Below are 57,318 nucleotides of genomic sequence, written 5' to 3' on the forward strand. Positions count from 1 at the left end.
CTGGCCGAGACGGCGATCGCTTTTTCGCAGGATCAGTCGGACGACTACGGCTACTGATCCGATGCCCTACCATCGGGTGATGGCTCACGACGCGCCCACGACAACACCCGCCACGCTCATCATCGGCTGCGGCTACCTCGGCCGCCGTCTCGCCGAGCGTTTGATTGCCAGCGGGCAGCCGGTCTACGGCACCACCCGTGGAGAGAGCCGTGCTCGTGAACTGGCGAGACTGGGCGTGCGCCCGCTCATGCTCGATGTCACGCAGAAGCTCACGTTGACGGCGTTGAAACCCGCGATCGACGAGCCCGCCATTAATGTCGCCTACATGGTTCCTCCGGGCCGGCCGCGAACGCATCCGGGGCCTGAGGTGACGGTGCGAGAAGGGATCGCCAACACGGTGCGGGCACTCAAAGGGGCAACGGTGCGGCGTGCGGTGCTGGTGTCATCCACAGCGGTCTATGGCGGGGCGTCGGGTGAACGTGTTGACGCTGACACGTCCGCGCGACCGGCTCACACTCGCGGGCAACTACTGCTCGATGGCGAAAACTCATGGCTCGCTGGCGGCGATGCGTTTCGCGTGCTCCGGCTGGCGGGGATCTACGGCTGCGGTCGTGTCGTCGGATTGGAGGCGGTGAAGAATCAATCGCCGCTCATCGGTGATCCTGAGGCGCTACTCAATCTCATTCATGTCGAGGATGCCGTCTCGCTGCTTGACGCCATGCTCAACACGTCCTGTGGCCGGATTGAGGTCGGTGCCGATGGCCACCCCCCTGCTCGCCAGGCGTACTACAGCGACCTCGCCGCACGGCTTGGTGTCGACCCGCCTCGGGTGATGACCGAAGCCGAGGCGCAGGCCGAGCTGGGCATTGACCCCGCTTCACTCCGTCGCGCCGGATCGAAGTTTGTCGATCCTGGACCGACCATTCAGCGCACCGGTTGGCGGCCGCGTTTCATCGATCACCGCATCGGGCTTGATGATGCCCTAAGCGACCCCGCCGAAGGCTGAACCGGCCCTGCTACACTGACGGCATGCATCGAACGGACCTCGATCCACACACCGCTGGCCTCGACCCTCTTCTCGACGGGCTCACCGAGCCCCAGCAGGAGGCGGTGGTTCACGTCGATGGCCCGCTGCTGGTCCTCGCCGGCCCCGGTTCGGGCAAGACCCGGGTGATCACCCGGCGGATCGCCCACTTGATCGAGCGCGTCGGCATCGCGCCCTGGAACGTGCTGGCCATCACGTTTACCAACAAAGCCGCCGGCGAGATGCGCGAGCGTGTCGGCCAGCTCCTGACCGAGCGTCAGTCTCGGGCGGTCACCATCGCCACGTTCCACAGCCTGTGCGCCCGGCTGCTGCGGATCAATGCGGAACGACTCGACCTGCCGCCCGGTTTTTCGATCTACGACACCGCCGATCAGAAACGCGCGATGAAAGAGGTGCTCTCCGACCTGGAGATCAGCACGAAGAACTTCCCGCCCGCCTCGATGCTCTCAGCGATCAGCACCGCCAAGAACGATCTGATCGACGCCGAGACCTTCGCCCGCGAGGCTCAGGATTTCTACCGCAAGACCGTCGCCCGGGTCTACACCAAGTACACCAAGGTCCTCAAGCGGAATCACGCCCTGGACTTTGATGACCTGCTGATGCGGACCGTCGACCTGCTCGAAGGCGTCCCCGAAGCCGCCGCGGAGCTGCGCGAACGCTACCAGTACATCTTGGTTGATGAGTATCAGGACACCAACGGGGCCCAGTTCCGCATCGCCGAGCTGCTGGCCCAGGGCCACAAGAACCTGTGCGTGACCGGCGACCCGGATCAGTCGATCTACGGCTGGCGCGGGGCCAACATCCAGAACATCCTCGATTTTGAGAGCCACTTCCCCAACGCGCTGACGGTTCGGCTCGAACAGAACTACCGGTCGAGCGCCGTGATCCTGCGTGTCGCCGACGCGCTGATCCGCAACAACCGGGCGCGCAAGCACAAGGCCCTGTGGACCGACAACGCCGACGGCGAACCGGTCACGGTCTCCCGCTGCCGGGATGAGCACCACGAGGCCAAGTGGGTCGTCGATCGGTTCAAAGAGCTCAACGAGGAGGGTGTCGCCTGGGGCCAGATGGCGATCTTCTACCGGATGAACAGCCTCAGCCGTGTGCTGGAAGAGGCGTTCCGAGACGCGGGCATCCCGTATCAGATCGCTCGCGGGACCGCGTTCTACGACCGCGCCGAGATCAAGGATGCGCTCGGTTATCTCCAGGCGATCGTCAATCCGGCGGACGAGGTCGCGTTGCTGCGGATCATCAACACGCCCACCCGGGGCATCAGCGACAAAACGGTCAAGGCCATTCAGGCCACAGCGACACGCCACGACCTGGGCTTCATCGACCTGATGCATCGCCCGAACGATGTCGCGGAACTCGGCACCCGCGCGGTGACGAGCGTCGAGGCGTTCGCCACCAGCATGAAACGCTGGCGTGCGTGGACCGATCCATCCCAACCGGACGCCGCCGACCGCCCGGCGAGCCTCCGTGACCTCGTCGATCAGGTCCTCCGGGAATCCGGGTTGCACAAGCACTACGCTGAAGACAAGTCGGACCCCGATCGCGAGCGTCTGGCCAACCTCGCCGAGCTGGTCACCTTCGCACAGCAGTTCGAGGAGCATTTCCTGCTGGAGACGGTTGAAGAACTCGGCCAACCAACGCCGCACCTTGGCGACCGGCTGCTTGCCCTGCTCGAACGGGTCGCGCTGGTCTCGGATGTGGATGGCGTGGCCTCGGATCAAGGCTCGGTCACGATGATGACCCTGCACGCGGCCAAGGGGCTGGAGTATCCGACAGTCGCGATCGTCGGCGTCGAGGATGGCCTGCTCCCGCACGACCGCTCGCAAGGCTCTGAGCGCGAGATCGAGGAAGAACGCCGCCTGCTGTTCGTCGGTATCACCCGTGCGATGAAACGACTCTTCCTGACTCATGCGAAATACCGAGCCAGTTATGGCCAGTCCATCGCGACGATCCCGTCGCGATTCCTCAGCGAGTTGCCGCGCGAAGAGCTGATCCAGGTCGAGCCCGAGTCAGCGGAGATCGATGACTTCCTCTCCGCGGCCAGCGCGCGACTCCAACGACGCTCCGCGATGATGCAGGAGAGCGCCTACCCGGAGGGTTCGCTCGTCCGCCACCCGCAGTTCGGCCTCGGACGTGTCCTCGATGTCGCGGCCTCGGGTGCCCACACCAAAGCCCGGGTCCAGTTCAACACCGCTGGCACGAAAACCCTGATCCTCCAATACGCCCGGCTGGAGCTGGTCGAGTCATGAGCGTGCGGACCCGGATCAAGATCTGTGGGATTCGTCAGCCCGATCACGCCCGTGCGGCGGTTGCCGCAGGAGCCGACGCCATCGGGATGGTGTTCGTTGAAGGATCACCACGGCGTGTAACGCTCGAGGAGGCCCGTGCCGTCGCTGCGGCCGTCCCGGCGTTCGTCGATCTGGTGGGGCTGTTTGCCGACCACCCCGCTGAGGAGACCCGGAGGATCGCAGAGGCCACCGGCATCCACACGATTCAGCTTCACGGCCATGAGTCGCCGGGGATCCTCGAACAACTCCGGGACCACCGGGTCATCAAAGCCCTGCCCTTCACCGATGATGCCTTCGCCCAACACGGCGACTGGCTGCACAACCCCCGCGTTCGGGCCATCCTGTGGGATACCCCGCCCGAAGCTGATGGAGCGTGGGGCGGAACCGGGAAAAAACTGCCCTGGCATCACCTCGCGCAGCTCCTCGACACCGCCGAAGCCGGCGGATGGCCGCCGGCCATCCTCGCCGGCGGGCTCAACGCCGAGAACGTCGGTGACGCCATCGCCACCGTGCATCCCTACGCCGTGGACGTCTCCTCGGGCGTGGAGTCATCGCGTGGGAACAAAGACATCCTGATGATCGCCACTTTCTGCCGTGCAGTGCGCGCAGCGGATGCCACTCGCTAAGCTCATCCACCCATGACCGACTCGACTCCCATGAAACGCGTGCTCTCCGGCATCCAGCCCTCCGGCCAGTTGCACCTGGGCAACTACACCGGCGCGATCAAACAGTTCATCGACCTGCAGGCCGATCACGAGATGTTCATCTTCATCGCCTCCTACCACGCCCTGACTTCGGTGCGGGACCCCGAGGTGCTGCGCGCCAACATCCGCCAGGTGGCGATCGATTACATCGCCTTCGGGCTCGACCCCGAGCTGGCGAATGTGAGCCTCTACCGCCAGCAGGACGTGCCCGAGGTCACCGAACTCGCCTGGCTGCTCGGCTGCGTCTGCCCCAAGCACATGATGGACAAGGCGACCAGCTTCAAGGACAAGGTCGCCCGCGGGCTCCAGGCATCGATCGGCCTCTATACCTACCCGGTGCTCCAGGCCGCCGACATCCTGTCCGTCGATCCCGACCTCGTGCCGGTCGGCAAGGACCAGGTCCAGCACTGTGAGATCACCCGTGACCTCGCCCAGAAGTTCAACCACCACTTCTGCCCCGAGGATCAACCGGTCTTTCGGCTGCCGGATTACCGCATCCGTGAGGCGGCCGCCGTCCTACCGGGCATCGACGCCCAGAAGATGAGCAAGAGCTACGACAACACCATCGACCCGTTCATGGATGAAAAACCGCTCCGCAAGCGCATCATGAAGATACTGTCGGACGCCACGCCGCTCGAAGACCCCAAGGATCCCGAGGCCGACACCACGTTCCAGGTTTTCCGCGCGATCGCAGGCGAAGACGATCCGCGAACCGCCGACCTCGCTGCTCGCTACCGCGCTGGTGGGCTCGGCTACGGCCACGCCAAACAGGAACTGTTCGAGTTGATTCTCGAAAGCTTTAGCGTAGCGAGACAACGCCGAACTGAGTTGATGAACGACCCCGGCTACATCGAGCAGGTTCTCAAGGACGGTGCGGAACGGGCGCGAGCCAAGGCACGCGAAGTGCTCGACCGTGCACGGTCTGCCGTCGGTCTCTGATCCCGGTCTAGAAGAGAAGATTGACGGGTCTTAGGCGCTCTTGGAGAGACCGTCGAGCGCGGTCTGCTGCGCCTGAGGCGTCACGCCATCCTGCTGGTCAACCCCGCTGCTCTTTTCGATCAGCAGTTGCCAGGTCTCACGCTCGTAGGCGACCAGCTTGGCAGCTTCTTCGATTTTAGCGGCATCGCGGGTCATGTTGGCGTCGATCAGCAGCTTGTAGATGTAGTTGTACAACGCGGTGAGCTTGTCGCAGATCTCAGGAGCCGCATCCCGATTCAGGCTCGTCGATAGCTCCAGGACGATCTTCTGGGCCTTGACCAGGTTCTCGTAGCTCTGCTCAAAGTTCTTCGCCTCCAGACCGGTCTTGGCCTGATGGCAGAACCGCAGGCAGCCGTCGTAGAGCATCAGCCGCAGCTCTTCCTTGCTGGCGGTCATCACCTTGGTGCGGAGGTACGGGTTGGGTCCTTTGGGCTTACTGATCACGTCTTGTTCTTCCGCGAGAGGCCGGGGGCGGGGTTACGACACCCCGCGTGCTATCGGGAGGTTCAAGGGCCCTTCGTGAGCCCGCGGGCATCAACGACCGATAAACCGCTAGGTCAGGTTCAGCGGGCCGATCGACTGGATCTGTGACAGCGACGAGCTCTGCGACTGGAGCTGAGCCAACGCCTGTTCCATCGCAAAAAACTGTGCCTCGAGTCGGGCTCGCTGACGATCCAGCCCCTCGTTGAGGTCCACGATACGATTGCGATTCGACTCGATCTGGTCACCGATGAGCGTCGTCCGGAGCTGGATGGTGCCATCAAACGCGTTGGTCAGGTTGGCCAGCAGGTCGTCGATCTCCGCCATCACACCCACCGGCACGACGGTGGTGGTGTCATCCTCCTCGTTCTCAACGGTTCGCCGCTGAGTGAACAGGTTGATCACCGAGCTTCGGTCCTGCTCCAGTGCGTTGTCGAATCGTTCCTGGTCAAACGACAAGACCCCGCCCGAGCCAATACGAATCCCCACCTGCGACAGCGCCCGGAAGGAGCCGGTCAACTCGCCGTTCGCTCCGGTGACCGAGTTAAACAGACGGCTGCGGATCTGAGATACCGTCGAGTCGCCGAGGAGCAGCCCGCGTTCCTCGGTCTCGGTGTCGAACGCGTCGTACTGATCGATGGTCTCGATCACCGAGTTGAAACTCTCAACAAACGACCCAATCGTCGTGCTGATCGCGCTGGTGTCCTCGTTGATGTTGATCGTGACCGGATTGCTGCTGGTGCCCGTCAGCGAGATGCTCGCGCCCGGGATCAGGCTGTTGAGCGAGTTGGTGCTCGACGTAATCAGCACATCCTTCGAGTCACCCAGAAACACCGCCGCGTCCTGAGCCTGAGTCAGCGTCTGGGTCTTAAAACCAAGCCCGCCGTCGTCGAATACAAAAGCACCGGCCTCTCCAGCGTTGCGGGCCGTCAGATTGAGCCGGAACCCGCCCGCCGGATTGCCGTCGTTGATCACCGTCGCGATCGCCGGGCCTCCCGCATCGTTGATCCGCGTGGCCAGGTCCTGAAGCGTCGTCACATCCACAATCACCGAACCGTTGATCTCGTTGAGCGCTGGGTCGGTCGATCCAACAAGGCCAAGGTCCTCAGCGAAGGTCGATTCATTGATGGCCTCGATCCGCAGGGCCGCCCCCCCGCCGGTGTTGTCCGTCGCGATCAGGCCGGTCTCCGCATCATTCACGGCAATCGTCAGGCTGCGGCTGCCGGTCACGGCCTCGACACCCGCCTCGATGAACTCGATCACGTCCTGCAGGCTGACCGAGCCGCCGTCGCCATCGAAGCTCGCGTCTACATCGTCGTAGTCCAGCTCGATCTCCGTGCCGTCCTTGAGCGTGATCTTGATGTCGTTCTGGCCGGTCACACTCCCCAAGCCGTCGCCATCGTTGAGGGTCTCGACATCGGTAGAGAGCGTCAGCGACTGACTCGAAAAGCTGATCGAGGTCTCGAACGAGCCGTTGAAGTCCGCGCCAGGGTCATCCGCTTCGCCGAGTAAGCCAAGGTTTGCCGCGGTACTCGACCCTCGCTCCTCGACGGTGATCGCCTGCACCGCAGCAACCCCCGTGGCCCTGGTGTCCTCAAGAAGGATGCCGTCGCCGTTGTCGTTGATGCGCGCGTTGAGGCTCAGCCCCTTGGAGTTGATCTCAAGGATCACGTCGGCAAGCGTCTGCTCGTTGCCCTGGGTCAGATCGACGACCGCCGAACTACCAAGACTGTCGGTGACGGTGAACTGCCCGCGGGTCACGTTGAGCTTGTCGAGCCGGGTCGCCTCGGAGATGTACTTGAGTTGAAGGTTCCCGCCGTTGACCGTCTTGCTGATGTGCGTGCCGTCGATGCCCAACTGGCTGGCCAGCTCGCCCGCGGCCAGATCGGTGATCTCAAGACTCCCGGCACCGCCCGAAGCGTCGGTGATCGTCAGGCCGTTGCCCGCCGAGTTGACCGCCGCCGTGACACCTAGCCCCGAGGTCGCGGTGTTGAACTGATCCACCAGATCGCTGATCGAATCGGCCCCGCTGAGGTCAAAGCTCACGCTGGAGCCCGCGGCGTTGGTCACCTGGATCGAGTCAGTGAGGTTCAACCCTTGCCCGCCACGGAGATTTTTGACCAGCTTGGAACCCAGCTCGGCGAGGAGGCGTTCGCCGGTGACCTCGTCCGATGCCACATTGGCCACCAACCCAAGATCGGTCGCGGCCTGGCTCCCCGCGCCGTTGGCGACGACCAGATTGCCCACCCCGCCGGTGTTATCGACGAGGGTGAGACTGGCTCCATCGCGGACCCCGCCATCGGAGATCTTCGCGGTGACGTTCCCGCCGGTGGCCGCAGAGATCGCATCGATCACGTCGCCGAGGTTGCCAGCCTCTTCGAGCACGACGTTGTAGTTCGTGCCGTTGCGGTCGGTGATCTTGAGGTCCGAGCCGCCGTTGTCCACGCGCACGCCGTTGCCATCGTTGAGGCTGGTGAGTAGCGAATCACGGCCCAGGAAGTTGAGCCGAGCGGAGACAAGGGTGCCGTTGGCGGATGATGCGTTGCTGTTGTCCACCCCGCCGCTGACGGAGAGTCCGAGGCTCGCTGCGGTCTCGGATTCGATCACCGTCAGCGTCCCGCTGCCCCCGCTGATGTCGGACAGCTTCAGACCGTCGTCGGCAATCGAGGCCCGGACGCTCACGCCTGTGTTGGTGTTGATGGCCTTGATGACGTCTTCAAGGCTGACTGCGGAGGACAGGTCAATGTCCGCTGTCCTGCCGGACTGATCCGTCAGTGTCAGGATCCCGCGGGTGATTCCCTCTCCGCCATTGAGGACGCTGAGTCGTGTGTTGGCGGTCAATCGGGATTCGTTGCGGTCGAAGCTGATGGTCCCGCCTGCCAACGGGGTCACGTCGGCGTCCTTGAACCCCTTGGAGATCGTCTGCTGCGAGCGCACCAGCCGTGAGACCGTGAAGGTGTAGGAGCCGGGCGTCGCACTGACCGTGCTGGTCGCTGTGGCGACGCTTTCGTTACTGGATGAGGCGTTGGTGCTCCTGAAGACCGTCGAGCGTGATAGCTCAGAGGCACTGGACTTAAAGGACAGCAGCTTGGCGTTGATGTCCTGAAAAGCGACAGACTGGGCCTGGAGGATGGCGTTGCGCTGCTCGACCTGCCGGCGCGGACCGGTCTGGATGCTGATCAACTGATCGATCAGGCTGGCGGTATCGATTCCGCTGATCAGACCGACCCCTGATGTAATCTGTCCCATAGCACACCTCAGCGGGAGCGCATCGCTCCCACCCACTAGATCGGGTCCCTGAACAGGCGAGCTTGAACCCCATGAACCAGCATCCTGCAACTTACAGCGGCACACTCCCCCTGACCGTCACCGCTTTGGCCCTGTTTTTATGGGTCCTTCTGGGCGTGCTGAGCCCAATGGGCATCGCTCAGACCGAGCGCACAGCCTCAATCGGTCACACAGTCTATGTTGAACTTGATTCTGCCCCGTTCCCGCATGCTTCGCGGTCGGCGGGATACACGCGACGCGAGACTTTTTATTCGGCGGAGGAGCACTATTCGGACTCGACGGTGATGATTTTCACGCCAGAGGGGTATCACCCGGGCGAGACGGTGGATGTGCTGGTGTACTTCCATGGTCACGGCAACCATGTCAGGCGATCGGTCGAGGAGTTTGGGCTGCGGGAGCAACTGGTCAACTCGGGGCGTCAACTGGTGCTGGTGTTTCCGCAGGGGCCTTATGACGTGCCGGACTCCTCAGCGGGGAAGCTGGGGGATGATGGTGGCCTTAAGTCGTTGATGGACGAGGTGTTGCCACACCTAGCCGTGGAAGGGGTGAGTCCTGAGTTGGGTGAGATCGTGCTGGCGGGACACTCGGGAGCGTATCTGGCCATCGGGCGGTGCCTGGCAGTGGGCGGTGTGGGCGAGCACATCAACGAGGTTCATCTGCTGGATGCGACGTATGGGCAGTGGGAGGAGATTGTCGATTGGGTGGCGGCGGATCCGGCGCAACACAAGCTGTTTTCTGTGTTTACGAATCATCTGGCGGCGGCGAACGTTGAGTTGATCACGCGGCTGGAGGCGGCTGGAATCACGACGACGCTGACGGGCGACCGGTTTGAGACGCTGGGGGATGGGCCGTGGCCGCCCCGGGTCTTTGTGCACGCTGTGCTTAGCGATCATGGGCAGGCGGTTGGCTGGCTGGAGCGGTCGTTGCGGGCGCGGGGCCCGCGGGTGGTGGAGTGAGATCAGGAGGCGGGTTTTGGGGGTGCGGGGGGTGTGCGGCCGAGTTTTTCGAGGACGGCGCAGAGGTCGGACCAGACTTTCTTTCGGTTCTCAACTGTATATGAACGCAGGAGATAGGCGGGGTGGAAGGTGGGCATGACGGGGACGGGTGGGTTGAAGGCGGGGTAGGTGTGCCAGGTGCCGCGGATGCGGGTGATGCCTTCTGCGGTGGCGAGGATGAGCTTGGCGGCGGGCCCGCCGAGGGTGACGATCGCTTTGGGCTGGATGGTCTCGATCTGCTTTTTGAGGTAGCCCGAGCAGGCTTCGACCTCGTCGGCCTGAGGGTTTCGGTTGCCGGGTGGTCGGCATTTAACCACGTTGGCTATATAGACTTCTGATCGTTCGAGGCCCATGGCGACGATCTGTTTGTCGAGGAGTTGGCCAGCGCGGCCGACGAAGGGGCGGCCTTGTTCGTCTTCGTTCTGGCCGGGGCCTTCGCCAATGAACATGATGTCGGCGTCGGGGTTGCCTTCGCCGAAGACGGTCTGAGTGCGGCCAGCGGCGAGCCCGCAGGCGGTGCAGGTGCTGACCTGGGCGCTCAAAGACTGCAGGATGTCGAGTTTTTGGGGATGTGTAAGCGTTTGCATCGGGACCGACTCGTCAATCAAACGTGGTGAAACGGTGTTAGATACGTTGCTTTGTGCGCGCGCCGGGGCTGAATGTTGCTCAGTGTTGGTTTTGGATTTTTCGGTCGAGGGGGTTACGGGTGGGGTGATTGTTTCGTGCGCACGGATGGGGACGGCATCGACGCCGAGGAGCTGGTCGGTGATGAGTTGCTGACGGAGTCGTCGGTGGTCGCGGGAGTCCATGGGGTCAGGATACGGGGTCGGGGTTATGGGTGTTTGGGGGGTGGCTGCGCTTGCGGCGGCTAGGTGGGTGGGTTGTGTTTGAGGGGATGGGCCCAGAGGCTTGCGCCTCTGGCTCGTGACACGCTTGGTTTGTGTTTTGGGGGTCATACAGATGAAGAGGGGATGGGTGTTGGTTGGTTTTGTTGCGAAGGTCCGAGAAGTCTGTGTGCGGGTGTGGTGGAGGTCGGGTGTCCGATACGGAGGTTTGCCAGCGGAGCCGCGCGGCTTCGTACCCCAGCCAGAAGGAGTCTGACCCCATGCCATCCGAAGCCCAGAACAACAACCGCACGGTCCTCGGCGCTGACTGCCATATCGCCGGTGATCTTTCGATCGACAACGACGCTATTTTGAACGGTCAGTTCGAGGGCGAGCTTCGGGTGACGCGGTCACTTGAGGTTGGTTCTTCGGCTCGTGTACGCGGGACGATCGTCGCGGGTGCGGTGATCATGTCCGGCGAGGCCGAGGCGGTGATCGTGGCTGAGACGGCGGTGCACCTGCTGTCGGGCTGCCGGATCAAGGGTCGTATTTATGCCCCGCAGCTTCAGGTCGAGGAGGGCGCGTTGTTCGATGGCGAACTGTGTGTCAGCCCGAACGCGATGGAAGCGGCGGAGGCTCACATGAATGGTCGTCGTCAGCAGCAGGCTTCGCGGCCGAGTGGCCAGCGAGAGAGCCACAGCGATGAGAGCGTGCGAACGGTGCCGAGTGCTGTGGCGACGCTGCTGGAGCGTCGTCGTCAGCAGCAGCAGAGTCAGGCCGAGGCGGACTCTGCTCAGGCGGCCTGAGCGGATTTTCTTTGATTTGTTGATGGTTGTGAGCGCCCCGGCGGATTCGATGCCGCCGGGGGCTTTCGTGCGGGACGCTGTCTCTGTGGAGCTGCGCTGAGCGATGCCGATCAAGCCTGCCCTGGGTCGTAGGACGACGAGACGACCGGAACCGCGCGAGCGGCGCTGGGTGAGTTGTCCGACGTGCGGGCGCGGTTTTGATGTGTCGACGCGGGCGGTTTCGGCGACGTGTCCGACATGCACGCGTCATTTTGTTTTTGAGGATGTGATGATCCGTCGTGACACGCGGCGGGATGTTTCGACGATGGGTCATGTGCGGGTGGAGGCGGGGTCGGGGATGATCGGTGAGGTGGTGTGCGGGACGCTGACGATCGCGGGGAAGTATGACGGGGAGGCGACGGTGTTCGGGGCGGCGCTGATTCTGGAGGGCGGGACGTGCCGGGGCTCGGTGCGGGCGCGGAGTCTTGAGGTGCCGTTGGGGACGAGTTTCGTGGGTCGGGCGCACATCGGGACGATGCTGGAAGACGATCCGTTGACGTTCAGCGACTCCCCTCCCGTGCGGTCGGAGCGTGATTTTTCGGCGTTGACATCGCCGGTGAAGACGGTGGTGGCGACGCGGCTGCGTCGGGCTGGGGTGATGAAGGCGGGGTGAGGGGAAGGCGTTGCTCGCGGCGATTGATTGTCACAGTTATTTCACAGATTAATTATCAGTGCGCCCCTTTGGGTTGATCCCGTGAGGCTGGGGGAGAAGTCGCTTATGCGGGGGTGGCCTGTTGAATTAACACTGTAATTAACGCTGATTTTTGTGGTAGATGGCTTCGATGCGGATCACTTGAGGTGTATGGTGGGGTTATTGCGATTCGTGTTTCACGATCTCGATGGTGTTTCAGTGAACCCGCCCGATTCTGATGCGTGTGTTGAGAGAGGTTTTGCTTCGGCGGTGATTCTGATGGCCTTGACGATCTGGTTCTCACTTCTAGAGGTACGTGCAGGATGAAGACTTACCGGTTGATGGGGCACGAAGTGGCCGCGGTGGTGCTGAGTGGTTGTTTTTTTGCTGGTTCGTCGTCGGCGACGATTTTCAGTGTGTCGTCCGCAGACGAAATAGAGACGGCGATGGAGTCGGCTCAGCCGGGTGACACGCTGGTGATGTCGAACGGGGTGTGGACGGATCAGGAGATTGATTTTGCAGGGATTGGGAGTGCTGCGAACCCGATCACACTTCGGGCGCAGACGCCTGGGGGTGTGGTGCTCAACGGGTTGTCGACGCTGCGGATCTCGGGTGACCATCTGGTGGTGGATGGCCTGCACTTTCTGGGCGGGACGATCGAGAACTCGGATCATGTGGTGCAGTTTCGCGGGCCGTTGGGGGAGGCGACGAACTCGCGGTTCACCAACTCGGTGATCGAGTCGTACAACCCTGAGGATTTGAACGACAAGTATCACTATGTGTCGCTTTATGGTCAGAACAACCGTGTGGACAACAACAGTTTTCTGGATCAGCGGAACATCGGGCCTCAGATTGTGGCGTGGCTGGATGAGAGCCCGGCGATGAAGCCGGCGTTGCACCGGATTGATTCGAATCACTTTGGCGATCGGCCGCAGGGGTGGGACAACGGCTTTGAGGCGATCCGTCTGGGAGACAGTGACACGAGTCTGGTGAGTGCGCAGATCGTGGTGGAGAACAATCTGTTTGAGCGTGTTGACGGCGAGATCGAGATCATCTCGAGCAAGTCGGATGACAATATCTTTCGTTACAACACGTTCCGGGAGTCGAAGGGGACGTTGACGCTCCGGCATGGGAACAGCAACCGTGTTGAGGGCAATTTTTTTCTCGGTGAGGGTGCTGAGAACTCGGGTGGGATCCGTGTGGTGGGTGAGGATCACGTGATCGTCAACAACTACATCGCGGATGTGGATGATCAGGCGGACGGTGCGATCTCGTTTGCGGCTGGGATTCCGAACTCGCAACTCAACGGTTATCAGCAGGTGAAGAATGTGCTGATGGCTCACAACACGATCGTGAATGTGAAGGGTGCGGGGATCACGTTTGACTGGGGAATCGGGTCGAGTGGTCGTTCGCTGCTGCCTGAGGACCTAACGATCGCGGCGAACCTGATCTCGAGCGCGCATGCGCCGTTGTTTGAGGGGTCGGAGGGCAGCGGTTACGTGTTTGAGAACAACATTGCTCATGGGGCGGCGTTGGGGATTGCTACGCGGCCGGGGATCAGTCAGGTGGACCCTCAACTGGTGCTGGGGGCTGATGGGTTGTGGCGTCCTTCGGCGGGGAGTCCTGCGGTTGACGGGGCGTCGTCTGGTTATGTGACAGAGGACATGGATGGTCAGGCGAGGATCGGGCTGTTTGATGTTGGGGCTGATGAGTTATCGTTTGCTCAGATTGTGCGGAAGCCGTTGACGACGGGTGACGTGGGGGCTTCGTGGTTTAACTATGTTCCGCCAGAGGATTGGGGTGGCCCGCCGGATTTGCCGCCTGGGGCGTTTATCGTGATTCAGGCTGAGGATTTCACGGCGATCAGTGATCCAGATCAGGATGGTGACATCTGGATGCTGGCGCAGGTTGATGAGGCGTCGGGTGGCGCGGTGATCAAGGCACCAACGGGGAGTCGTTCGGACTCGAGCAGTCACGAGACGCTGGCGTTGTATGACTTGGTGTTCGGTGAGGCGGGTGAGTACACGGCTTACTACCTGGCGCGCGGGTTCAGCGGATCATCCGACAGTTTCTTTACGCCAGATGATTTTGGGGTTGATCCTGACGTGACCGAGAACGTGTCGAGTAATGGCAGTTTTCGCTGGGAGAATGGCGGCGAGTTCGACATTGATCAGGTGCACGTCGGGATGCCGCTTGAGTTCCGATTAGGTCGGCGAGAGGGTCTGACTGAGATCGACGCGATTCTGTTCCACCACAACTCGGGGCTGACGAGCCTTCAGCTTGATGCGATTCTGGCCAGCACCGTTCCGGAGCCGGCGGGATTCGGTCTTTTGCTGGGGCTAGCGGCGTGCGTGAGAGGGCGTCACTGATCGCTGAGACGGACCCAGGGTTGGATGCGTTGGATGGTTTTGGGGCCGATTCGGGGGACGTTGTCGAGTTGGGTCAGGGATTGGAAGTCGCCGAAAGCTTCGCGGTGGTCGGTGATGGCCTGGGCGAGTTTGGGGCCGATGCCGGGGAGGAGCTGGAGAGTGGTGGTGTCGGCGGTGTTGATGTTGATGACCATGCCGGCGGGGGCGGGGGTGATGTCGTTGACGGGGATTGGGTATTGCCACCAGGCGGCGGTGACGGTGGTGTGGGCGAGGAGCAGGAGTGCGATGACGATGAGTCGAGCGTGCCACCTGGCGTTGGATGGTGTTGGGGGGGTGTTCACGCGGTGGCTCGTTTGAGTTTGAGGCGTTTGCGTAGTTCGATGAGTCGAGCGGCGGCGGGTTTGAGTTCGAGAGATTCGGAGAGGAGCCCGGCGAGGGGGAGAGACATGTCGGGGTGGTCGACGGCTTCTTTCCAGAGGACGGTTTCGACGAAGGGTCGAGAGGCGGCGATCTGGGTGACGGCTTCGAGCCAGTGTCCCTGGACGACGGTGTTCCATGGCTTGCGCCAGGTTCCGGCGTGGGCGTCAGCGGGGAGGTCGGAGGAGGGGTCGTTGATCATCTCGGAGGTGACGGGTGCGCTGGGGACGCCGATGACGAGTTGGAGGGGTTTGCCGAGGGTGCCGAAGCGGTCGATGAGGGTGGCGATTTGCATGAGGTCGCGGCAGTACTGGCCGGAGCGGGCCTGGCCCATGAGGATCTGGAGGGAGAAGCCATCGAAGACATTCCCGGCCTGAACGACGAGGTCGGCGTAGAGGGCTGGGGGTATGGAGCGGACGTTGGCGGCGTAGTATTCGCCGAAGGGCTCGCGGATCCCGATGAGGGCGCGAGAGGAGGGTTGGAGGCGTTTGACCAGTCGGGTGGCGGTGCGGGTGATGTCCATCACCTGGTCGAAGGAGAGTGGGAAGTTCTGGTTGACGTGGAGTCCGGAGACGACGTTCCAGACGGAGACGGTGTCTTTGTAGCGGGTGACGACGCGTTCGACGTGGTCGTAGATGAGGTCGCGGAGGGTTTCGTAGTCGTGCTCCCACATGTAGACCCAGTCAGGGACGTGGGAGGGCTCGAAGCTGATGAGGGGTCCGGCGGCGAGGGGGATGTTTTTCTGCTTGGACCATTCGGCCCAGCGGTCCATGTCGTCCCAGGCATTGTCGTCTTCGACTGGCGCGAGGGCGTTCCATGGGGACTGGATGGCGACGAGGGAGCTGATGCCTGCGAGGAGTTTGGTGGTGTGATCGGAGTCGTGGGCCATGGGGACGCCGATGCCCAGGAGGTAGCTGGGCAGTTTTTCGGCGGCGATGCGTCGGTCGAGGAGCAGTTCGGCGTGGGCGAGGACGAGTTCTTCGGTGGCGTCGAGTGCGGCGATGAGGGCGAGGTTGGCGTAGTGGTCGGCGGCGGCGGGGTCATCGTGTTGCTGGCTGAGGGCTTCGATGAAGTTGGTGCGTGCTTCGATCGAGCGTCGGTGGACGGGGTGTTGCTCGGGGAGGTCGAACATCGACCATTCTTCGAGCATGGTGTAGAGCAGCATGAGTCGGTGTCGGGCGAGCTCGATGCTCAGGCGGTAGGGCTCATCTCGATCGGGGAGGAGACAGGTCTGGAGGGTGAGTTCGCCGAGGTCGCCGACGGGGTAGAGGAGGGCGAGTGAGACGGCGATCATCTCGCGGCGATCGACCTGTAGCTGGTGGTCGCTGACGGTGATGGTGGAGCGGAGGGGGTGGCCATCGGGTCCGAGGGTGTGGGCGTTGCGGGCAACCCAGTCGGAGCCGAATCCCTCGCCGGTGGGCAACTGAAACCTGAGCATGGGGTCTCCAGGCGGGCAAAAGGGCCATCGGGGCGGCCCGTGGGTTGAGATCATCCCTCTTGCGGGGGTTGGCGGCAAGCTGGCGGGTGGTAAGCGCAGGCTCAATAAGCACCTGCGTAGGGTGTCTTGGAGCCTGGAGGGTTTGACGGTGGATCGGCCCGGTTTTACAGTGCGGCGGCCTTTGAATCCTTCATGGAGTAGTACGGCTATGACGGTATCGACACGTCCGATGGGCCGCGTGCTCATGGCTTTTGTGGTGGTTCTGCTTGGTTGGGCTGGCCCGACCTTTGGTCAGACTGCTGCATCGCTGTGGGATGATTTCAATCATTACCTTCTGATTGCGCGGCCGGAGCTTGCTTCGGGTGCTGGTCAGGCGTTGCTGCGTGAGGTGGAGAGGGACGACGCTCTGCTGCTTGAGGTGGTGGAGAACTCGGACTTTGCGGACTACGAGGGTGCGCTGGTTCGCGCGACTCGGGTTGAGGAAGTGGAGCCGGTGGCCAAGCGGCTGCTGGATCGGATTCAGGAGGCTCAGATCGGCGTGTCTCGTGACCCTGAGCGGATCCGAGCGAACATTGAGCGGTTGGCGATTAATCGTCGGGCGTTCATCAACGCTGTCGAGCGTCTGCGTGGGGCGGGTCAGTTTGCGGCCCCACTGCTACTGGACACGTTGCAGGATCGCCAGCAGGCGAATCTGCATCCGTTTGTTCAGGAGGCGATGGTGGCGATCGGCCGTTCGATGGTTTACCCGCTGTCGGAGGCGTTGCCCGAGCTTGATGCGGTGCAGCAGGGGCAGGTGGCTCAGGTGCTGTCTCGGATCGGGTATCCGCAGGCGCTTCCTTACCTGAAGCAGGCGATCGAGGACCCGTCGACGGACCCGACGGCGCTTGAGTCGTTGGTGGCTGCTCATAACGAGGTTCTTAAGACGATCAATATGCCACGGGACACGAGTGCGGCACTGCTTTATGTCGCTGCGGGTGAGGGGCAGTATGTGGCGGGGACGAATAACGCTGAGATTCCGGGTCTTGGTGCGGAGACGTATGACGCGACGTTGTGGGAGTACACGTCGGAGACCGGGCTGGTTCCGATCAAGGTGCCGGAGGCGATCTTTGCGGACGCTTTGGCGCTGCGGTCGTCGATCAAGGCGTTGAAGCTGGAGCCGGATACGGATGCGGCGATGACGCTGTTTTTGCGGTCGAATCTTCGTCGTGAGAACAGGCTGCCGAGTGACGAGGCTGATCCGAGTTATCCGACGGATATGTTGCCTGCGTCGTACTACGCGATGCTGGCTGGTCCGGCTCGGCTGCATGAGGTACTGGATCGTGCTCTGACGGATGAGGACCCGGTACTCGCGCTCGACGCGATTGCTGCACTGCGGAAGACGGCGGGGGCGAACGCTCTGATTCAGGGTGCATCGGGTCGGCAGCCGTTGCTGCGGGCACTGAGCTATCCGGATCGGCGGGTGCGGTTCATGGCGGCTGAGGCGCTGGCTTCGGCGAATCCGATGCAGACGTTCCCGGAGGCGGAGCGTGTGGTGCCGGTGCTGGGTGAAGCGGTGCGGCAGAACGATACGAAGTATGCGGCTGTGGTCGCGAATGACTTTGAGACGCTGAACACGCTGCTGGGTGTCTTGAATCAGCTTGGTTTTGAGGCGTTTGGCGGGTTGTCTCGTGAAGACCTCAATGATGAGATTGCGCTGCGGCCCGGCGTGGACCTGGTGGTTCTGGCACTGGGCGAGGGGGATGTCGAGGCGTTTTTCCTGGACACGAAGGGCGACACGCGTTTGGGTGCTACGCCTGTGCTGGCGTTGGTGTCGGTTGCTGAGCAGATCACGCTGACCGAGATGTTCCGAGCGGAGCCGCGGTTTACGACGGCGCTGATGACGGAGAACTCGTCGGCGCTTCGCGGAGCGATCGAGGTTGTGGCTGGTGATTATGAGGGTTATGCGATCACGGGTGATGAGGCGGAGGCGTTTGCGCTGACGGCTTTGGACCTGCTTGACCGGATTGGCGCGAGTCATCCGGTGTACTACGCGGGCGACGCTGAGGTCGCGATCATCGAGGCGCTGGATGACAGTCGGTCGGCTGTGATCGTTGCTGCGGGTCAGGTTCTTGAGAATCTGCCGTCGGCGGCGGCTCAGGCGGCGGTTGCGGATCACGCCCTGGAGTCGGAGGGTGAGATCCAACTCGCGTTGCTGACGAGCCTTGGTGAGTCGGCGCGTTACCACGGGAATCTGCTGGACAGCCGTCTGGTTGAAGGGGTCCGTGAGTTGGTGGTGAGCACGGACGGGGCGTTAGCGTTGGAGGCGGCGCGTGCTCATGGTGCGTTGATGCTGCCTACGGAATCGGGGGTTGATCAGATCCTGAAGTACGTCAGGTGATTGAGTGACTGTTCGAGATAGGACAAGGCCCCGTCGCGATGAGCGGCGGGGCCTTGTTATTTTGGCGTGGCTCGTAAGCCGAGTTCTGTGGCCCGCCGAGGCGGGTGGCGACCATTTCTCTAGGCCGGTCGTTGCCGATCGGCTCGAGCAGCCTACCCGCGGGGCCCCGTGAGGAACGAGCGGACCGCTCGTCCGCCGGAGCGGACCCCGCTGCTTGGCCTTGCACGCGGTGGGGTTTACCTTGCCTCTGCCGTCGCCGGCGGAGCGGTGCGCTCTTACCGCACCATTTCACCCTTGCCTGTGCCGAGGATTGCTCCCTGGCCATCGGCGGTGTGTTTTCTGTGGCACTGTCCCGCACCCGGCCGTCGCCAGCCGGGCGGGTGGGTGTTACCCACCACCGTGTCCTGCCGTGCTCGGACTTTCCTCGTGCCTCCCGAGGAGACACGCGGCCGCCACGGCCACGCCAAACGTACTTTAGCACTCTTGGGGTTGATCGGAGTGGTATTGTGAGGGGATGCCTCAGGGAGAGGACAACCTGGAAGTGGTGATCTGGTGCGACAAGGCGCGGCAGGGTCTTGTCGGCGAGGTGATCGGGGAGCTTGGCCGGGTGAGCGTTCTTGGGGTTGGCGGTCCGGTGTCGTCGCCGCCTGCTGAGTTGGCGGAGCGATTGAAGGTGGCTGTTGGGCGTGATCTAAGGAAGTTGGTGATCGACCAGCCGGCTCGGGTGGCGCTGCTTGCTGTTGAGAAGGCTCCGGGTGTGGAGCAGGTCGCCGAAGCTGCGGACCGGTGCGATCTTGTGTTGACCACGGACCTGCTGGCGGAGGGTCTTGATGCGGCGGCGGCTTTGCGGGACGAGCTGGGCGAACGGCTGGGTCGGGTGATCCTTGCGCCGCGGTTTTCGGAGGGTCCCGGGATGCTGGGGGCGAACGAGCCGTGGGAGGTGCTTGGGGAGCCGCGGCTGGCGGTGATTGAGTTCGATGCTCCGGCCGAGACGACAAGGCTGGTGACGAGTCTGTACCACGCGTGGCTGAGTGCGTTGGAGGCGTTGCCGATGCCAGACGAGGTACATGCGAGTCTGGTCCATGGGCGGTATGAGCCGGGGAAGGTTCTGAGCGGGTCGCTGGCGATCTCGGGGCGGTCGCCTGGGCGTGGGGCCGGTCTGCTGGCGGTTTCGGATCAGACCGGCCGGTGGGATCGGCGGCTGCGCCTGACGGGGCCGGAGGGATCGTTGGTGGTGACGGACGAGGGGTACACGCTTCATAACGATTCGGGTGTGGTGATCGATGAGCTGCCGGGTCCGAAGGCTGGGGCTTCACAAGCGGTGCTGATCGCCCGTAGTTTGCTGCGAGCGTTGGACCAATCGACTTATCCGCACGAGCAGGAACCGACGGCTCAGCGGGTGCTGGCGTGCTGTGAGGCGACACTGCTTAGCCTGCGGACGGGGCAGGCGGAGAACCCGGGGAAGCTGCTGAATCTGGGGATGCCGCTTTGATCCCAAGGGCCGGGGGGGCTATGCTTGTCGCACCTGAGAGCCGGGCGTGACGAGAGTGACCGAGGCACGCACACAGGGAAGCGGCGGACCGGACCGCGGCGGACTAAGCTCGAAGGGTGAATCCGGGTCCTCTCAGCCATCTTTCCTGACGCAGGTCGGGACCGATGAAGCCGACGGGGGCTCGACAGGAGCCCCCCGCGATGGCCCATGGTGTAATCGGCAGCACATCAGTTTTTGGTACTGAAAGTCGGGGTTCAAGTCCCTGTGGGCCAGCTTCACCGCTTCGAAGTGAAGGCGGTTTGCGATGAGTGTGTCCGCGAGCCCACAACCCGTGGATGCGATTCTGCTCGCGGCGGGCAAGGGCACGCGCATGGGTGGCGACCTGCCGAAGGTGCTTCACGCGGTCGCGGACCGGCCGATGATCCAGTGGGTGGTCGAGGCGTGCCGGGCTGCGGGTGTGGATCGTGTGATCGTGGTGGTGGGGTACAAGGCTGAGGATGTCGAAGCGTCTCTGGCGGGGTTTAAGAACGTACATTTTGTCACGCAGTCGGAGCAACTCGGGACCGGGCACGCGACCCAGATGGCTGCGCCACTTTTCGCTGACGATCCGCCTCGGGACGTGTTTGTTCTGGCGGGTGACGGCCCGCTGATTCGGGCGAAGACGCTCGAGCAGCTTCTTGATACCCATCGGAAGACCGGTGCGGACGCGTCGCTGGCGACGGCGGTTATCGATGACCCTTCGGGGTATGGTCGGATCACCCGGGATGCGGGTGGCGGGTTCACCGGGATTATTGAGCAGAAGGACGCGACCGCAGCGCAACTGGCGATCTGTGAGGTCAACCCGAGCTACTACTGCTTCCGGTCGGATGCGTTGTTTACGACGCTGTCGGATGTCAGTAATGACAACAAGCAGGGTGAGTATTACCTGACGGACGTGCCGGGGATCCTGCGGGGAGCGGGTCGTGCTGTGACGGTGGTGGATGCGGTGCCTGCTGATGATGTGCTGAGCATCAACACACCGGAGCAGCTAGCCGAAGTCGATCGGATTTTGAGAACCCGCCTTGTACAACCCCACGCCGAAGGACCCGGATTATGAGCCAGGCCGATCGCGATCACATCAAGCTCTTTGGTGGTAAGGGATCGCGCGAGCTGTGCGAGCGGATCTGTCGATACCTGAACCTGCCGGTGGGTCAGGGCAAGACCGAGATGTTCCCGGATGGCGAACTCATCGTGAAGATCGATGAGGACGTGCGTGGGCGCGACTGCTTTGTGATCCAGAGCACATCGAACCCGGTCAACACGCACCTGATGGAGTTGCTGATCTACATTGACTGTCTGCGTCGTGCGTCGGCGCAGCGGATCACGGCGGTGATTCCGTATTTTGGTTATGCGAGGCAGGATCGTAAGGATGAGGGGCGCACGCCGATTACCGCGAAGCTGGTGGCGAATCTGATCACGGCAGCGGGGGCGGATAGGGTGCTGACGATCGACCTGCACGCGGCCCAGATCCAGGGGTTTTTCGATCTGCCGGTGGATCATCTCAACGCTTCTCCGGTACTGATGGAGCATCTCAACACCATCAAGAAGGACATGGACCCGATCTGTCTGGTGAGCCCGGATGTCGGGAATGTGAAGCTGGCCTCGGTCTATGCCTCGATGCTGGGCGGGGAGTTCGCGATCATCGATAAGCGTCGGCGTTCGGGGACCGAGGTGGAGTCGGCGAACATCATCGGCGACGTGAGCGGGCGCAACATCATCATGGTCGATGACATGATCTCGACAGCGGGGACGATCTGTGAAGCGGCCAAGCTGCTGAAGGACCGCGGCGCGAAGGACATCATCGCGGCGTGTACGCACCCGGTGCTCGTAGGCCTGGCGATGGAGCGCATCCGCGATGCGCCGATCAGCAAGCTTATCGTGACGGACACGATCCCGGCGGGGCCACGATGCGCTCCAATCCAAGACAAGCTCGTCGAGCTGTCGGTGGCCAGCCTGCTGGGCGAAGCGATCCACCGTATCCACCACAACCAATCGGTGTCCAGCCTGTTTAGGGGCACCTCCAGCGGGAAACGCTAACCCCCCATACACACTCACCAAGTCCTCTAGAGGGATTCATCAAAGGCTTCAGATCGACAACTAACCACATCCTCCCGGCTTGAATCGGGACGCGAAGGAGAACGACTCATGGCCCACGACATTCCAGTGATTGAAGCTCAGACCCGAACGAAGCTTGGCACCCGTTATGCCAATCGGTTGCGTGCCGAGGGCAAGATGCCCGCGGTGTTGTACGGACACGGTATTGACCCGGTGCATCTCACGATCGACGGCAAGCTGCTGTTGGACGCGATTCTCGACCACGCTCACCTGATTGAGGTTAAGGTCGATGGGAAGGTCGAGGCGGCGCTGATCAAGGACCTGCAGTGGGACCACCTGAGCCGTTATCTGATCCACGCGGACCTGACGCGGGTGGATCGGAGCGAGCGTGTGGAGGTTGATGTTGAGATCAAGTTTGTTGGCTCGCCCAAGGCGCTGGAGGCGGCGGGTGCGGTGCTGGAGCATCCGTTGCAGGCGTTGACGATCGCGTCGCGTGCGGATGCCATCCCTGAGATGATCTCAGTGTCGATTGCTGAACTGACGACAGAGAACCCGATCCACGCGGGTGATATCACGCTGCCTGAGGGCGTGGAGCTGGTCACCGAGGCCGATACGGTGGTGGCGGCGATCACGATCGCGCGTGAGGAAGAGGAAGAGGACGTCGATGTCGAGGGTGAAGAAGGCGGAGCCGAGCCGGAGGTCATCGGCAAGGCGAAGGAGAGGGAAGGCGACGAGGACTGATCCAACAGTCCGAACTGGAGTTCATGACACCACCCCGCACCCCGGTTCGGGGTGGTGTTTTTTGCCTTGGGGATGACGGCTGAGGCGATAGAGACAGAGCGTTTGCACTTGAGTGGAATCGACGTATGAAGCTGATCGTTGGCCTAGGTAATCCCGGACCCGAGTACGCCAAGACGCGGCACAATGCGGGGTTCATGGTGATTGAGCGGCTCGCGCAGCGGTTCGGGCTAGGTCGTGGCAAGTCACGCTTTTCGGGGCAGTATCTGGATGGCCAGATTGGTGGCGGCAAGGCGGGGCTGTTGATGCCGATGGTGTACATGAATCGGTCGGGGCAATCGGTCGTGGAGGCATTGAACTTCTTCAAGCTGACGGCTGAGGATGTGTTGATTCTGGTTGATGACATTGCGCTGCCTTGTGGGGCGATCCGGTTGCGGCCCGAGGGCGGGGCGGGCGGGCACAATGGGCTGAAGGACATCGAGAATCGGCTGGGCACTCGGGCTTATCCGAGGCTGCGGATCGGGATCGACCCGCCTGGGCGGATTCCTCAGGCGGACTATGTGTTGGGGCGATTTTCGCCGGATCAGCAGGCGATGGTTGAGCCGGCGCTTGATCGTGCTGCGGACGCGGCGGAGACGTGGCTCACGAAAGGAATCGAGACGGCGATGAATCGGTACAACACGTCCGCAGAAGGTTAGGGTGTCAGACCGCTGCGGATTCTTCGTGGCGGACGATCAGTTCATAGAGCGAGGCTGAATCGGGCGCCTGCTTGAGGTCGTTGCGGAGGTTTTCGTCGGTGAGCATCCGGCTGATTTTGGCGAGGGCCTGGATGTGGGGGCCGGTCTGGTCGAGGGGTGAGGCGAGGAGGATGATCAGGTCAACGGGTTTGCCGTCGATGGCGCCGAAGTCGATGGCCTCCGCCGGGCGGCCGATGGCCATGCGCAGGCGATCAACGCCAGAGGCTTTGCCGTGGGGGATGCCGATGCCGTGGCCGATGCCGGTGGTGCGGGTCTGCTCGCGTTGCCAGATGGCCTGCTTGAGCTCGTCAGCGGAGGCGATGGGGGACTTCTCGGCGAGCATTTCGGCGAGCTCGTCGATGACGGCGTGCTTATCGGTGCCCGCGAGAGGGACGACCACGCAGTCGGGCTGGAGAATGTCGGTCAGGCGCATCGTTCTCATCCATGAACTGACGACCGGTCTGCTACGTAAGCCCCCAACCGGGCCCGCACCATACTGACGGTGCGCGCGGCGGGCAAACCCGAGGCCGGGCGGTTCGACGCTTGTGGCGGCAAGCCCTAAACTGCTAAACCCGGCTGACGGCAAGCGGGGTATGCCCAACGCCAAGCAGCGTCACTGAACTCGGGTCCGCAGCACCCCAGGCACGCCTCAGAGGACGCCCCATGATTCAAGCAGATCGACTGGTCAAGTGGTACGGCCCGACGCTCGCCGTCGATCACGTCTCGCTGGAGGTTCCGCAGGGGCAGATCGTTGGTTTTCTGGGTCCGAATGGGGCGGGGAAATCGACGACGATCCGGATGCTGACGGGGTACCTGCCGCCTTCATCGGGGACGGCGAGCATCGAGGGGCACAACATCCAGACGGCGTCACGGGAGGCGCGGGCTCGGATCGGTTATCTGCCCGAGTCGACGCCGTTGTATCCAGAGATGCGGGTGAGCGAGTATCTGGAGTTTCGCGGGAAGCTGATGGGGATGAACCGGGCGGATCGGAAGTCGCGGTCGGGGCTGGTGATTGATCGCTGCGGGCTGACGCCGGTGCGGAGGCGGACGATCGGTCGGCTGTCGAAGGGGAATCGTCAGCGCGTGGGGCTGGCTCAGGCGTTGCTGCACAGTCCGCCGGTGCTGATTCTGGATGAGCCGACGTCGGGGCTGGACCCGGCGCAGATCGGTCAGTTCAGGAAGCTGGTTCGTGAGTTGGCGGACAGCCACACGATTCTGTTGTCATCGCACATCCTGCCCGAGATCGAGAAGACGGCGGACCGTGTGATCATGATCGCGGCGGGGCGACTTGTTGCAGAGGGGACCATCGACGAACTCCGGAGCAAGACCACGACGGGTGGAAGGCTGATCCTCGAAGCGAAGGCTGACGCGAATACGTTGCGACAGCTGCTTGAAGGTGAGTCGCGGCTTGCTGACCTAAGCGTCAGCGACCAGGCGGGCGGCTGGACGCAGGCGACGCTGACGCCTCGAGACGCTGAGGACCTGCGGGAATCGGTTGCCCAGCGGCTGGCTTCGGCCAATATTCTGATCCGTGAGTTGCGGGTTGAAGCGCCTTCGCTTGAAGCGTTCTTTATTGAGATGACCGCCACGCAGACGCGGGCCGAGAGCCCTGCGGCCTGAATCGGGACGAGTGACTATGACCGCCACCTGGACGATCGCCAAACGAGAAACGCTGAGTCTTTTCTACGCGCCGGTGGCGTATCTGGTGCTCGGGCTGTTCGCGACGATCGCGTCGATGATCTTCCTTGGCGTGTTCGATTCGGGAGCGCCAGCGAGTCTTCGGTATCAGTTCACGGGGATCGTCTGGCTGCTGGCGTTCACACTCCCGGCGATCTCGATGCGTCTGCTCTCCGAAGAGATACGCACCGGCACGCTGGAGCTGATCATGACCGCGCCGGTCTCGGACCTTCAGCTTGTGATGGGGAAATGGCTGGGTGCGATGGGTTTTTATCTGGCGATGCTCTCACCGGTGCTGATCCATATTGCGATGCTGGAGGTCCACGGGCGGCCGGACTATGGCCCGATCATCACGGGATTTGTCGGGATGATCCTCGTCGGCGGGTTGTATCTGGCGATCGGTGCGTTTGCCTCGGCGATGAGTGACTCGCAGATCGTGGCGTACATGGTGACGGCGCTGTTCACGGGGATGCTCACGATCGGCATGGCAATCCTCCCTGGCGCCGTGTCGTGGTTCCCGGGCTGGGCGCGGGAGGCTTGCTACTACCTGTCGGTTGATCGTCAGTACGAGGACTTCGCCAAAGGGCTGATTGATACGAGTAACTTCGTGTACTTCGCTTCGTTGACGGGTTTGTTCCTGTTCCTCGCCGTGAAGCTGATCGAGAGCCGACGATGGCGATAACCCCCCCCACCTCCCCACCTCCATCCTCATCTGCACCTCCGACTGCTTCCGCTCGCCGGTCGCCGGGGCGTGCGACGATCGGGCTGAGTGTGGTGCTGGCCGTGCTGGCGGCGGTCGCGCTGACGGTGCTGGTGAACTTCATCGCGTACCGGCAACTGGTGCGTTTTGATTTCACGCAGACCGGGCGATACAGCCTGTCGCAGCAGACCCAACAGGTGCTCGAGAATCTTGATTCGGATCACGAGGTGATCGGGCTGTTCGCGGTGACGTCTGAACCGGCGCAGCAGCTCGCGGACCTGCTGCGTGAGTATGACCTGCGGTCGGATCGGGTTGATGTGCGGATGATCCCGCCGGGCGGTGACCCGGTGGCGCTGGACCGTTTTTATGCCGAGCTTCAGGGGCTGTATGCGGAGCAGGTTGAGCCCGCTGCGGAGACACTGAATCGCTCGATCGAGGCGATGTCGGGTCTGCTTGGGGCTGCGACGCCAGCGCTGGCTGATCTGGCGAGTGCGCTGGATGCTTCGAATGCTTCGGGGGCGAATGCGGATCGCTTGCGGCAACTGGTCACGGTGCTGCGTCAGCTCCCTCCTTCGTGGACACAGCAGGCGGAGGCGTGGCGTCGGTTGTTGGATGAGCCGCTGCCGCCGGTGGCGTCGATGCGTTCTGAGTTCTCGGGGTTTCTTGATCAGGTCAATCGGCAGATGCTGGCTGCGGCGACGGCGTGGCTGGATGAGGCATCGAGTGATCGCTCGCTTCCGCCAGCGGTGCGCGACGCGACGATCCGGGCGGCGTCGGCTTCGGACAGCCTGCGCGACGGTGTGGAGGCGTTGATTGATCAACTCGCAACGATTCATGGACTTGAGGAGTACGACCAGCTCACGCGCGATCTTCGGCGGGATGGCGTGGTGGTGCTCTCGGAGCGCAACGCGCGGGTGATCGCGTTCGAGCAGATGATTCAGCCGCCTACGCAGGCACCGACCTCGGATCAGGAGAGTGAGTACCGGTTCCTCGCGGAGGAGAAGATCACCGGTTCGTTGATCAGTCTGTCGATGGAGCAGCGCCCGCTGGCGGTGTTTGTGTCGATTGGGGCGTCCCCGCCAGCGACGGGTCCGCGGGGTGCGTTTGAATACGTTGCTTCACGGCTGCGGTCGGCTGATTTTGAGATTACGGAGTGGAATCCTTCCGGTCGGCCGGGGCCGATGGGTCAGCCGATGCCCTCGGGCCCCCCGCCGATGCCGGAAACGGGTCAGCCTGCGGTGTGGATCGTTCTGCCCGCCCCGCCACCCGATCCTCGCAACCCGATGGCGGGCAGCAACGTCGCTGCGTTGGATCAGGTTGCCGGGTTGCTTCGACAGCGCCTCGCGGCGGGAGATGGCGTGCTGGTTTCGCTGGGCAACGACCCCGGGGCACGCTTCGGCACGACGAACCCGCTGGCGGATCTGGCCGGTGACTTCGGCATCAACCCGCAACTCGATCGAATCATCCTGGTTGAGCGGCAGGAAGGCGAGCGACGCACCCGCGCGACGAGCTACCACGAGGTTCGTACCTGGCCCGATGATCATCCGGTCGCCAAGGCGATTGAGGGGCTTCCCGCGATCTTCATGCAGGCGAGTCCGATCGAACTGACGACGGTTGAAACAGATGGTGACTCGGCTGCGGCCATCGAGGCTATTGCGTTGGCCACGCTGAGCAGCCCGCGCACGTGGGCGAGCACCGAAGTCGGAGCCGCGGGCGATCTCGAAAGCCTGGTGTACGAGCCGGAACAGGGTGCAGATCGGTTCATCGTTGCCGCTGCTGGTGAGCGCATTCAGGAGACGGGCAGTGCTCGGCTGGTTGTCGTTTCTGATCCCGTCTGGTCGGCGGATCAGATCACGACCTACGGTATCACCGGGCTTGGGGCGCAGCTGGGCTTTCCCGAGTTTGCTCTGTATCCCGGGAACGCTGAGCTGTTTGTGAACTCCGTCTACTGGCTGGGGCATCTGGACCACCTGATCGCGGCGGGCTCGCGGACGCAGCGGGTGCCGCGGATTGGTGAGGTGTCCGGGGAGTTGTTGACGGCGTACACCTATGGTCTGCTGCTTGGTTTGCCCGCATTGGTGCTCGTCGCGGGTGTAACGGTCTATACGATCCGGCGTTCGGGCTGACCCCTACTTGATCACACTCTGACTGCCATGAACATCAAGACCACCCTTGCTCTGCTGCTCCTGCTCTCCGGCGTCACGGCCTACGTTTTCTTCTTTGAACTTGGAAACACGACGACCTACGAGCGCGATGAAGAGGCTGCGCAGGCGATTGAACTCGAAGGCGATCCCCTGCTCCCCGCTGAGGTACGGCCTGCGGTGTCGGAGATTGTTCGTATTGACCTTGACTACGACGAACAGAGTGTGACGCTTGAGCGCAGGGGAAACGGCTGGGCGCAGACCGCTCCGGCTTCGTTCCCGCTACAGGCGTTTGCCATCGATCGGGTCGCGCGGGAGCTGCTGGAGATGAGGCGGTTCGATTCGCTCGATGCGACTGACGAAAACGTCACGCTGGCGCAGCTCGACGAGCCTCGTGCGACGATCACGCTGACGACTTCGGATGGGACACCGATCACCGCACAGCTGGGCAAACGGCTGCCTGGCGAACGTGCTTACCTGCAACTTGATCGTGAATCCGAGATCCTGGTCACGGATGACGATCTGCATCTGGCGATCTTTGATGAGGGCATCTGGAACTGGCGGGCCACCACGCTTGATGCGCCGGGGATCGGCCAGACACGGGCGTTGTTCATCCGACCACGTGATGAAGAACCCGTGACCCTCCATCAGCAGGCCACGCGATGGACGCTGGATCGTGAGGGCATCGAGCGGGCCGATCAGACGGCGGTGGCTGATACGATTCGTGCGCTGCAGCGGCTGCGCATCGATGCGTTTACCGCAGATAACCCTGAGGATTTGGCTCTCTACGGTCTTGACCGACCAACGCTGACCATCACCTCTGTCCACACCCCCCCCGCCCCCCCGCCCCCCCCTGCTGTTGACGCCACGGCTTCTGCAACTGGAGCGGATCATGCTTCCGGTTCTGAGCTTCCCGCTCCGGGAGGGGAGTCGCCGGAGCCTCCGCTGGTGCTCATCGTTGGCGGGCCGGCTGATATGGAGACGACGACACGGTTTGCGGCGATCACCCGGGGTGATGAGCCGATTGATGTGGTGTTCACAGTGCGTGGCACTGATCTAGAGCCGTTCCGCAAAACGGTTGATGACCTGCGCGACGCACGGGTGCTGGGTGTTGCGCCTGCGGATATCGCCACGGTGATGGCTGATACTCGCGTTGAGCGCTACGGTATCATCCGGGAAGATGATGCGCGACTGCGCTTCACCGCACCATCGCCTGACTACAGCCCGGACTCCGGTATCACAGCGTCGTCGATTGAAGATCTCGCTAACCTGCGCGGTCTTGGCTTTGTTGGTCTGGATCGTGTTGGTGAGGGCATCGCGGAGCTTGATATCAGCATCACGGGCGAGCCTGAGCCCATCCGCATCGCGGTCTACCAACCCACGGAGATCGAGGGAGACGACGACTCGGAGCCGCGGCTGATGGTGGTTCGTGATCCCGAGCCTTTTGGATATCTCGTCAGTCCCGACATACTGCAGGCGTGGCTCGATGGCCCGCTGTCGCTGCGTGACCGCACGGTTCTGACCGTTCCGGCGGATGCGATCACACAGGTCGAGGTCCGCTACCCCGAACGGCAAACGGTGGAACTGGTGCGGAAGCCGGATGGTTCTGACTGGACGGTGCAGGGTAACGTGACGAGTTCCGAGGCGGTGCCATGGTTGATCAGCGAGCTTGCCAATCTTCGCGCTGAGACCTGGCTAGAGACCGAGAACAAGCCCGCCGAACGCACGGAGGCGGAGTTGTGCACCATCACGGTGTGGACGGGCGATGCGGCTCAGCCAGCCGCTCGGATCACGGTGGATGCCATGGCCGCAGCCGGTTATCTCGCGACAGATATCAATGACTGGTTCACCCTAAGCCCTGAAGCACTCGACGCGCTGCTGGCGGAGTTTCGATCCACGGACCTGCTGGTCGCCTCGCCTGCGGACATCGAGCGGGTTGTGCTTAGGCAGGGCACCACGACTCTTGAACTGCGACGCGAAGCCAATGGCACTGTGCTCATCGACGGGCGTGAAGCGATTGATCCCGAGTCGGCGACGCTGCTGCTCGATCGGCTGACCCGCCTGCGTGCCACCAGGCTTCTTACGGATCGCCATCGCCCCGACCCGGATCTCGGGACGACGCTGACGATCCATCTCAGCGCGGGCGGATCGCGCACGCTGCAACTGACGGATCGTGAGCCACGTCAGTTCCTGTTGCCTGTGGCTGATGACGCCCGGGTAGCAGTGTTTGACCGCCAGCCCGTTCTGCTGAGTCGGTCCTTGCTGGAGAGCGTCGACAGCCTGATCAGCCTTGAGAACGCCCCGCTGAGTCTTGAGTAGTTTGCCGGGCGAGGGTGGATCAGCGGCCACTGAGATCGGAGAGGGCTGTGTCACTGGCGAAGAGAGCCTGCTTTCGCTGCTGCTTGGCCTGATCGTTACGCTCTTGATTGAGCCGATCGAGGTAAGGCGTGTCGATGTCGCCGGTGACGTAGACGCCATCGAACACCGAGCACTCGAAGCGGTCGATCGTCGGATTCCCCTCTTTGGCTGCAGCCGTCAGGTCTTCAAGGTCCTGATAGACCAGCCAGTCGGCGCCGATGGCTTCGGCGACTTCGGCGTCGGTGCGGCCGTGGGCGATGAGTTCACTGGGTGAGGGCATGTCGATGCCGTAGACGTTGGGGTATCGGATCGCGGGGGCTGCGGAGCAGTAGAAGACCTTCTTGGCACCGGCGTCGCGGGCCATCTGGATGAGCTGCCGGCAGGTGGTCCCGCGGACGATTGAGTCATCGACGAGGAGGACGCTTTTGCCCTTGAACTCCAGGCCGATGGGGTTGAGCTTCTGGCGGACACTCTTATCGCGGACCTCCTGGCCCGGCATAATGAAGGTGCGGCCGATGTAGCGGTTCTTGATGAAGCCCTCGCGATACTTAAGCCCGAGGTCGTTGGCGAGTTGGAGGGCGGAGGTCCGGCTGGTGTCGGGGATCGGGATGACGACGTCGATCTGATCTTTGACGCCCAAGCGGTCGAGCTTCTTCGCGAGGCGTTCGCCCATGCGCAGCCGGGCTTTGTAGACCGAGATCCTGTCCATGATCGAGTCGGGCCGCGCCAAGTAGACGTGCTCGAAGATGCAAGGGCTGAGGCTGGCCTCGTGGGCACAGAGTTCCGAGTGCAGCTCGCCCTGATCGGTGACGTAGACGGCCTCGCCTGGCGCGACATCGCGGATCATCTCGAAGCCCAAAGCATCCATGGCGACCGACTCGGATGCTATGAGGTACTCGACGCCGAGGAGGCTCTCGCGTCGACCGATGACGAGCGGGCGGATGCCATGCGGGTCGCGGACGCCGACCATGCCGTAGCCGGCAATCATCGCGACGAAGGCATAGGCCCCCCGGCATCTGCGGTGTAGTCGGCGGACCGCCTCGAAGATGTCAGCGGGCTCCGGACGGAGCTTGTGCAGAGAACCGAGTTCGTGGGCGAGGACGTTGAGAAGAGCCTCGGAATCCGAACCGGTGTTGACGTGTCTCAGGTCGGAGCGGAACAGCTCAGCGGTGAGGGATTCGGTGTTGGTGAGGTTGCCGTTGTGGGCCAGCGTGATCCCGTAAGGCGAGTTGACGTAGAACGGCTGGGCCTCGTTGCCCGAGCAGCTCCCGGCGGTCGGGTAGCGGCAGTGGCCGATGCCCATGTTGCCGGTGAGGGTGGTGACCGTGTCGGGAGTGAACACGTCCCGGACCAAGCCGTTGCCCTTGCGGAGCATGAGTCGCCCCCGGTCACAGGTCACGATTCCTGCGGCATCCTGGCCGCGGTGCTGGAGCACCGTCAGGGCGTCGTACAAGTCACGACAGACATCGGCCTGAGCCACAATCCCGGCGATGCCACACAAGGGTTCTGGCTCCGTGTTGACGGCTCGCAGGTCCTGGTCACGCCCGTCGCGCTGACCCTGCGCTCACAGTAGCCCTGCTGCAGAACCCGGTCAAGAAAACAAGGTCATCACCCGCCCTGCGACGCCATCAAGCCCTGCGGAGCGGCTCGGGTTGGGTGACGAAGTTCACTTCGAGGTAGCGGGCCACGTAGTCGATGATGCTGTCGGCCTCGGGGATGTCGGGGTTGTTGGTCGAGCCCATCGGCTCGAAGCGCATGCCCTTGAACCGGCGGACGGCTTCTTCGAGAGGCAGGCCGTATTGCAGCGCAAGCGAGAAAGCTCGGCAGTAGGCCTGGACCATGCCCGAGAGTGTCGAGCCTTCCTTGGACATCTTGATGAAAACCTCGCCCGGCCGACCGTCCTGGAACAAGCCAATCGTCAGGTACCCCTCGTACCCCATGATCTGGAACTTGTGGGTGAGCGACTCTCGGGTCTCGGGAAGGCTGCTGCGCTGTCCAAGCATCAAAACGGCTCCTGATTCAGTCACGAGGCGAACCCGCCAGTCTAGCGAAAGTCAGTCCTGCGATGCATCCTAAGATCGGCCTGAACCGGTTATCGTCTCCAATCACCCCCCTCCCCCCCCCACCCCCCGCACCCGCACCCGCACAGCACCCCTAACTTGTCACACACGCTCTGATGACCGCGAACACCGATCGGCAACATCTGGTCACCGCCCTGCTCGCCTGGCACCGGGAGCATCGTCGGGACCTGCCCTGGCGGGCTCCCTGGTGCTCACGCCCAGATCCGTACCGGGTGCTGGTGTCCGAGGTCATGCTGCAGCAGACCCAGGTGGCGACGGTGATCCCGTACTTCCAGCGGTTCATCGAGGCCTTTCCGTCGATCGAAGCCCTGGCGGCGGCGGACCCCGATCGGGTGATGAAGCTCTGGCAGGGCCTGGGGTACTACAGCCGCGCCCGGCGGCTGCAGGCGTGCGCTCAGGCGATCGCCGCGCAGCATGGCGGACGGGTGCCGAGCACCTTCGAGGCGTTGCGAGCCCTGCCCGGGCTGGGCGACTACACCGCGGGCGCGATCGCGTCGATCGCGTTCGGGCTTCCGGTCCCCGCGATCGACGGCAACGTCTCACGGGTGCTGTCAAGGATCGATGACATTGACCTACCGGTTGATCGACCCGAGGGCAAGCGTGCTGTGCGAGAAGCGGCCACCGGGATGCTGGCCGTCCTGTCGAAATCCGATGTGGGGGGGGCGTGGGGTGTGGATGTGGGGGGGGGAATGGTGAATGAGTCGTTGATGGAGTTGGGTGCGACGATCTGTACGCCACGGGAACCGAAGTGCCTGCACTGCCCGGTGTCGGATCACTGCCTGGGGCTTGCGCGTGGAACAGTCGCTCAGCGGCCGATCACCACGCCCAAGCGGGACCCGCGGGCGGTTGAGCATCATGTGGTCGCCATGGAGCGGAAAGGGAAGTTTCTCTTTCGGCAGCGACCCTCAGCCGGGCTGTGGGCCGAGATGTGGGAGCTCCCGACGCTTGAGCGAGAGAGCGTCAAGGCTGCGACGCTGGTGGACTGGGCGGCGTCGTCGTTTGGCTTGGTGCTGAGTCAGCCCAAAAAGAGTCAGGCCTTCGAGCACCGGACAACGCACCGGCTGATCACCTTCACGCTCTGGCGGGCGGAGGTGTCGAGCGGGCGACTGAAAGCGGGCTCCGGGCTTTGGCGCAAACCGAGTGATGTGGATGACCTGCCGTTGGCGAACCCGCAGGTGCGGGTGGTGGGGCTGATCGATGACAGCTGACGGCTTATGGTCATCGTTCTGCTTTGGTGCAACGAGAAGTCGGGGGTGGCACGGGTCATCGCGAAGCGTGACCCGTGGACCAACCGGCGTGCGACCACTTCCAACCCTCCGGTTTTCTGACAAGTCCGGCACGAACTGGATTGTTCTCGATGTACATCGATTTCTCGGCAAACTCTTCCTCACTGTGGATGTTGCGATCGTAGCCTCCGCCTCGTTGCCAAAAAACAGAGTTACCCTCAGGTGACCGGATCATCGATAAACGTGGATCGTCGTTGCGCTTCCAACGCTGTACAACGAGCCGCCCATAACGAGACTTGAGGCGATGGAGAAATGACCCGACGGTGCTTGAGCCTGACGATCCGAGGAGTATATGAACGTGATTTGGCATCACCACCCAGGCGAGCAGATCCCGATTCTCGGATTCACATCGATAGAGCAGATGCTCGGCGAATAGATCTCGCTCCGTCGATTCGGCCAGAAGCTTGAGGTTGCGGTAGCAGGAGAAGGTGAGGAATCGGACATCTTCCAGCCCTTCGTAGCGGTGTCGTCGGGAGCGTGATTGCGTGTCGGACATCTGCTTGCTCCATCGTGCAATCTCGAATCCCGAGTCAACCCTGCGGGTATGACTCGGGCCACCCTGTTTGGGAGGCTCTGCAACCTGGTCTTGTACCGCGGCAAAACACCTAAGCAAGTTTATCGATTGGCCTGTCGGTTACAATCACTTTATGAGTCTCGACCTCGACCGACTACGGCGTCTCTGGATCCCGGCGATCGCGTCGGGGTATGCGCGTCCGGAGGACTGGATCGAGTGGGCAGATCGGATGATCCTGAAGCTGGATGAGCCGCCGGGGTGGGTGATTGAGATGGCGATGATTGATTGCCCCATCGAGGCGATTGCTCTGCTCCTGAGCTTTGATGGTTACAGTCGGATTGAAGCGCTTCGTCCCTATCGGCACGAGTTTGTACTCACGGTCCTCGGCTACCTACACCTCAAATCAGTACGAGAGCATAAAAGTGTTGAGGCGTGCGTTCTGGCTTCAGGCGATTGGCTTTTGTACACGCACGAGCCGCACGACAACAGGGCTCTGTGGAGTGCTTATGCCTATTGGATTGCACTCATTGATGAGTTGTGCTCGTTCCCGGAGGACATAGAACCAAAAGCCCAGCGACTGAACCGAAGACTCGGTGTGATCTCAGCACGACAATATGCCGAGATCGAAAAAGCCGCGGCTTAACCCTGCCCACCCGGTTTGAGGCGTTGGCGGACGAGGTCGGCGCGGGCGATTTTTCGTTCGGCGGGGTCCATGGTGCGGCCGACGAGGCGTTGGAGGTGGGCGGGTTGGGTGAGCAGGAGCAGTTCGTTGATGGTGCGCAGGTCGACGGAGGTGAGGCGGCCGAGGTTGACGCCGAGGCGGAGGTGGGAGAGGAGGGAGAGGACTTCCTCGGTGCCGAGGACGCGGGCGTGGGTGAGGAGGGCCCAGGCGCGGTAGATCTTGTCGTCGAGTTGGGCGGGGCGTTGTTTGAGGAGGGCCTGGCGGGCCTGCTGCTCGTAGGCGATGACCTGGGGGACGATGGTGTGCTCGAAGTCGGAGACAATTTCCTGTTCGGTCTTGCCGAGGGTGGACTGGTTGGAGACCTGGTAGAAGTCGCCGAGGGCCTCGGAGCCTTCGCCGAAGAGCCCGCGGACGGCGAGGTGGGTGTCGCGGGCGGCGCGGCGGACTTTTTCGATCTCGCCGGTGAGCTTGAGGGCGGGGAGGTGGAGCATGACCGAGACGCGGAGGCCGGTGCCGACGTTGGTCGGGCAGGCGCTGAGGTAGCCGAAGCGTTTGGAGTAGGCGTATTCGAGTCCGGCTTCGAGGGCGTTGTCGAGGCGTTCGATCTGTTGGAAGGCTTCGGAGAGCTGCATGCCGGAGCGGAGGACCTGGAGGCGGAGGTGGTCTTCCTCGTTGATCATGGCGGCGAAGGTCTCATCGGGTGCGATGACGACGCCTCGGGGCCAGTCGTTTTTCTCCGCGGCGAGGTCGCGGCTGACGAGATGGCGTTCGACCAGGAGCTGTCGGTCGAGGCTCGGGGAGGCGGCCATATCGACCCAGATGATGTTGTCGGCGAGCCGCTGGGCCTGGACCTCGTCTTTGATGAGGTGCATGACCTCGACTTGCTGGCGGCGGTTGGCGCGGTGGACGAAGGGGAAGCCGGCGAGGTTGCGGGCGTAGCGGATGCGGGAGGAGATGACGACCTCGCCGTGGGGTCCGTTGCCGCGGAGCCATTCGCCGGCGTGTTCGGGGATCTGACTGAGGCTCATGGGCCAACGTCCCTGTCGGTAAGGGTCAAACTCGGGTCAGTGATCGTTCTCGAACTGGCGGATCTCGTCGCGGATGCGTGCGGCCAGCTCGTAGTCTTCGATGGTGACGGCGTCGTCGAGGCGCTTGCGCATGCGCATGAGCTGCATCTGGCGGTGTTCGCCGGCGCCGGCTCGGCGGGGGACCTTGCCGACGTGGTGGGTTCCGCCCTCGTGCGCGCGTTCGAGCAGGGGAGAAAGTTGGTGCTCGAAGGCGGCGTAGCACTGGGCGCAGCCGAGGAGGTGTTTTTCGCGGAACTCGGAGAAGGACATGCCGCAGCCTTCGCAGCGGGGTTCATCGGGTGAGCCGACCTCGTCGTCTTCCTGCTGGAGCTTGACGAAGTTGGTCAGTAAGTCGTTGATGGGCGTAGGGATAGCTTTGATGGCGAGGCCATCCTCGGCGGCGTGGAGGTCGCAGAGGTGCTTCTCGATCTTGTCGCCTTTGTCGATCTCGACGGAGTGATGCGTGGCTGGCCGGTCGCAGCGGTCACACTTGCGCTTCACATCGGGTCCCTCTAAAGAAAACGCTTGCGGAGCTATCGTAGGCTGTAGACACGGCTTACGCTACAGGGAATTATGGTCAGTCGGCGGCGAGGTCGCGGCCGGCGAGGGTGAGCATGACGTTGCCGGAGCCGGAGCGGAAGCCTTCGAGGTCGAGGGCGGCGTAGACGAAGCCGGCGCGTTTGACGGCGGTGACGACTTGCTCACGTATCTCCTGATCCATCAAGCGGTTGAGTTGATCGGCGGGGATTTCGAGGCGGGCGACCTGGTCGTGGTGGCGGACACGGAAGCCGGAGAAGCCGAGGTCGGCGAGGGCGTCTTCGGCGGCTTCGACCTGGGCGAGTCGCTGGGGGGTGACTTCGGTGCCGTAGGGGATTCGTGAGGCGAGGCAGGCGGCGGCGGGTTTGTCAGCGTTGGGTAAGCCCATGTGGAGGGCGAGGTTACGGATGTCCTGCTTGTTGAGTCCGGCTTCGAGGAGAGGTGAGATGACGCCAGCGTCGCTGGCGGCGTTGAGTCCGGGGCGGTGGTCGCCGAGGTCGTCGGTGTTGGTGCCGTTGGCGATCCAGGGGATGTCTCGCTCTTTGGAGAGTTGCTGTAAAGCGTGGTAGAGATTGGTTTTACAGTAAAAACAGCGGTCGCCGGCGTTGGCGCGGTAGTTGGGATCGTGCTGTTCGGCGGGGTTGACGGTGATGAGTTGGAGGTCGAGGTCGGCGGCGATTTGTTGGGCTTCGCGGAGTTCGCGGCGGGGGAGGGAGAGGGAGTCGCCGATGACGGCGATGCAGTGGTCGCGGCCGAGGATGTTGCGGCCGACGGCGGCGACGAGGGTGGAGTCGATCCCGCCTGAGTAGGCGACGAGCATGGAGCCTCGTTGGCGTATGGTCTGTTCCAGAGAGGCTTTACAGTCCTCGACGGAGCGGTTGGGGGTGGAGTCGGGCGCGGTCATAGGTTCATGTTAGCGGGCGACTGGACAGGGGCGCGGGGCGGCTTACAATCTGGCGTTCCGAGTTTGGCTCGGCGGGCACCTGTAGCTCAATTGGATAGAGCAGCGGTCTACGGAACCGCAGGTTAGAGGTTCGAATCCTCTCAGGTGCATTTGAGGGCGTTTTTTTGGGTGGGGATGGGTTGGAATTTGTGCGCACTGGGCTTTGATCGTCAATCAAACGTGACCGATGGGGTTTGGATGCGGTTGTTTGTGCGCGCGCTGGGGCGTAGTCTTAGATGGATTCTGTGGGCACGCCTTCGGCGTGACCACAGCCACCCGCGAGAGAATCGATGGTAAAGATCTGTATTACTGCAATAGTCTTGTTTGTTATATTGACAATCTTTGTATTCGTGCGCGTCGAGATTACGCCCGTAGTAGAGCTTGTTTCTTCTGGGGGGAGTGATGTGGAGCAGGCCATCCGACAGGGGCAATCACTACCCGACATAAAGAGAGCTTTGGATCTGCCAACTTACGGGGAAGATGTGCAGGCAGATGAGTTATGGAGAAGCGCTCTGGAAGTAGCAGTATCGAAGAATAGGGCTGACGTCATAGAGTGGTTAATAGATAGCCATGACCTCCCTACGCACGGTCCCGTATACGGTTATGCACAACCCCTCAACGTAGCTAACGTTGCAGGCTCTTCAGATGCTATTAGGGTTCTATTGAAACTTGGTGCTGACCCGTTTTATAGTTACAACAATGGTGGTAGTTCTGTGTACCACGCTAGAAAAAGGTATCAAACTGTCTTGAGCGTTTACCAAGATGCTGGGGTAGATATTAATTCTGAGCGAACCGAATAATCGCCTGCTTAGATGACCTTGGCCTGGTTGGATTCTGTAGGCGCGGGTTTGGCGTGATTACTGCTACCCGCGAGGTGGGGTGGGTTTGGGCGTGGGGGTTGGGTTGGAGAGCGAGATTGTGTTGGCGACTTGTCTTGTTGGGGTCTGGGATCGGATCGTTGGGTGTGTCCCTGACCCCATGCTTGGCGCATGGGGCTCGTAGTCGATGGTTGTTGGCTGGATTCTGTGGGCAGGGCTTTGGTGTGGCCGCAGGCACCCGGGGGCGGTGTGGGTTTATTGTAGAAAGGCGCTGATGAGTTGTTGGGCGATGGTGGGCCAGGTGTAGTTGGTTTCGACGAGGTGGCGGCCGGCGATGCCCATGTCTTTTGCCCGGTCGGGGTTATCGAGGACGGAGGTGAGGGCGTTGGCGACGGCGGCGGGGTTACGTTCGGTGATGATGCCGGCGGAGGCTGAGGCGATGGCGGGGAAGTGGCAAGTGTTGGTGATGACGACGGGTCGGGCGCAGGCGAGGGCTTCGGTGATGGCCATGGAGAAGCCTTCCTGTCTTGAGGTCATGCAGAAGCAGGAGCAGTCGACGAGGGCGGCGAGTTTGGTGCGGCCATAGATGGGTCCGGGGATGAGGACGTGGTCCTGGAGTTTGTGCTTCTGGACGAGGTCGTTGATACGTCTGGCGTCTTCATCGGGTGGTCCAGCGAGGACGAGTCTGGTGTCGGGGTGCCTGGTGATGACGGTCCGGAAGGCATCGACCATGAGGTCGAGTCCTTTGGCGGGGTGGATGCGTCCGAGGAAGAGGATGTAGGGGTGGTCTGAGAGTTTGGCGTGTTGTCTGTATTCGCCTTTGGGGGGGAGGTTGGCGAACTCATCGAGGAAGATGCCGTTGGGGATGATTCGTGTTGGCACGTTGTAGCCAAGTGAATCGATGTAACGGGCTTCGTCATCGTTGAGTGCCTGGATGAAGCGAGCGTGGCTGATGAGCGAGCGGTAGCCGAGATTTAAGGCGAGCTTTTTTTTCCAGGCTTTGAGCTGGAGGCTCCAGGGGCTGAGCATGCCGTGGGGTGTGATGGCGTAGGGGATGCTGTTGTTGGTAGCGACTAAGGAGGCGGCTCGAAGGATGGGGTCCCATACGCCGTGGAGGATGAGGGCGTCGGCGCCGTGGATGATGGGGTCGAGGTCTGTGACGAGGTCGTCTGGGACGAAGCCAGCCATCCCGCCTTTGGACCGGATGTGGTGGATGTTGAGTTGGTCGCGGTGTGGGAGGCCGTCGAGGAGGCTGTGCTGGGCTTGTTCGCCTGCGGGTGCCGGGTGGCAGGCGATGACGGTGTTGTGACCGAGTCCGGCGTGCGCGGCGGCGACACGGGAGGCGACCATGGGTACGCCGCCCCAGGCAGGGTCAAGATTCTGGATGACGTGCACGACACGCACAGGCTGATCCTCAAAGCAGAAACTTCTATGAGGCTAGCATCTGATGTGCGTTATGCATGTTAATTCATGGTTGGGGAGGTATTTTTGTGATTCTCATCGCGGGTCTATGGCATCGATGCAAAGCTGGGCGATCCTGGGCCAGGTGTAGCGATTGTTGACGAGGTCTCGTCCGCGTTGGCCCAACTCGTGAGCTTCGGCGGGATCGGCGAGGATCTGGCTCATTGCGGCGGCGACGTCTTGAGGATTGAGAGAGGTGACGACGCCGGCGTTGATTTCGGCGACATCTGAGAAGTTGCATTCGTGGGTAATCACGACGGGTTTGGCGAGGGCGAGAGCTTCGGTGATGGCGATGGAGAAGCCTTCCTGTCGTGAGGGCAGGCAGAAGCAGGCGGCGTCGATGAAGGCGGCGAGTTTGTCGATGCCGTAGAGGGGTCCGGTCATGAGGACGCGGTCGGTGAGCTGGTGCTTGGCGATGGTTTTTCGGAAGGGTTCGGCGGCGTCGGCTTCGGGCCCGGCGACGACGAGTCGTGCGGTGGGGTGTTGTTGGGCGAGGATGGAGAAGGCTTCGCCGAGGATGTCGAGTCCCTTTTTGTAATGGAGTCTGCTGAGGAAGAGGATGTAGGGGTGGTCCGCGAGTTCGGGGTGGTTTGCTCTGAAGGTTCCGGGCTGAGGGAGTTCGGCGAACTCTTCGGTGAAGATGCCATTGGGGATGATGCGTGTTGGGGCTTTGAGGCTGAGCGGTGTGAAAGCGGCCTGTTCCTCGGTGTTCATGGCCTGGAGGAAGGCGGCGTTGTGGAGCATCTCGCGGTAGCCGAGGAGCAGGGCGATCTGTTTTTTGAGTCGTTTTTGGGAGAGGCTCCAGGGGTGGAGCATGCCGTGGGGTGTCATGGCGTAGGGGACGTTATCGCGGCGAGCGATTTTAGATGCTGCGAGGAGGATGGGGTCCCATAGGCCATGAAGATGCAGGGCGTCGGCTGTATAGAGGATCGGGTCGAGGTCTTTGATGAGGTCCGTGGGGATGTATCTGGCGAGCCCATGGGATCGGGGGATGTGGGAGATCAGGAAGCGGTCGCGGTGGGGTAGTCCGTCGAGAAGTTTAGCTTCGGCGTTGATGCCATCGGGTGCGTGGTGGCAGGCGATGAGGACATCGTGTCCGAGTCCTGCCTGGGCGGCGGCGACTCTTGAGGCGACCATGGGGACGCCGCCCCAGGCGGGGTCGAGGTTCTGGATGACGTGGACGATGCGCAAGGGTCGTGATGTCTCCGGTCCGAGAACGGAGTTGGTGGGTTGTTGGCGTCATCGCATCATCGGATGGATGGGGTGCGGGGCTTGGGCGGGTGCGGGCTGGGTTTGTGTGGAGAATACGCCCGACAGGATTCGAACCTGTGACCTGCGGATTAGAAGTCCGCTGCTCTATCCAACTGAGCTACGGGCGCGGAGGTTGGATCAGGAAGGATATCGGGAGAGGGGTCTTGAGCCTAGTGCGGCGGTGAGGAGCAGGAGGGTGGCGGCGGCGGGTTCGGGGAGGGCTGGGGTTGGGAAGGTGGTGGGTGCGAGGGGTCTTTGGAAGCCGAAGTTGGTGGCGAGGAGGGAGAGGTCGATGAGGTCGATGGTGCCTGAGGCGTTGAAGTCGGCGTTGGTCCAGCCGCCTGCGGTTGGGATGGGCTGGTTGAAGTTGGCGGCGAGGATGGAGAGATCGACGAGGTCGATGCTGCCGTCGAGGTTGGCGTCGCCCTGGCGGGTGTTCCAGACTTCCTGGACGAGATACAGGAGGTCATCGGGGTTGACGGAGCCGTCTTCGTTGAGGTCGAAGGTGGGGTTGTTGGTGCCGAAGTTGGCGGTGAGGGCGTTGATGTCGAGTTGGTTGACGAGCCAGTCGTTGTTGAAGTCGGCGGGGATGGGGCGTCGGTCGGCGAGGAGTTCAACCTGGTCGATGTCGAAGCTGAGTTGGAACTGGTAGTCGCCGGGGAGGAGATAGGCGGAGGAGTCTTCGGACCAGGTGGAGTTGACGCGGGTGACGAAGCGGTACTGGCCGGGTGTGGTGATGGTGAACTGCCAGAGGGCGGGGAGGACGGTGTTCTCGGTGGCGACGATGGGTGCGGGTCGGCGGTTGGGATCGATCTTGGGGGAGTTGTCGAGTTCGGGATTCTGGTCGTAGAAGGCGGTGAGTTCGGAGGCGACTTCGAGAACGCCACGGGAGTACCAGAGGACGTGTCCGGCAGTTCCGGCGTTGCGGGCGTCCTGGATCATCTGGAGGAAGTCGGCGGGGCTGGTGGGTGTGCTGGACGAGTCACGGGAGATGCCAACGACGAGGTCTTCGAGGCGGCCGTTGGGTGTGGCGTCGGCGCCGGCCATGATGTTGACCTGTGTTGGTAGGGTGCTGCGGTAAGCACTGAGGGTGTTGCGGTAGACCTGGGGGACGATTTCGTCGAAGAGCCCGGCATCGGCCCAGTCTTCCCAGTCGGCGTTGTACTGGGTGAAGGAGAAGGTCATGATCGAGGGGGAGACGGAGACGATGAGGTCGGGTCGTGCGGTTTTGACGGCGGTGTACCATTCGGTTGCGAACTCGAAGGTTTTTTGGGCGCGCCAGTTTCGGAAGTTTGAGTCGTTGAGGCTGGTGGGGAGGTTGCGTCCGGTTTCGGCGAGGTAGAGGGCTGCGGTGGTGGGGTCCCAGCCGAACTCTCGGGGCCATGCGAGTCGGTCATCGAGTTGGACGCCGTCGAGGTCGTTGGCGTTGATGGCGTCGAGGGTGACGTCGATGAGGAGTTGTCGGACTTCGGGGATGGCGGGATTCATCCAGGCGAATCCGTTGGAGTTGTTGGCGTAGTTTCCGTTGCGGTCCTGGAGCAGGTAACCGTTGGCGAGTGCCCATTGCGAGAGGGGGTTGGAGGGGGTACCGCCTGAGCCGACGAACTGTGATGAGAAGCCGAACTCGAGCCAGGCGATGTGGGCCATCTGGTTGCGGTGGGCGTGGATGGTGGTTTCTTCGAGTAGGTTTCGACCGCCTAGGGATGGGGCGCGGTCGATGCCGATGAGCTGCTGCATGGTGGGTGAGGGGAACTGTGAGTAGCCGTTTTTCCAGGCTTCGACGTAGGCGGTGTTGAGACCGATGTTGCGGAGGTTGGTGAAGGTGGCCTGGGTGTTGGCACCGGAGGCGATGGAATCGGGGCCGGTGGTGGTGAGCCATGTCCCTCGGACCTCTGCGAGGGCGGGGGCCGCGAGGGTGGTGAGGATCACGATGCTGAACAAGCCACGGTGATGCACTGGGTTACCTCTGGAGTTGGATCAGTGTGAGCTAAGGATGCTGGTGGGTGAACTAGGCCTGATTGAGGGGGTGGCGTCAAGTCTTTCATAAGCTCAAAGATGGAAAGTGGGTGTGACTGGGGGGACAAGGGAGTTTATGCTGCTCTTTTGCAGGTTCCACAAGTCACTATTTGAAGGAGACTAAGGATGATTCGATCTCTTAGCGTGTTGAGTGCGGGTGTGCTGGTGGCGGGTTTGATGGGGTGTGAGACTTTTGAGGGGGATGATGATGTGTCGGTGGTGATGACGCAGGAGGCTCAGGCGGCGATGACGCCGGCGGCGGCGCTGGAGGATCTGAAGGCGGGCAACGCGAGGTTTGTTGAGGATGAGTCGTCGGAGTTTGATTATCTGGCGCAGGCTGAGGCGACGGCTTCGGGGCAGTATCCCAAGGCGGTGGTGCTGAGCTGTCTGGACTCGCGGGTTCCGGTGGAGGCGGTGTTCGATCAGGGGATCGGTGATCTATTTGTCGCGCGAGTGGCGGGGAACATCGAGAACGTGGACATCCTCGGGAGTATGGAGTTTGCGACGGAGTTGGCGGGGACGCCGTTGATCGTGGTGCTGGGTCACTCGTCGTGTGGTGCGGTGAAGGGTGCGATTGCTGAAGCGAAGATGGGCAATCTGACGGCGCTGTTGGGCGAGATTACGCCTGCGATTAAGGCGACGGAGATTGAGGGTGATCATAGTGTTGAGAACACGGCGTATGTGGACGCTGTGGTGGAGGCGAACGTGCGCAAGACGATGCAGGATCTGCCGGCACGGAGCGAGGTGCTCAAGCAGCGGGCGCGCATGGGCAAGCTGATGATCGTGGGCGGCGTGTACGACCTCGCCACCGGCCAAGTCCACTGGCTCGACTAACCCCCCCCCCCCCGCATTAGGCTTGTGGTGTTCTTAGGGTCTTCGAGATGAGTTGATTGAGCCCGGCTACGGCCGGGCTTTTTTATGTTGATGGGCGGCGTTGGGTGAGGAGGGTGAGGAGCAGGAGTGATGCGGCGGGTTCGGGGATGGGGGGAGTCGGGGTGGTGGCGTCGAAGCCGAAGTTGGAGGCGAGCAGGGAGAGGTCGATGAGGTCGATGGTCTGATCGAGGTTGAAGTCGCCTTGGGCGTAGGTTCCGGGGCTGCCGAAGTTGGCGGCGAGGTTGGAGAGGTCGATGAGGTCGATTTGTTGGTCGAGGTTGGCGTCGCCGGGTTCGGTGAGGGCGTAAAAGCGAATCCAGATTAGGGCGTCGTCGGCGTTGATGACGCCATCGCGGGTGATGTCGAAGGTGTCGAGGTCGTCGGTGGTGTTGAAGGCCTGGCCGAGGAGGTCGAGGTCGGGTGGGTTCAGGGAGGCGTCGTGGTTGAAATCACCAGGGATGGCGAGGGAGGTGTCCTGGGAGATGAGGGCGATGGAGCGGCGGTCTTCGCCAGCGATGGTGGTGGTGATGGAGGCTGCGATGTAGGTTTCGCCGTCGTTGTTGAAGGCGAGGGATGGGAAGCTGGCGTTGAAGGGTAGGGTTTCGGTGGTCCAGGAGGTGCCATCGGTGGTGGTGGCGAGTTTGAGCTGTGAAGCAGAGTCGTCGAGATCGGTATACGCGATGGCGGGTTGCCCGGTCACGGGGTTGATGGCGAGGCTGTCAGGTCGAAGAAAGAAGCTGGCAGCCTGGTCGATGGTCTGGGTGGTTGTGACGAGTTGATCATCGACCTTGGTCAGTGTGAGTTCTCTGTTGTTAGAGATGTAAGCGAAAACTGGATTTCCATCGGGGAGGATGTCGAGGGTGATACCTACAAAGAACACGCTCATGGGTTCTGCTGCGATGGTCTGCCATCCGAGTGTTGGATGCTGGCGGAGGACGGTGGCTTCCCGATTTCTTGATAAATAGGCGATGACGGGTCGGTTCTGGTGATCGAAGGCGATAGCGGGTCTGGAGTCGAACAATGGCCTGCTGTCGCCTGACAAGGGGACTAGCTGTCGCGCCCATGTACCGGTAGGCACGTCGTACGAGGCCAGTGAGAGGCCTGAATCGTCACTGATAACAACAGAGGGAACACCTTGTGCGTTCAGTGCTCGATCGAAACTAGTCGGCCCGAAAGAACTTATCTGCTGTGACAGTTCGAGTGAGTCGGTGACTGCGATGTACTCACCTTCATAATAGAATCCGAACCACGATGTGAAGCTGGCATGGCTGAACTCATCGACGGTGAGAGCGATATCCAGCGTATCCTGCGGTAGCGTTCGCACCAGGGTCGAGCTCTGGTCAATCGCTGTGAGCGTAACGCGTCTTGCTTGGGCAACCCAGACGCGATTGGTGTTGGGATCGACGGCGATGTCGCTGAAGAAGCTTGGGTTGGTGCTGCCGGGTGCGCCGGTGATGCGGGCGGTCCATTGGGCTTGTGCTGGGGCGCAGCAGATCGCCAGCAGCACGAGGGCTGTGGTGATCTCTCGGGCTACTCTCCTAGACGCTGGCATGGTGTGCTCCGTTCGGTGCTCAGACGGAGCGACGGCGGCGGGCAAGGATGGTAGGAGTCAGTGTGAGGAGGACAAGTGCGGTGGGTTCGGGGACGAGGATGGGGTCGTAGGCGAGGTGGTAGCTGCCGTTCTTGACGTAGGCGATGACGGGGAGGTCTTCGAAGTCGTAGGCGATGCCGACGAGATCGGTTGCCTGTATTTCGTCATCGACGAAGTCGGAGGCCCAGGTGTCGCCGTCGAAGTAGAGGTAGTAGAGCTCGTCGGAAAAGGTGTCGTTGTTAAAGACGGTGACTGCGGTGCCAACGGTTTCGCCGGTGGTGTTGTCGAACTCGAGATAGCGTGATTCGAGTCGGAGATTTGCGGGGAGGGCAGCGGCGGTGACGTCGGTGACGATCCAGCCGGTGGCGGGGTTAAAGTCGGCGGCGATCAGACGATTCGAGGGAGAGCTGTTTCTGATGCCAATAATATGAGGGCGTCCGAGGGCGTCGTATTCGATGGCCAGTGATTCCTGAACGATATTGGTGAACCCGATGTCGAAGAGATCGAGCGACTGCCATTCGCCAAGGAGTGGAGAGTATTCATAGAAAACATCGTCATCCGTGATAACGGCGACCTCACCGAATGGTGAAGCTGCGAGGTCGACAACTTCGTCGAAGTTGGGGATATCTGGTAGTCCAAGGACCTGGGTCTCACCCGAGCCAAAATCTTCAATAGCAATGACGGGTGTGCCGCCGGGTGTGTAGTCGATGGCGAGTGTTCCCTCGGGCAGCGGTGTGAAGCCTGATGAAGTGAGGATGACGCCATCGGTCGATGTGAATGGACCGGTTGAGCCGGAGCCATAGGCCGCCACGGCGACCTGGCCTGTGGGGCTGCTGGCTGCACGCAGCGGGCGAGGCGCGAAGGGTGGATAGAGGGGCTGATTGTTGGGGGTGATGTCGTACCAGCCAGTGGAGAACTGGGCGATTGATCCCCCGCCTTGAGTGAAGATGGTGGGCCAGACTCTCCCGTTGCGCATCGCCAGGACGGGGTCGCCTGAGGTTTGAATAGAGCTACCCCCGCGCTGTGGTGAGCTTGCCACTTCCTGGATGGCCCAGAAGAACTCTGTGGCGGTGGCGGAGGAGCCTGTGAGCAGAATCGTGATCAGGCATGAGACGACGTGTCTGTGCAGGGACATCTTCTTCTCCATTCAGTAGGCGTGAGACAAGTGACGTGGATCATCGAGTCTGGGCTCGTGGTGGTCAAGGGTTTTAAGGATTGCTTTGCTCTGGACATAAAAAACCCCCCGAAGATCGGGGGGTTTTGAGTGGTTTAGTTTATTGATTCGTGCTTGCTCAGGCTCGGCGGCTGAGGGTTGTCAGGAGGCCGAGGGTGAGGAGGGTGGCGGCGGCGGGTTCGGGGATGGGAGTGGCGGAGCCGATGAGGTTGAAGGTGAAGTCGGTGCCATCTCCGCCTAGGGCGGCGTTTTCGTCGGTGAGGATGGTGAGGGTGGCGGAGAAGTCGCCGACGAGGAGGGCGGGGTCGAACTGGAGGTTGAGGTCGGCGGAGGAGCCAGCGTTGATGCGGGTTCCGTCGAGGTTGTTGAGGAGTGAGAAGAGGGTGTCATCGGCGCCTGTGATGAGGATGTCGATGATGGTGAGGTCGGTGAGGTCGGGCCCGCCGGGGTCGAGGGTGGTGTTGAGGAGGGTGAGGTCGAGGGTGGCGATCTGGTCGGCGATGATGGAGCCGAAGTCGAGGGTTTCGCCGGGTAGGACCGCGACGGTGTCCTGCTCGAAGGCGGCGACGGGTCCGACGGCGGTGCCGGAGAGGTTGATGGTGTGGCTGCCGTCTTCGTTGGAGGCGATGGTGACGGTGTCGGTGTCAGGGGTGCCATCGGTGCGGACGGTGGGGGCGTAGGTGTAGGCGTAGTCGGTGCTCTCGGCGGAGCCGAGGCTGAAGGCGGGCGCTTCGGCGGGGCCGGAGAAGAGCGGGTCTGCGGGCGATCCGGCTGAGCCGGTGAGGAGGGTTCCGGTTCCGCCAGCGTTGGTGGTGGTGATAGCCTGGATGTCAGACTCACCGACACGGGCGAGGAAGTCGAGGGTTCCGGTGTCGCCTGGGGTGGTGCTGAGAGCGGGTTCGGTGAGGGTGAAGGAGCGGTACTCGACGCCCTGCTGGGAGTGGTTGTAGAAGCCGAACTGGCCGGTGGTGAAGGCGGGGACGCCTATGACTTCTTTAGAGAGGTCGAAGATCGTGAGTCCGTTTTGGTAAGCACCTGTGCCGCCGGTGATCTCGATCCTGATGCGGTCCTGGGTGTAGAGGAGATCGAAGTCGTAGACGATGTTGTTTTCCCAGCCGAGGGTTCCGCCGGTGTTGGTGGCGAGGACGTCGTAGTTTGGGAGGTTGTCGTTTTCGGCGTTGCCGAAGGGTGGGGTGGTGGTGCCGTTGACCCGGATGAGGCGGAAGCCTTCCTCGGTGCTCGACTGGGTGCCACGTTTCCAGTTAAGGAGGTAGAAGGAGGCGTCGGTGGCATTGTCGCCTGGCTCGTTGTAGCCGAAGACAAAGCCGATGAAGTCGTCATCGTTGAAGCCGGGCTGGCGGTTGCGGTCGCGGAGGAAGGATCCCTGGACGTTGGTGTTGAAGAAGTCGTTGGGGCTGACGAAGTAGGTGGGGTTGCCATTGATGGACTGGAAGACGGTGTCGCCGGCGTTCTCGACGGTCCAGTTGCCGTTTCCGGAGGGGCCCTTCTGTGACCAGGTGTTGAGGTCGACGTTGGTCTGAGCCTGGGCGGAGGCGGAGAAGGCTGCGATGAGGGCGCAGGTGGTGAATAGTTTGGTGGTGATGGTCATGGCTTTCTCTTCTCCAACGGGCGTTAAGTTAGGGGGGTTGGGTTCGGTTAATGAACCTGTAGCGTGTATCTAACTATAGCTGGTGACATGACTTTCGCCAGAAAAGATCGAGAAAATAGTGGCTTTAATCTCAGAAGCGGAGTTGGAGTTGGAGGCGAAGAACCCACTGGCCATCCTGGCCGGGGTCGTCGGCTTTCCAGCCGAGGGAGCTTTGTGAAAACTGTGATGAGACAGGGGTGACGGCGTAGCTGGCGTCGGCGGAGAGTTTGATGTGGGGTTCTATGAAGTAGATGTTGGTTCCGGCGGTGATGATGTTGAGGTCATCGGTGGCGTTGTCCGCGTGAGCGAACCCGTATCGGAGGAAGGGTTCGATGTTCTGATTAAGTCGTTGGGCGGCCTGGAGGACGACGCCGGTGACCTGATTGTCGTTGATGCTGTGCCAGCCGAGCGAGGCGAAGAGGTTGGTGTTGGTCTGGGTTTGCCATGTGGCGTCGGAGGTGAAGGCGATGGCGTCATCTTCTTCGAGGTGAGCGGCGACGCCGAGGAGCAGGCCTTCGGGGTCGCCGGGTTTGGCGGTGAAATCGTTGAGGGCTTTCCAGTCGCCGAAAGGCTTGTATTCATAGCGTGCGGTGATGGCGGGTGAGGCGTCGTCGGTGTCGTAGATGGCGGTGTCGAAGCTGCGGAAGCCCCGGTTGAGGCTGATGGCGGCGCGGTGGAGGTCATCGCGATACTGGGCTTCGACGCCCTGGATGCGGTTGGAGGTGGCGGGGAGGATAGAGAGGACGACGAGGGAGCGGTCGATGGCGGAGGTGTTGAAGGCACCGAGTAAGGTTTCACGTTGGAACTGGTGGGTCCACTGGCCGATTCGGACCTGGAGGTTGTCGCTGAGCTTGTAGCCGACGAAGGCGTCGATGAGATCGAAGTTGTCGGTTCTGCTGGAGTAGTCGGTCTGGAATGAGAAGAAGAGGTTGGGGTTGAGGGCGTGCCCGGAGAGTTTGAGGCGGGTTCTGCGGGCTTCGAGGCGGTTGAGCTGGTCGCCGCGGGTTGACGTGCGGTCGGTGCGGCCGTGGGTAGCGCGGAGTTGGAGGCCGGCGTTGAAGCGCAGGAGGTTGTCGCCGTCGGTGGTGCTGATGAAGTAGCCGTTGTCGTAGCCGTGGAGGAAGGAGGGTTGAGGTTGGGGGTTGTCTCGATCGGTGGTGTCCTGGGCGAGGGCGGAGGAGACGCCAAGGGTTACGAGGAGGACGGTGGCGAGGAAGCGGCTTGGTTTCATGGGGTTGTGAGCTGCTGTGTTGATGATCGAGAAAACGGACGCCGGAGTTGGTTCCGGCGTCCGCTTGGGAGGTTAGCGGATTGAGATGTGCGGATCGAGTGGTGGTGTGGTCAGAGCTTGAGTTGGAGTTGGAGCCGGAAGACGATCTGTCCGTCGGAGCCGGGGTCATCGGTCATCCAGCCGATGCTGGATTTGTCGAAGGTTCCGCTGACGGCGTCGAATGCGTAGCCGAGGTCGCCGGTGAATTTCACGTTGCCTTTGAAGAAGTAGACGTTGGAACCGACGGTGATGACAGAGAGGTCGGAGGCCCCGGAGCTTTGACCGAACTCGTAGCGAAGGAAGGGTTCGATGTTGTCGGCGACGAACTGGGCGACCTGGAGCACGGTGCCCCATGCCTCGGCGTCGTCGATTTCGTGCCACGCGATGGAGGCGAAGACATTGGTTCCGGCATCGGTCTGGAAGGTGATGTCGGCCGTTCCGGCGAAGGCGGAGCCTTCTTCGGCGTGACCGGCGATGGCGATGAGGAGTCCGGTGGGGTCGCCGGGGGGGGCGGAGAAGTCGGCGAGGTATTTCCATTCGCCGAAGGGTTTGAACTCGTAGCGTCCAGTGATGCCGACATCGGAGGTTTCGTCGGTGAGTGAGGTGTTGTAGCTTTTGAAGCCTTCATTGAGGGTGATGACGACGCGGTGGAGGTCATCACGGTACTGGGCTTCGATACCCTGGATGCGGCCGAGTTTGGCGGGGAGGATGCCGCTTGCGACGAGGGACTTATCGACGGCGCTGAGCTTAGAGAGGCTGAGGAAGGTTTCGCGTTGGAACTGGTGTTTCCATTGTCCGATGCGGACCTGGATGTTGTCGTTGATGCGGTAGCCGACGAAGAGGTCGATGAGGTCGAAGTCCCCGCCTGAGCTGCTGAACCCGCCTTGGAGGTAGTAGAAGATTCTGGGGTCGATGGCGTGACCGGAGAGGGTGAGGCGTGTGCGTGCGATCTCGAATCCTGAGGTGTCTTCCGGGGCGTTGGTGTTTCGATCAGCGTGGCCGTAGATGTAGCGGATCTGTGTGAGGGCGTTGGCTTTGAGGAGGTTGTTGCCGTCGGCGGATTCGATGAAGAAGCCTTTGTCGTAGCCGGTGAGGAAGGTGACCTCGGCGGGGTCTTTTTCCGTTGCGGGCTTGCTGGCTTCGGCGAGCATGGCTTCGAGGGCCGCGACGCGGGCTTCGAGGTCCTGCTGCTGCTCTTCAGCCAATGTCATGGCTGGTAAGGCGAGGAGGGCCGCGGCGGTGAGGGATCGTGTGAGGAGCTTCATGGTCGTTCCTTTCCTGGAGCCTGAGGCTTGGAGGGGGATCGGCCATGGACGGAGTGGACGTTTGTGGTGCTGGTCTCACAGGCTTAAGTGGTAAGTCCGTTTGAGAGGTTCGGTAGGATGTGCTGGATGAGCAGGCGTTATGCAGTTGTTGGTACGGGGGCGTTGGGTGGGTTCTATGGCGGCTGTCTGGCGAAGGCGGGGTTTGAGGTTCACTTTTTGATGCGGTCGGATGCGCAGGTGGCTCGAGAGCGAGGGCTGCGGGTGGATTCGAAATCGCATGGGGTGTTTACGGTGCATCCGGCGCGGGTGTATGAGCGGGCCGAGTCGATGCCGGTGTGTGATGTGGTGCTGGTGTGTCTCAAGACGACGGCGAACGAGGCGCTGCGTGAGTTGTTGCCATCGGTGGTGGGTCCGGAGACGACGGTGGTGATGATGCAGAACGGGTTGGGTGTGGAGGCGGATGCAGCGGCGGTGGTGGGTGGCGATCGGGTGCTGGGCGGGTTGTGTTTTGTGTGCTGTAATAAGGTTGGCCCGGCGGAGGTGGTGCATTTGGATTACGGGGATGTGCGACTGGGGCGGTACCGGGCGGATGGGTCGGCGGGTGGTGTGGATGAGGTGATGGAGGGGGTGGCGGCGGACTTCGGGGCGGCGGGGATCGAGGTGCGGCTGATTGAGGACCTGGTGCTGGCGCGGTGGCAGAAGCTGGTGTGGAACGTGCCTTACAACGGGTTGTCGGTGGTGCTGGGCGTGACCACGGACGTGATCATGGGTGATCCGGGACTGCGTCGGATGGCGGAGGCGTTGATGATGGAGGTGGCGGCGGCGGCGCGGGGGGCTGCGGGTCGGGCGATCGATGCGGGGTTCATCCGGGAGATGCTGGAGCGGACCGAGCGGATGCGGCCCTACCGGCCGAGCATGCTGGTGGATCGTGAGGAGGGTCGGACGCTGGAGGCGGGGTCGATTTTTGGGGCCCCACTGGCGGCGGCGCGGGGGGCGGGGGTGGAGACGCCCCGGCTGGAGTTGCTGGCGGCCCAGGTCGCGGTGCTGGCAGAGCGGATCGAGGCTGCCAGGGGGTAGCGGTGCGGTCTGTGCGGAGCGGGTGTGGTCTCGTTGACGGAAGGGGCGGGGTCAGGGATACTGCCGGGCTAAAAAATTCCCGACCCTTTACTACACCTACCCCCCCCACCTATACGCCTGCGGGCGTACGGGCCCCTTCAAGTGGGCTCTTGGATGATGAGGAAAGATGGCTATGTCCGAAGATCAGGGCTCGACGGCGATGGAGACTCGGCTGGAACAGAAGGTGACCTGCGAGAACGCGGGTCCGGCTCTGAAGCGGCTGACGATTGAGATTCCTGCCGAGACGATCGCGGAGCAGGTGGAGACGTCTTATTCGCAGTTGGATGATGAGGCGGTGATCCCGGGTTTTCGTAAGGGCAAGGCCCCGCGGAAGCTGCTGGAGCGGCGGTTTGCTGACACGATCCGCAAGGACGTGAAGAATCAGTTGCTGGCTCAGTCTTATCAGCAGGCGATCGCGGACGAGGGACTGGATGTGCTGGGTGATCCCGATGTGCCGGGGTTCGAGGACCTGGAGCTGCCGGAGTCGGGATCGCTGACGTTTACGGCTGAGGTGGAGGTGACGCCTGATCTTGAGTTGCCGGCGTTCGACTCGCTGGAGGTGGTCAAGACGGTGCGTGAGGTCACGGATGCGGACGTGACGGAGGAGATTGAGGGTCTGCAAAAGCGGTTGGGGAACATGGTGGCGGGCGGGGAGAAGGTCGAGGAGGGGGACTTTGTGTGGGCCGAGGTGAAGGTCTACGAGGGTCATGGTCCGGCGGAAGACGCTGAACCGGTGCAGGACATCCCCGGGACCTACATCATGATCAATGGTGAGAAGGCAGAGTACAAGGGTCATGTCGCGGGGATCGTGGTGGCTGACCTGGGCAAGCGATTGGCCGGGAAAACACGAGGGGATGTGGAGCGGATCGAGATGACGGGCCCGGCGTCCCACGAGGATGAGCGGGTTCGCGAGAAGGCGATCACGATCGACATCAAGCTCGAGCGGATCGAGCGGATGCAGCCGGCGTCGATCGAGGAGGTGATTCCTCAGGTTGGCGTCAAGGACGAGGCGGAACTGCGTGAGCGTGTGAAAGAGGCTGCGGTCGGTCGTATTGCGCAGGAGCAGCAGCAGGATCAGTACCGTCAGGTCCTCGATCAGCTTCACGAGAAAGTTTCGATCGAGCTGCCTGAGAAGATTAGCGGTCGGCAGTCGATCCGGCTGGTGCAGCGTAAGGCGATGGAGTTGTCATCCCGGGGGGTTCCCAATGAAGAGATCCAGGCAAGGCTGGCGGAGCTGCGCGAGGCATCGGAAGCGGAGTCGAAGCATCAGCTCAAGCAGTTCTTCCTGATCGACAAGGCCTCGAAGGACCTGGATGTTGATGTCAGCGACCAGGAGTTGAACGGTCGGATCGCGATGATCGCGATGCAGCAGGGTCGTCGCCCCGAGAAGCTTCGTCAGGACATGATGCAGCGTGGCGAGATCGAGCAGCTTTATCTGCAGATTCGTGAGCAGAAGACGCTGGACATGATTCTGGAGAAGGCCAAGGTCACGGAGAAGGCTGGCGAGGCTGAGAAGAAGCCTGCGAGCAAGCCGAAGAAGAAGTCGCCTAAGAAGAAGGCGTGATCTGGGGAGATGGGGGGTTGGTGATGGTCGTACCGACTGTGCCGATGATGCTGGCGTTCAATAGCGGGGACATGATCCGGTCGTTTGCGATCATGGCTGTCTGTCTGATCATGTTGGGGGTGATTCTGGCGGTGCTGCGGGTGTATGTGGCGCGTCGGGGTCGGCGTGGGGGATCACGGCTGCCAAGTGGGGGATTTACGCTGCGGGAGCTGAGGTTGATGCACGAGCGGGGCGAGTTGACGGATGAGGAGTATGAGGCGATGCGGGGGCGGATTATGGGGGCTGCGGCGGATGGGGGCGTGGAGGGGTCGGGTAAGGCGGATTCGGGTCGCGGGGCTGAGCGGTGATCGCGAAAAAGGTGGAACGATAACCGTGGTTTGGACGTATGCAGTGGGGTGATCGGGGCGTATAGTGAAACCTGAGAGACTATGAGCGTGCGCTCAACCCCTTAATAGGCTTGGTTGGCCAGGACGGCTAACGGGCCGGTGGGGAAGCGTCGATCCAAGCCCCGGCGGCGTCGGAAGGCCGAGCCCGTGGGTACACCTCAGCCGAGAAAAGTGACTAATGGCGAACACGACCAAAGGCAAAGGCGGACCGAGCGGGGGCGGCAACGACGGTGGCGATGGCGGCGACAGCGGATTCCGCGGGCGTCGAGTGACCACGTGTTCATTCTGCGGGAAGAGTTCTCGTGAGGTGGGCCCGATGGTTGAGGGCCCGGGGGACGTGTACATCTGTGCGAACTGCACCGAGCTGTGCCAGAACATCTTCAAGCAGGAGCGACGGCGGGTGTCATCGGGTCGACCGGCGATCAGTGCGATCCCGACGCCCCGGCAGCTCAAGGAGTTTCTGGATACGTATGTGATTGGCCAGAACATCGCCAAGCGTGCGTTGTCGGTGACGGTGCACAATCACTACAAGCGGCTGGCCGCGGCGGAGAAGGAGAGCCCGGTCGAGATTGATAAGTCGAACATCATGCTGATCGGTCCGACGGGTTCGGGCAAGACGCTGCTGGCCAAGACGCTGGCGCGGACGCTCAATGTCCCGTTTGCGATTGGTGACGCGACGACGCTGACCGAAGCGGGGTATGTCGGCGAAGACGTTGAGAACCTGCTCTTGAAGCTGTTGCAGGCGGCGGACTACGACCTGGAGTCGGCGCAGCGTGGGATCATCTACATCGACGAGATCGACAAGATCGGCAAGACGTCGCAGAACGTGAGCATCACGCGCGACGTATCGGGCGAGGGTGTTCAGCAGGCGCTGCTGAAGATGCTTGAGGGCACCGTGGCGAATGTCCCGCCGCAGGGTGGGCGTAAGCATCCCGAGCAGCAGTACATTCAGATTGACACGAGCAACATCCTGTTTGTGTGTGCGGGGACGTTCGTGGGTCTTGAGGACATCATTCGTAAGCGATTGGGTCGCAAGTCGATCGGTTTTGCCTCTGAGCAGTCGGTCGATGAGCAGTTGGATGATCGCGAGAAGGTGTTGGAGCAGGTGACGCCTGAGGACTTGCTGCAGTTCGGGATGATCCCTGAGCTGATTGGTCGGTTGCCGATCATCACGCCTCTGATGCCGTTGACGGCAGAGGCGATGGTTCAGATCCTGACCGAGCCGAAGAACGCCTTGATCCGTCAGTATCAGCACTTCTTTAGCATGGAGAACGCTGAGCTTGAGTTCACGGACGAGGCGTTGCTGGCGATGGCGGAGAAGGCGATCGAGCGCAAGACGGGGGCGCGAGCGCTCCGTGGTGTGCTCGAGGAGCTGATGCTGGAGCTGATGTACGAGCTTCCTGAGCCCGCAAATCAGGGCGGGAAGTACGTGATTGATCGTGACGCTGTGATGACCGGGAAGAAGCTGGCGGAGTTGCGGGTGGCCCGCAAGGAATCTGCCTGATCCATTTCACTGGAGGGGTGCTTGATGCGCCGAAACGTGAACCGACCTGGGAGCGGAGTGGTCCCCGCGTGGCTGGCAGTGACGGTGATGGCCGTCGGGTTGCTGGTGGCGGCGGCGAGTCTCGGGCCGATTTCGGCGCGGGCCCAGATCGCTGAGCCGGTCACCCCGGATGAGCTGACACAGCTCGCGCGGCACGGTCGGTTTGATGCGGTGCTCGATGCGCTGGAGCCTTATCGTCAGAACTCTGACGCTTCAGAGCTGATTGAGGAGCTGCGGAGCCGCCGGGCGCTGGAGCAGAAGCGGCAGGAGGCGCGGGGCGAGCAGCTTGAGACGGCGCTCGAGTCGATGCGCGAGCAGATCGACGAGGGGCGTCTGGACAAGGCGATGGTGTCGCTGATCGAGGCCCATGGCCTGAGTGAGCGGCCCGAGCGGCTGCTGCAGGAGCCTGAGGTCGCCGATTTGATCGACGAAGTCAAGGCGAAGTCCGCGGCGGCGATGGAGGAGCACGACTATCTCGAGGCGCTGAATCTCTATCACCGGCTGAAGCTGCTGTATGAGGATCAGGGTTACTACAAGAAGGAATCGAAGGCAGCGGGTGGGCATGTACGGCTGCTGCAGTTGTATGTGCCAGAGACGTTGCACGAGATGACCCGGGCCCGGGCGATCGAGCGCGGGGATGATGTCGAGGACCGCGAGGAACTCGAGTACGACGACTGGCGTGACCGGATCGAGGATATTGATCTGGCGATGCTCCGGCAGACGCTGCGGCAGGCGTCGGTGGATCATGTCGGGGCCCTGGGGTATCGGGACCTGATGCACGAGGCCGTGGTCGGGATGCGTCGGATGCTGGCGACCGAGGCGTTGTCGGCGACGTTCAAGGGGATGGCGAATCAGGACGCTCGTGAGCGTTATCTGGATTACCTGGCTGACCTGGAGTCGTCGCTGGAGCGGGCTTCGTACAGCATGGATTTCGTCGAGGCGATCAGCCTGGCGGACCGGATCGTCGGGATGAACGATCAGACGGTGCGGCTGCCCCGGCAGGTGGTGCTCTACGAGCTGACCGAAGGCATCACGGGGCGCCTCGATGATTACTCGTCGGTGATCTGGCCCGTGGATGTTCCGGCGCTGATGCGCAGCACGCAGGGGACCTTCTCGGGTGTGGGGATTCAGATCAGCCGCCAGGAGCGCGAGCTGGTGGTGGTGAGCCCGCTTGAGAACACGCCAGCCCAGGCGGCGGGGATCAAGGCGGGAGACCGGATCACACGGGTGAATGGCAAGCCGACGTCGACCTGGAGCCTGACGCGGGCGGTCGATGAGATCACCGGCCCCGAGGGGAGCCCGGTCGAGTTGACTGTCGAGCGTGAAGGCAAGACCGAGCCGATGAACTTCGCGCTCAGGCGGGCGCGGATCGAGATCGATTCGGTGCGAGGCTGGGATCATCTGCCCGGCGGAGGGTGGAACTATCTGATCGATCCTGAGCGGCGCATCGGCTATGTGCGTATCTCACAGTTCATCCCGCGGACGGCAGCGGACCTGGACGCTGCGGTGCAACAGATCTCCGAGAACGGCCCGGTAGGCGGGCTGATCCTGGACCTGCGGTTTAACCCGGGTGGTCTGCTGACCTCGGCGATCGAGGTGTCGGA

General features: G+C 62.2%; 48 protein-coding genes, 3 tRNA genes and 1 other RNA gene (2 of these 52 running past the window's edge). 30 read left to right on the forward strand and 22 right to left on the reverse strand.

What is annotated here, in order from left to right; genetic code table 11:
* The 5 genes in view from RIG82_04360 to trpS are tightly spaced (at most 23 nt apart) and all read left to right on the forward strand, a layout consistent with a single transcriptional unit that may run on beyond the window.
* A protein-coding gene (locus RIG82_04360) for a hypothetical protein (GenBank protein ID MEQ9460165.1) crosses the window boundary here: on the forward strand, positions 1-57 show its end. The gene continues 846 nt to the left of window position 1, outside the view; the window shows 57 of its 903 coding nt (coding positions 847-903); its start codon lies off the left edge, out of view; it ends in the stop codon at positions 55-57.
* 22 nt (positions 58-79) lie between these two features.
* Positions 80-1,006 (forward strand): NAD-dependent epimerase/dehydratase family protein, encoded by a 927-nt coding sequence (locus RIG82_04365; GenBank protein ID MEQ9460166.1) that lies wholly within the window; start codon positions 80-82, stop codon positions 1,004-1,006.
* Between the two features lie 23 nt (positions 1,007-1,029).
* A complete protein-coding gene (locus tag RIG82_04370; protein ID MEQ9460167.1) occupies positions 1,030-3,306 on the forward strand; it encodes a UvrD-helicase domain-containing protein in 2,277 nt (758 codons plus the stop codon).
* A complete protein-coding gene (locus RIG82_04375; protein ID MEQ9460168.1) occupies positions 3,303-3,971 on the forward strand; it encodes a phosphoribosylanthranilate isomerase in 669 nt (222 codons plus the stop codon). Before RIG82_04370 ends, RIG82_04375 begins: the two co-directional genes overlap by 4 nt.
* Before the next feature lie 12 nt (positions 3,972-3,983).
* Positions 3,984-4,988: a tryptophan--tRNA ligase gene (trpS, locus tag RIG82_04380; GenBank protein ID MEQ9460169.1), complete on the forward strand. Its 1,005-nt coding sequence runs from the start codon at positions 3,984-3,986 to the stop codon at positions 4,986-4,988.
* Positions 4,989-5,018: 30 nt separating this feature from the next.
* On the opposite strand, the gene fliS is transcribed toward trpS, so the two are convergent.
* A complete protein-coding gene (fliS, locus tag RIG82_04385; protein MEQ9460170.1) occupies positions 5,019-5,471 on the reverse strand; it encodes a flagellar export chaperone FliS in 453 nt (150 codons plus the stop codon).
* Positions 5,472-5,579: 108 nt separating this feature from the next.
* Complete coding sequence (gene fliD / locus RIG82_04390; GenBank protein MEQ9460171.1) at positions 5,580-8,756, reverse strand: flagellar filament capping protein FliD; 3,177 nt, start codon at positions 8,754-8,756, stop codon at positions 5,580-5,582.
* A 71-nt stretch (positions 8,757-8,827) separates the two neighbouring features.
* Between fliD and RIG82_04395 the strand changes: the two genes are divergently transcribed.
* The gene (locus tag RIG82_04395) at positions 8,828-9,751 is read left to right on the forward strand and encodes a hypothetical protein (protein MEQ9460172.1); all 924 of its coding nucleotides are present in this window, start codon (positions 8,828-8,830) and stop codon (positions 9,749-9,751) included.
* A 2-nt stretch (positions 9,752-9,753) separates the two neighbouring features.
* On the opposite strand, the gene RIG82_04400 is transcribed toward RIG82_04395, so the two are convergent.
* Positions 9,754-10,599: a uracil-DNA glycosylase gene (locus RIG82_04400; protein ID MEQ9460173.1), complete on the reverse strand. Its 846-nt coding sequence runs from the start codon at positions 10,597-10,599 to the stop codon at positions 9,754-9,756.
* 296 nt (positions 10,600-10,895) lie between these two features.
* Here RIG82_04400 and RIG82_04405 point away from each other — a divergent pair, with 296 nt between their 5' ends.
* The 3 genes from RIG82_04405 (at position 10,896) to RIG82_04415 (ending at position 14,459) form a co-directional block, all read left to right on the forward strand.
* A complete protein-coding gene (locus tag RIG82_04405) occupies positions 10,896-11,420 on the forward strand; it encodes a polymer-forming cytoskeletal protein (protein MEQ9460174.1) in 525 nt (174 codons plus the stop codon).
* A gap of 103 nt (positions 11,421-11,523) precedes the next feature.
* Entirely contained in the window at positions 11,524-12,072 is a 549-nt protein-coding gene (locus RIG82_04410) for a polymer-forming cytoskeletal protein (GenBank protein MEQ9460175.1), read from the forward strand.
* A gap of 359 nt (positions 12,073-12,431) precedes the next feature.
* The gene (locus RIG82_04415) at positions 12,432-14,459 is read left to right on the forward strand and encodes a polysaccharide lyase 6 family protein (protein ID MEQ9460176.1); all 2,028 of its coding nucleotides are present in this window, start codon (positions 12,432-12,434) and stop codon (positions 14,457-14,459) included.
* Here the strand turns inward: RIG82_04415 and RIG82_04420 are convergent.
* Together RIG82_04420 and RIG82_04425 are read right to left on the reverse strand one after the other, a co-directional pair.
* Positions 14,453-14,800, reverse strand: coding sequence for a helix-hairpin-helix domain-containing protein (locus RIG82_04420; GenBank protein ID MEQ9460177.1), 348 nt, complete (start codon positions 14,798-14,800; stop codon positions 14,453-14,455). The genes RIG82_04415 and RIG82_04420 overlap by 7 nt on opposite strands.
* Positions 14,797-16,314, reverse strand: coding sequence for an endo-1,4-beta-xylanase (locus RIG82_04425; GenBank protein MEQ9460178.1), 1,518 nt, complete (start codon positions 16,312-16,314; stop codon positions 14,797-14,799). The genes RIG82_04420 and RIG82_04425 overlap by 4 nt, the downstream gene beginning before the upstream one ends.
* Positions 16,315-16,522: 208 nt before the next feature.
* Between RIG82_04425 and RIG82_04430 the strand changes: the two genes are divergently transcribed.
* Positions 16,523-18,691: a hypothetical protein gene (locus tag RIG82_04430; GenBank protein MEQ9460179.1), complete on the forward strand. Its 2,169-nt coding sequence runs from the start codon at positions 16,523-16,525 to the stop codon at positions 18,689-18,691.
* 58 nt (positions 18,692-18,749) lie between these two features.
* Here the strand turns inward: RIG82_04430 and rnpB are convergent.
* Positions 18,750-19,157, reverse strand: an RNA gene (rnpB, locus tag RIG82_04435) — RNase P RNA component class A.
* Between the two features lie 48 nt (positions 19,158-19,205).
* Between rnpB and RIG82_04440 the strand changes: the two genes are divergently transcribed.
* The 6 genes from RIG82_04440 to pth all read left to right on the forward strand — a co-directional run bounded on the left by RIG82_04440 (position 19,206) and on the right by pth (position 23,713).
* Complete coding sequence (locus RIG82_04440; GenBank protein MEQ9460180.1) at positions 19,206-20,183, forward strand: hypothetical protein; 978 nt, start codon at positions 19,206-19,208, stop codon at positions 20,181-20,183.
* 201 nt (positions 20,184-20,384) lie between these two features.
* Positions 20,385-20,456, forward strand: a tRNA-Gln gene (locus tag RIG82_04445).
* Between the two features lie 31 nt (positions 20,457-20,487).
* The gene (locus RIG82_04450; protein ID MEQ9460181.1) at positions 20,488-21,279 is read left to right on the forward strand and encodes an NTP transferase domain-containing protein; all 792 of its coding nucleotides are present in this window, start codon (positions 20,488-20,490) and stop codon (positions 21,277-21,279) included.
* Positions 21,276-22,259, forward strand: coding sequence for a ribose-phosphate pyrophosphokinase (locus RIG82_04455; protein MEQ9460182.1), 984 nt, complete (start codon positions 21,276-21,278; stop codon positions 22,257-22,259). Before RIG82_04450 ends, RIG82_04455 begins: the two co-directional genes overlap by 4 nt.
* Before the next feature lie 108 nt (positions 22,260-22,367).
* A complete protein-coding gene (locus RIG82_04460) occupies positions 22,368-23,018 on the forward strand; it encodes a 50S ribosomal protein L25 (protein ID MEQ9460183.1) in 651 nt (216 codons plus the stop codon).
* 125 nt (positions 23,019-23,143) lie between these two features.
* A complete protein-coding gene (gene pth / locus RIG82_04465) occupies positions 23,144-23,713 on the forward strand; it encodes an aminoacyl-tRNA hydrolase (protein ID MEQ9460184.1) in 570 nt (189 codons plus the stop codon).
* 4 nt (positions 23,714-23,717) lie between these two features.
* Here pth and RIG82_04470 read toward each other — a convergent pair whose 3' ends face one another.
* A complete protein-coding gene (locus tag RIG82_04470; protein MEQ9460185.1) occupies positions 23,718-24,185 on the reverse strand; it encodes a PTS sugar transporter subunit IIA in 468 nt (155 codons plus the stop codon).
* Positions 24,186-24,415: 230 nt separating this feature from the next.
* Between RIG82_04470 and RIG82_04475 the strand changes: the two genes are divergently transcribed.
* The 4 genes from RIG82_04475 to RIG82_04490 are packed head-to-tail and all read left to right on the forward strand — an operon-like array spanning position 24,416 to position 30,589.
* A complete protein-coding gene (locus RIG82_04475; GenBank protein ID MEQ9460186.1) occupies positions 24,416-25,372 on the forward strand; it encodes an ABC transporter ATP-binding protein in 957 nt (318 codons plus the stop codon).
* 16 nt (positions 25,373-25,388) lie between these two features.
* Complete coding sequence (locus tag RIG82_04480; GenBank protein ID MEQ9460187.1) at positions 25,389-26,111, forward strand: ABC transporter permease; 723 nt, start codon at positions 25,389-25,391, stop codon at positions 26,109-26,111.
* A complete protein-coding gene (locus tag RIG82_04485) occupies positions 26,102-28,255 on the forward strand; it encodes a Gldg family protein (GenBank protein ID MEQ9460188.1) in 2,154 nt (717 codons plus the stop codon). The genes RIG82_04480 and RIG82_04485 overlap by 10 nt, the downstream gene beginning before the upstream one ends.
* 27 nt (positions 28,256-28,282) lie before the next feature.
* Positions 28,283-30,589: a DUF4340 domain-containing protein gene (locus RIG82_04490; protein ID MEQ9460189.1), complete on the forward strand. Its 2,307-nt coding sequence runs from the start codon at positions 28,283-28,285 to the stop codon at positions 30,587-30,589.
* Positions 30,590-30,608: 19 nt separating this feature from the next.
* Here the strand turns inward: RIG82_04490 and purF are convergent, their stop codons facing one another.
* Together purF and RIG82_04500 are read right to left on the reverse strand one after the other, a co-directional pair.
* Positions 30,609-32,129, reverse strand: a complete 1,521-nt coding sequence (gene purF / locus RIG82_04495; GenBank protein ID MEQ9460190.1) for an amidophosphoribosyltransferase — start codon at positions 32,127-32,129, stop codon at positions 30,609-30,611.
* A 127-nt stretch (positions 32,130-32,256) separates the two neighbouring features.
* Positions 32,257-32,631 carry a hypothetical protein gene (locus tag RIG82_04500; GenBank protein MEQ9460191.1) on the reverse strand — a complete coding sequence of 125 codons (375 nt, stop codon included), beginning with the start codon at positions 32,629-32,631 and terminating at the stop codon, positions 32,257-32,259.
* A 173-nt stretch (positions 32,632-32,804) separates the two neighbouring features.
* On the opposite strand from RIG82_04500, the gene RIG82_04505 reads away from it, so the two are divergent.
* The gene (locus tag RIG82_04505; GenBank protein ID MEQ9460192.1) at positions 32,805-33,917 is read left to right on the forward strand and encodes an A/G-specific adenine glycosylase; all 1,113 of its coding nucleotides are present in this window, start codon (positions 32,805-32,807) and stop codon (positions 33,915-33,917) included.
* A 55-nt stretch (positions 33,918-33,972) separates the two neighbouring features.
* Here the strand turns inward: RIG82_04505 and RIG82_04510 are convergent, their stop codons facing one another.
* Positions 33,973-34,491 carry a transposase gene (locus RIG82_04510; protein MEQ9460193.1) on the reverse strand — a complete coding sequence of 173 codons (519 nt, stop codon included), beginning with the start codon at positions 34,489-34,491 and terminating at the stop codon, positions 33,973-33,975.
* 151 nt (positions 34,492-34,642) lie between these two features.
* On the opposite strand from RIG82_04510, the gene RIG82_04515 reads away from it, so the two are divergent.
* The gene (locus tag RIG82_04515; GenBank protein MEQ9460194.1) at positions 34,643-35,152 is read left to right on the forward strand and encodes a hypothetical protein; all 510 of its coding nucleotides are present in this window, start codon (positions 34,643-34,645) and stop codon (positions 35,150-35,152) included.
* On the opposite strand, the gene RIG82_04520 is transcribed toward RIG82_04515, so the two are convergent.
* The 3 genes from RIG82_04520 to larE all read right to left on the reverse strand — a co-directional run bounded on the left by RIG82_04520 (position 35,149) and on the right by larE (position 37,699).
* Entirely contained in the window at positions 35,149-36,219 is a 1,071-nt protein-coding gene (locus RIG82_04520) for a protein arginine kinase (GenBank protein ID MEQ9460195.1), read from the reverse strand. The genes RIG82_04515 and RIG82_04520 overlap by 4 nt on opposite strands.
* A gap of 36 nt (positions 36,220-36,255) precedes the next feature.
* On the reverse strand, positions 36,256-36,759 hold the full coding sequence (locus RIG82_04525; GenBank protein ID MEQ9460196.1) for a UvrB/UvrC motif-containing protein: 504 nt from the start codon (positions 36,757-36,759) through the stop codon (positions 36,256-36,258).
* A gap of 76 nt (positions 36,760-36,835) precedes the next feature.
* On the reverse strand, positions 36,836-37,699 hold the full coding sequence (gene larE, locus RIG82_04530; protein ID MEQ9460197.1) for an ATP-dependent sacrificial sulfur transferase LarE: 864 nt from the start codon (positions 37,697-37,699) through the stop codon (positions 36,836-36,838).
* Positions 37,700-37,774: 75 nt separating this feature from the next.
* Here larE and RIG82_04535 point away from each other — a divergent pair.
* Positions 37,775-37,848: transfer RNA gene (locus RIG82_04535), tRNA-Arg, on the forward strand.
* 180 nt (positions 37,849-38,028) lie between these two features.
* Positions 38,029-38,538 (forward strand): hypothetical protein, encoded by a 510-nt coding sequence (locus tag RIG82_04540; GenBank protein MEQ9460198.1) that lies wholly within the window; start codon positions 38,029-38,031, stop codon positions 38,536-38,538.
* Positions 38,539-38,811: 273 nt separating this feature from the next.
* Here the strand turns inward: RIG82_04540 and RIG82_04545 are convergent, their stop codons facing one another.
* The 4 genes from RIG82_04545 to RIG82_04560 all read right to left on the reverse strand — a co-directional run bounded on the left by RIG82_04545 (position 38,812) and on the right by RIG82_04560 (position 43,209).
* A complete protein-coding gene (locus tag RIG82_04545; protein ID MEQ9460199.1) occupies positions 38,812-39,960 on the reverse strand; it encodes a glycosyltransferase in 1,149 nt (382 codons plus the stop codon).
* Between the two features lie 93 nt (positions 39,961-40,053).
* The gene (locus RIG82_04550; protein ID MEQ9460200.1) at positions 40,054-41,208 is read right to left on the reverse strand and encodes a glycosyltransferase; all 1,155 of its coding nucleotides are present in this window, start codon (positions 41,206-41,208) and stop codon (positions 40,054-40,056) included.
* A 114-nt stretch (positions 41,209-41,322) separates the two neighbouring features.
* Positions 41,323-41,396, reverse strand: a tRNA-Arg gene (locus RIG82_04555).
* 10 nt (positions 41,397-41,406) lie between these two features.
* Complete coding sequence (locus RIG82_04560) at positions 41,407-43,209, reverse strand: family 10 glycosylhydrolase (GenBank protein ID MEQ9460201.1); 1,803 nt, start codon at positions 43,207-43,209, stop codon at positions 41,407-41,409.
* 201 nt (positions 43,210-43,410) lie between these two features.
* Here RIG82_04560 and RIG82_04565 point away from each other — a divergent pair, with 201 nt between their 5' ends.
* Positions 43,411-44,118 carry a carbonic anhydrase family protein gene (locus RIG82_04565; GenBank protein ID MEQ9460202.1) on the forward strand — a complete coding sequence of 236 codons (708 nt, stop codon included), beginning with the start codon at positions 43,411-43,413 and terminating at the stop codon, positions 44,116-44,118.
* 82 nt (positions 44,119-44,200) lie between these two features.
* On the opposite strand, the gene RIG82_04570 is transcribed toward RIG82_04565, so the two are convergent.
* From RIG82_04570 to RIG82_04590, 5 genes are all read right to left on the reverse strand, one after another.
* Positions 44,201-45,709: a hypothetical protein gene (locus RIG82_04570; GenBank protein ID MEQ9460203.1), complete on the reverse strand. Its 1,509-nt coding sequence runs from the start codon at positions 45,707-45,709 to the stop codon at positions 44,201-44,203.
* A gap of 19 nt (positions 45,710-45,728) precedes the next feature.
* Positions 45,729-46,883 carry a hypothetical protein gene (locus RIG82_04575; protein ID MEQ9460204.1) on the reverse strand — a complete coding sequence of 385 codons (1,155 nt, stop codon included), beginning with the start codon at positions 46,881-46,883 and terminating at the stop codon, positions 45,729-45,731.
* Positions 46,884-47,040: 157 nt separating this feature from the next.
* Positions 47,041-48,531, reverse strand: a complete 1,491-nt coding sequence (locus tag RIG82_04580) for a hypothetical protein (protein ID MEQ9460205.1) — start codon at positions 48,529-48,531, stop codon at positions 47,041-47,043.
* Positions 48,532-48,661: 130 nt separating this feature from the next.
* On the reverse strand, positions 48,662-49,801 hold the full coding sequence (locus RIG82_04585; protein ID MEQ9460206.1) for a porin: 1,140 nt from the start codon (positions 49,799-49,801) through the stop codon (positions 48,662-48,664).
* A gap of 110 nt (positions 49,802-49,911) precedes the next feature.
* Positions 49,912-51,105, reverse strand: coding sequence for a porin (locus RIG82_04590; protein ID MEQ9460207.1), 1,194 nt, complete (start codon positions 51,103-51,105; stop codon positions 49,912-49,914).
* A 126-nt stretch (positions 51,106-51,231) separates the two neighbouring features.
* Between RIG82_04590 and RIG82_04595 the strand changes: the two genes are divergently transcribed.
* The 5 genes from RIG82_04595 to RIG82_04615 form a co-directional block, all read left to right on the forward strand.
* Positions 51,232-52,182, forward strand: a complete 951-nt coding sequence (locus RIG82_04595; protein ID MEQ9460208.1) for a putative 2-dehydropantoate 2-reductase — start codon at positions 51,232-51,234, stop codon at positions 52,180-52,182.
* 172 nt (positions 52,183-52,354) lie between these two features.
* Positions 52,355-53,785, forward strand: a complete 1,431-nt coding sequence (gene tig / locus RIG82_04600) for a trigger factor (protein MEQ9460209.1) — start codon at positions 52,355-52,357, stop codon at positions 53,783-53,785.
* Between the two features lie 23 nt (positions 53,786-53,808).
* Positions 53,809-54,132: an SHOCT domain-containing protein gene (locus RIG82_04605; protein ID MEQ9460210.1), complete on the forward strand. Its 324-nt coding sequence runs from the start codon at positions 53,809-53,811 to the stop codon at positions 54,130-54,132.
* A gap of 217 nt (positions 54,133-54,349) precedes the next feature.
* Positions 54,350-55,675: an ATP-dependent Clp protease ATP-binding subunit ClpX gene (gene clpX, locus RIG82_04610; protein ID MEQ9460211.1), complete on the forward strand. Its 1,326-nt coding sequence runs from the start codon at positions 54,350-54,352 to the stop codon at positions 55,673-55,675.
* Between the two features lie 24 nt (positions 55,676-55,699).
* Positions 55,700-57,318, forward strand: the 5' portion of a protein-coding gene (locus RIG82_04615; protein MEQ9460212.1) for a S41 family peptidase. 565 nt of this gene lie beyond the right edge of the window; only the first 1,619 of its 2,184 coding nucleotides appear in the window; its start codon is at positions 55,700-55,702; its stop codon lies off the right edge, out of view.

It is taken from the genome of Phycisphaeraceae bacterium (genome assembly GCA_040222855.1).
In the GTDB taxonomy this organism is placed as follows: Bacteria; Planctomycetota; Phycisphaerae; order Phycisphaerales; family Phycisphaeraceae; genus Mucisphaera.

Excerpts from the sequence above, each read along its gene's own strand:
- RIG82_04455 (MEQ9460182.1), top strand. The coding sequence starts at position 21,276 with ATGAGCCAGGCCGATCGCGATCACATCAAGCTCTTTGGTGGTAAGGGA.
- RIG82_04515 (MEQ9460194.1), top strand. The coding sequence starts at position 34,643 with ATGAGTCTCGACCTCGACCGACTACGGCGTCTCTGGATCCCGGCGATC.
- pth (MEQ9460184.1), top strand. The coding sequence starts at position 23,144 with ATGAAGCTGATCGTTGGCCTAGGTAATCCCGGACCCGAGTACGCCAAG.
- RIG82_04400 (MEQ9460173.1), bottom strand. The coding sequence starts at position 10,599 with ATGGACTCCCGCGACCACCGACGACTCCGTCAGCAACTCATCACCGAC.
- trpS (MEQ9460169.1), top strand. The coding sequence starts at position 3,984 with ATGACCGACTCGACTCCCATGAAACGCGTGCTCTCCGGCATCCAGCCC.
- RIG82_04470 (MEQ9460185.1), bottom strand. The coding sequence starts at position 24,185 with ATGCGCCTGACCGACATTCTCCAGCCCGACTGCGTGGTCGTCCCTCTC.
- RIG82_04510 (MEQ9460193.1), bottom strand. The coding sequence starts at position 34,491 with ATGTCCGACACGCAATCACGCTCCCGACGACACCGCTACGAAGGGCTG.
- fliD (MEQ9460171.1), bottom strand. The coding sequence starts at position 8,756 with ATGGGACAGATTACATCAGGGGTCGGTCTGATCAGCGGAATCGATACC.
- RIG82_04480 (MEQ9460187.1), top strand. The coding sequence starts at position 25,389 with ATGACCGCCACCTGGACGATCGCCAAACGAGAAACGCTGAGTCTTTTC.
- RIG82_04580 (MEQ9460205.1), bottom strand. The coding sequence starts at position 48,531 with ATGACCATCACCACCAAACTATTCACCACCTGCGCCCTCATCGCAGCC.
- RIG82_04565 (MEQ9460202.1), top strand. The coding sequence starts at position 43,411 with ATGATTCGATCTCTTAGCGTGTTGAGTGCGGGTGTGCTGGTGGCGGGT.
- RIG82_04570 (MEQ9460203.1), bottom strand. The coding sequence starts at position 45,709 with ATGCCAGCGTCTAGGAGAGTAGCCCGAGAGATCACCACAGCCCTCGTG.
- tig (MEQ9460209.1), top strand. The coding sequence starts at position 52,355 with ATGTCCGAAGATCAGGGCTCGACGGCGATGGAGACTCGGCTGGAACAG.
- RIG82_04425 (MEQ9460178.1), bottom strand. The coding sequence starts at position 16,314 with ATGCTCAGGTTTCAGTTGCCCACCGGCGAGGGATTCGGCTCCGACTGG.
- RIG82_04370 (MEQ9460167.1), top strand. The coding sequence starts at position 1,030 with ATGCATCGAACGGACCTCGATCCACACACCGCTGGCCTCGACCCTCTT.
- RIG82_04575 (MEQ9460204.1), bottom strand. The coding sequence starts at position 46,883 with ATGTCCCTGCACAGACACGTCGTCTCATGCCTGATCACGATTCTGCTC.
- RIG82_04605 (MEQ9460210.1), top strand. The coding sequence starts at position 53,809 with ATGGTCGTACCGACTGTGCCGATGATGCTGGCGTTCAATAGCGGGGAC.
- RIG82_04585 (MEQ9460206.1), bottom strand. The coding sequence starts at position 49,801 with ATGAAACCAAGCCGCTTCCTCGCCACCGTCCTCCTCGTAACCCTTGGC.
- RIG82_04460 (MEQ9460183.1), top strand. The coding sequence starts at position 22,368 with ATGGCCCACGACATTCCAGTGATTGAAGCTCAGACCCGAACGAAGCTT.
- RIG82_04490 (MEQ9460189.1), top strand. The coding sequence starts at position 28,283 with ATGAACATCAAGACCACCCTTGCTCTGCTGCTCCTGCTCTCCGGCGTC.
- RIG82_04475 (MEQ9460186.1), top strand. The coding sequence starts at position 24,416 with ATGATTCAAGCAGATCGACTGGTCAAGTGGTACGGCCCGACGCTCGCC.
- RIG82_04500 (MEQ9460191.1), bottom strand. The coding sequence starts at position 32,631 with ATGCTTGGACAGCGCAGCAGCCTTCCCGAGACCCGAGAGTCGCTCACC.
- larE (MEQ9460197.1), bottom strand. The coding sequence starts at position 37,699 with ATGACCGCGCCCGACTCCACCCCCAACCGCTCCGTCGAGGACTGTAAA.
- RIG82_04440 (MEQ9460180.1), top strand. The coding sequence starts at position 19,206 with ATGCCTCAGGGAGAGGACAACCTGGAAGTGGTGATCTGGTGCGACAAG.
- clpX (MEQ9460211.1), top strand. The coding sequence starts at position 54,350 with ATGGCGAACACGACCAAAGGCAAAGGCGGACCGAGCGGGGGCGGCAAC.
- RIG82_04415 (MEQ9460176.1), top strand. The coding sequence starts at position 12,432 with ATGGGGCACGAAGTGGCCGCGGTGGTGCTGAGTGGTTGTTTTTTTGCT.
- RIG82_04505 (MEQ9460192.1), top strand. The coding sequence starts at position 32,805 with ATGACCGCGAACACCGATCGGCAACATCTGGTCACCGCCCTGCTCGCC.
- RIG82_04395 (MEQ9460172.1), top strand. The coding sequence starts at position 8,828 with ATGAACCAGCATCCTGCAACTTACAGCGGCACACTCCCCCTGACCGTC.
- RIG82_04365 (MEQ9460166.1), top strand. The coding sequence starts at position 80 with ATGGCTCACGACGCGCCCACGACAACACCCGCCACGCTCATCATCGGC.
- RIG82_04485 (MEQ9460188.1), top strand. The coding sequence starts at position 26,102 with ATGGCGATAACCCCCCCCACCTCCCCACCTCCATCCTCATCTGCACCT.
- RIG82_04590 (MEQ9460207.1), bottom strand. The coding sequence starts at position 51,105 with ATGAAGCTCCTCACACGATCCCTCACCGCCGCGGCCCTCCTCGCCTTA.
- RIG82_04375 (MEQ9460168.1), top strand. The coding sequence starts at position 3,303 with ATGAGCGTGCGGACCCGGATCAAGATCTGTGGGATTCGTCAGCCCGAT.
- RIG82_04540 (MEQ9460198.1), top strand. The coding sequence starts at position 38,029 with ATGGTAAAGATCTGTATTACTGCAATAGTCTTGTTTGTTATATTGACA.
- RIG82_04595 (MEQ9460208.1), top strand. The coding sequence starts at position 51,232 with ATGAGCAGGCGTTATGCAGTTGTTGGTACGGGGGCGTTGGGTGGGTTC.
- RIG82_04405 (MEQ9460174.1), top strand. The coding sequence starts at position 10,896 with ATGCCATCCGAAGCCCAGAACAACAACCGCACGGTCCTCGGCGCTGAC.
- RIG82_04430 (MEQ9460179.1), top strand. The coding sequence starts at position 16,523 with ATGACGGTATCGACACGTCCGATGGGCCGCGTGCTCATGGCTTTTGTG.
- RIG82_04450 (MEQ9460181.1), top strand. The coding sequence starts at position 20,488 with ATGAGTGTGTCCGCGAGCCCACAACCCGTGGATGCGATTCTGCTCGCG.
- RIG82_04520 (MEQ9460195.1), bottom strand. The coding sequence starts at position 36,219 with ATGAGCCTCAGTCAGATCCCCGAACACGCCGGCGAATGGCTCCGCGGC.
- RIG82_04410 (MEQ9460175.1), top strand. The coding sequence starts at position 11,524 with ATGCCGATCAAGCCTGCCCTGGGTCGTAGGACGACGAGACGACCGGAA.